A 57,671-nucleotide genomic window follows, 5' to 3' on the forward strand; every position below is an offset into this window, starting at 1 on the left:
GGGGGTGTCCGTCCTCGGAACGGCGCGATGGGCTTGCGTGCCGACTGACTGTTCGTTGACGCGCCAACCGCTGCGGGCGGGCACCCCCCGACACGTCCCCTGCTCGCCGTACGCGGGTGCGGGCGCGCTCTGCCCAGCCGCGGGCATGCGTGCCGCTGAGGGTGGCGCGGGTGGGCGCAGCGCCCCCCGTCGCGCCGGGTCGCGGACCCACCCGCGCTCAGCGGCAACGCCGAGCGTCCGGGAACGCCGGCGTGTGAACCCCCGGCTCCTACTTCAGCGCCCCCGCAGTAAGCCCCTGCACCACCTGCCGCTGGAAGATGATGTACGCCGCCAGCACCGGCAGCATCGCCATGACGAGGCCCGCGAAGAGGCCCGACCAGTCGCCCTTGTAGCCCTGGCTGACCGCCAGCTGGACCAGGCCCTGGGTGAGGACGCGCTTGTCGGGGTCGGTGTTCAGGACCGTCGGCAGCATGTACTGGTTCCACTGCCCGAGGAAGTTGAAGATGCCGACGCTGATCAGGCCGGGCTTCGCCATGGGGAGCATGATCTGGAAGAACGTGCGGCTGTGGGAGGCCCCGTCGACGAACGCCGCCTCGGCGATCGACGTCGGCAGCGTGCGGAAGAACGCCGTCAGGAAGAAGACCGTGAACGGCAGGGAGTAGGCGATGTAGACGAGGATCAGGCCGTGGATGGTGTTCAGCAGGCCCATGTTGTTCACGACGTAGAACAGCGGGACCAGCGCGAGCATGATCGGGAAGCTCATGCCGCCGATGAACAGGTAGTAGATGAACCGGTTCCCCGGGAAGTCGAAGCGGGCCAGGACGTAGGCCGCCATGGAACCGAGGACCAGCGTGCCGATGAGTGAGCCGCCCACCACGAGCACGGTGTTGAGGAAGTAGTCGCTCATGTTGGCCTGGGTCCACGCCCGCGACCAGTTGTCGAAGTGCAGGGAGTCCGGGAGCGACCAGGGGGAGCTGAAGATCGAGCGGTCGTCCTTGAAGGACGTCATGACCGCCCAGAGCAGCGGCATGACCACCATGAACGCCCAGATGACCAGGACCCCGTGGGAGAAGACGTTGAGGACCGTGCCCTCTTTCTTCTCCTTGGGCGGCAGGGCCGGCGGGAGATCCTCCTTGGCCAGGGGTGCGCCGGACTCGGCCGGGAGCGGAGCGGGGGTTTCGGTCGTCTTCATCAGTACTCCAGCCGCTCGCGACGGCCCAGCCGCATCACCACGGCGGCGAAGGCCAGCGTGACGACGAGCAGGGCGACACCGATGGTGGTGGCGTAGGCGGCCTGCCCGTCACGGAACGCCTTCTGGTACACGTACAGGACCATGACGGTGGTCGAGTAGTCGGGACCGCCCGGCCCGGTCGTCATGATCTGCACGACCGCGAACGACTCGGCGCCCAGGGCGAGGATGCCCATGTAGACCCAGCCGGACTGCACCGTGTCCCAGAGGAGGGGCAGGGTGACCCGGAAGAACGTGGTGACGCGGTTCGCGCCGTCCAGGAGCGCGGCCTCGTACATCTCCGCCGGGATCGAGGCCATGCCCGCGGAGAAGAGGACGACGAAGAAGCCGACCGTCGACCAGACGAGGACCGCCATCACCGCCCAGAGGGCCAGATCCGGGTCGCCCAGCCACAGGGGCTGGACGTCGTCCAGGCCGATGCCGCGCAGCAGCGAGTTGAGCGCGCCGCTGTCCGGGTTGTACGCGAACGCGAACAGCAGCGCGACGATGGCGATCGAGAGGACCTGCGGGAAGAAGTAGACGATCTTGTAGAAGGAGGAGCCGCGGACACCGGTGATCACCGGGCCGTTCCTTCTCTTTCTGCCACCCACATTGATCATGAAGGCGAAGAACAGCGCGAGACCGATCGTCACCACCGGCAGCAGGAGGGCGAACAGCAGGCTGTGCTGCAACGACTTCCAGAAGATGTCGTCGTCGAGCATCCGGCTGTAGTTGTCGAAACCGACCATCGTGAATTCGGGGCTCAGGCCCGTCCAGTCCGTGAACGAGTAATAGATGGACTGGATGAACGGCCAGACCACGAAGAGCGCGTACAGTCCCAGGGGCAACGCAAGGAACCCCACGATGAACCGGTACTTGCCGTGCTGCATCGCCACTCCGGTGCCGTGTGCGGAATTTGGTTTTCCGGTGCCGTTACTGGTGCTTGTAGTGCTTGATGGAATCGTCCTTGGCGGTCTCGTCGGCGAAGGCCTGGATTTTCTTGATGGCCTCGGCCGGGGTCAGACGGCCGGCCATCATCTCGCCCAGCCCGGAGACGCCGATCTTCTCCTTCTGCAACTGCACGTACCAGTCCTGCATACGGGGATTCACCACGTTCTCACCGGCCTTGTCCAGGGCCGCGACGCCGGATTTCAGACCGGGGGTGAGGGCGATGCCGTCGGTGCCGCCGTTGTAGGCGGTCAGTGACTTCACCTTGCTGGTGAAGTTCTTCGAGGAAGCCTCGCTGAGCATGATGCGCAGCTGCTCCATGCCTCCGGCGGCGTTCTTCGCCTTGGCCGGGACGATGAAGGGCTCTCCGCCGGAGGCCCAGATGGTGCCGAAGGGCATCTTGTCGGACGCATCGAGGCCGGTGGGCGCGGAAACGGCCAGGTTGAAGTCCTCGGGGATGACGTTGGCCGACTCGTTCTCCACCCAGGAGCCGTTCGGGATGAACAGCGCCTTGCCCTCGGCCCACGCGGTCTGTGACTGGATGTGGTCCAGCCCCGGCGTGCCCTTGAGGACGTAACCCTTCTTGTAGAGCTCGTAGTACGCCTCGAAGCAGGCCTTGACGGCCGGGTGCTTCCAGGCGTTCGGCTCCAGGTTGTCGATGGCGTCGAGGACCTCACGGCCGCCGACCTTGCCGATCATCGGGTAGAGCGAGAAGGGCAGGTAGTACGGGTATTTGCCCGCGTACGTCCAGCCCGCCATGCCCTTCTTCTTGGCCTTCGCGCAGACGGCGAGCATCTGGTCCCAGGTCTCGGGGTACTGCTCGTCGAGCGAGTCCAGGGCCTTCTGCGAGTACCAGACGCCGTAGACCGTGTAGGCGTAGTAGAGGATCCAGACCTTCTCGCCGTCGAACTGGCCCATCTCCACGATGCCGGGGCGCAGCGTGTCGCGGACCTTCTTGGCCGGGTCGTCGTAGGAGGGCGCGTCGAGGAGCGGGGTGAGGTCGGTGAGCTGGTTCTTGCCGACCAGGACGCCCATGTCCATCTGCTCGGCGCCCGAGTTGTCGATGAGGTCCGGCGGCGTGCCCTGGTTGAAGCGGGGCTGGAGGGTGGACTGGATCTTCTGGGTGGCGGAGAACTTCACCGTCGCCTTGGGGAAGTTCTTCTCGTAGATCTTCACGGCGTCCTCGGCGTACTCCTTGCCGAAGCCGCCGTCGAACAGGACGAATTCCATACCGGCCGTGTCGTTGACGGCGAGCGGGTTCTTCGCGGTCTTCTTGCCGGCCTTGGCCTTGTCCCCGCTGCCGTCGCCGCCGCTGCTGGCGCAGGCGGACAGGAAGCTCATGGTGGGGACGGAGATCAGCCCGAGCGCGGCGGACCGTTTGATCAGATCACGGCGGCCGACACCCTCGGTGCCGTGGTTCTCGGCGGAAGTGGATCCCATGCTCAAGTCCTCGCCTTCTCCAGGACTCAGGCGGTGAACCGGATCCTCCCGGCACCGCGATCGGGTCAAGCTGGGTCGTGCAGGAAAGTGCGGGTGGTGACGTGATGGTGACGTGCGTGATGGTGACGTGCGGATCGTGTGAATCGCCGACAGGTATAGTCCACTTCCCGCCGACGGATCAAGATCGAACACAAGGTTGGCCGTGGGTCTTATCCGAGTTGAGACCTCGCGGAAGTATGAGTGACCTGTGGGTGCTCCGCCGGAAATATCCCGGTCACCGCGCCGGAATGCCACAGGCAACACCCTTGACACTCCCCGCCACTTGGGCAACTACTGGTCCTTGCGCATTGATCGTGACAACGTTGTCCACTGCGCAGGGAGGGTACCCGTTGATGCAGCGGAAAGCTCGGCACAGATGGGGTTCGGCGGTCGTGTCGGCGACCGCCTTCGCTTTGGCCCTGAGTTCGCAGGGCGTTGCGGTCGCACTGCCGCAGGCCCCCGATGCACCCGATCGGGGGTTCGCGTCCTCGTTCGAGGCGGACGACCCTGTTCCGGACTGGTCGAACACCGTCGACGCCGGCCCCGACGGGGGCAAGCGCGCCTCGGGCGTGGACGGCGGCTACAGCAGCGGCATACCGGGCAACGTGACCGACCAGGTCACCGATGTCCGGGCCAGTGCCGAGAACACGGGCGGCGGCGAGGTGAAGGAGAACCTCGTCGACGGCGAACCGAGCACCAAGTGGCTCACCTTCGAGCCCACCGGCTGGGCCGAGTTCGACCTGGACGAACCAGTCGGACTGGCGCGTTACGCACTGACGTCGGCCAACGACCACAACGAGCGCGACCCCAAGGACTGGACCCTGAAGGGCTCCGCCGACGGCAAGGACTGGAAGACTCTCGACACCCGCTCGGGCGAATCCTTCTCGGAGCGGTTCCAGACGAAAACGTACGACCTCGCCGAACCCGGCGAGTATCGGCACTTCCGGCTGGACGTCACCGGGAACAACGGCGGCGGCATCCTCCAGCTCGCCGACCTCCAGCTGTCCACGGGCGGCGGCGAAGGGCCGGTCCCGCAGGACATGCTCTCCCTGGTCGACCGCGGCCCGAGCGGCTCACCGACCGCCAAGGCCGGCGCCGGGTTCACGGGCAAGCGGGCGCTGCGCTACGCCGGCCGGCACACCGCCGAGGGGCGGGCGTACTCGTACAACAAGGTCTTCGACGTGAACGTGGCCGTCGGCCGGAACACGCGGCTGGCCTACCGGATCTTCCCCTCGATGGCGGACGGCGACCTCGACTACGACGCCACGCACGTCTCCGTCGACCTCGCCTTCACCGACGGCACCCACCTGAGCGATCTGCGCGCCACCGACCAGCACGGCTTCCCGCTGACCCCGCAGGGGCAGGGCGCGGCGAAGATCCTCTACGTCAACCAGTGGAACAACGTGGCCTCGCGGATCGGGTCGGTCGCGGCCGGGAAGACCGTGGACCGGATCCTGGTGGCGTACGACTCCCCCAAGGGCCCGGCGAAATTCCGGGGCTGGCTGGACGACGTGACGATCGAATCCGTCGCCCCCGAGCGGCCGAAGGCGCATCTGTCGGACTACGCGGTGACGACCCGGGGCACCAACTCCAGCGGCGGCTTCTCACGCGGCAACAACTTCCCGGCGACGGCGGTGCCGCACGGCTTCAACTTCTGGACGCCGGTGACCAACGCGGGCTCGCTGAGCTGGCTGTACGACTACGCGCGGGCCAACAATCGCGACAACCTGCCGACGATCCAGGCGTTCAGCGCGAGTCATGAGCCCAGTCCCTGGATGGGCGACCGGCAGACCTTCCAAGTGATGCCGTCCGTCGCCTCCGGCACTCCGGACCTCGGCCGGGAGGCTCGGGAGCTGGCCTTCCGGCACGAGAACGAGACGGCGCGGCCGTACTACTACGGGGTGCGGTTCGAGAACGGGCTGAAGGCCGAGATGGCGCCGACCGACCACGCGGCGGCGCTGCGCTTCACCTACCCCGGCGACGACGCGAGCGTCCTCTTCGACAACGTGACGGACCAGGCGGGGCTCACGCTCGACAAGGAGAACGGGGTCGTCACCGGCTACTCCGACGTGAAGTCCGGACTGTCGACCGGGGCGACCCGGCTGTTCGTCCACGGCGAGTTCGACAAGCCGGTCACCGAGGGCGACTCCAGCGGCGTCAAGGGCCATCTGCGCTTCAGGACGGACGACCGGACCGTCACCCTGCGCCTGGCCACCTCGCTGATCAGCCTCGACCAGGCCAAGGACAACCTGCGCCAGGAGATCCCGGAGGGCAGGTCCTTCGAGGCGGTGAAGAAGAGCGCCCAGCGGCAGTGGGACCGGCTGCTCGGCAAGGTCGAGGTCGAGGGGGCGACGCCCGACCAGCTGACGACGCTGTACTCCAGCCTGTACCGGCTGTACCTGTACCCGAACTCCGGGTTCGAGAAGGTCGGGGGCCGGTACCAGTACGCCTCGCCCTTCTCCCCCATGCCGAAGCCGGACACCCCGACACACACCGGCGCGAAGATCGTCGACGGCAAGGTGTACGTCAACAACGGCTTCTGGGACACGTACCGGACGACCTGGCCCGCGTACGCGTTCCTGACCCCGTCGCGGGCGGGTGAGCTGGCCGACGGGTTCGTGCAGCAGTTCAAGGACGGCGGCTGGACCTCCCGCTGGTCCTCCCCCGGCTACGCGGACCTCATGACGGGCACCTCCTCGGACGTGGCGTTCGCGGACGCGTACGTCAAGGGCGTCGACTTCGACGCGAAGGCGGCCTACGAGGCGGCCGTGAAGAACGCGACGGTCGTGCCGCCGAACCCGGGCGTCGGCCGCAAGGGCATGGCCACCTCGCCCTTCCTCGGCTACACGAGCACCGAGACGCACGAGGGCCTGTCCTGGGCGCTGGAGGGCTACCTCAACGACTACGGCATCTCCCGCATGGGACGGAAGCTGTACGAGGAGACCGGCGAGCGGCGCTACAAGGAGGAGTCGGAGTACTTCCTGGACCGCGCCCGGGACTACGTGAACCTCTTCGACGCGAAGGCCGGCTTCTTCCAGGGCCGGAACGCCAAGGGCGACTGGCGGGTGGAGTCCGCGACGTACGACCCGCGGGTGTGGGGCCACGACTACACCGAGACCAACGGCTGGGGGTACGCCTTCACCGCGCCGCAGGACAGCCGGGGGCTGGCGAACCTCTACGGCGGCCGCAAGGGCCTCGCCGACAAGCTCGACACGTACCTGGCCACCCCCGAGACGGCCTCGCCCGAGTTCGTCGGCTCCTACGGCGGTGTCATCCACGAGATGACCGAGGCGCGGGACGTGCGCATGGGCATGTACGGGCACTCCAACCAGGTCGCCCACCACGCCCTGTACATGTACGACGCGGCCGGGCAGCCCTGGAAGACGCAGAAGAACGTCCGCGAGGTGCTGTCCCGGCTGTACACCGGCAGCGAGATCGGGCAGGGCTACCACGGCGACGAGGACAACGGCGAGCAGTCGGCCTGGTACCTGTTCTCCGCGCTCGGTTTCTACCCGCTGGTGATGGGCAGCGGAGAGTACGCCATCGGCTCGCCCCTGTTCACGAAGGCGACCGTGCACCTGGAGAACGGACGTGAGCTGGTGGTGAAGGCTCCCCGCAACAGCGCGAGGAACGTCTACGTGCAGGGGGTGAAGGTCAACGGCCGGACCTGGTCGAAGACCTCCCTGCCGCACGCGCTGCTCGCCAAGGGCGGTGTCCTGGAGTTCGACATGGGTCCGCGGCCGTCGTCCTGGGGCACGGGCGCGCACGCCGCGCCCGTGTCGATCACCCGGGACGACGAGGTGCCGACGCCCCGCGCGGACGTGCTGGAGGGCGACGGTGCCCTGTTCGACGACACGTCGGCGACGGACGCGGCGGTGACGTCCGTGGACCTGCCGGTCCGGAAGGGCGCCGAGGCGGTCCAGTACACCCTGACGTCGTCGGCGGACCGGGCGAAGGCACCGGACGGCTGGACGCTCCAGGGATCCTCCGACGGCACGACCTGGCAGACGCTGGACCGGCGCTCCGGTGAATCCTTCGCCTGGGACCGGCAGACCCGTGCGTTCTCGGTGAAGTCACCGGGTACGTACGAGAAGTACCGCCTGGTCCTCGACGGCGAGGCGACCCTGGCGGAGGTCGAACTGCTGGGCTGACGAACTGAGTTGGGGGTCTCGTGCCACGTCCCGTGCCCGTCCTGCCCGAGGGTGTCGACCCGGCCTGGCTGCCGCCTGCCGCCTTCCGGGCGATCGGTGGCCGCCGGACCGTGATCCGCGGGTCGGGTCCGCTGGTGGAGACGGTGCACGGGGAGGTGGCTCAGGCCTGCCGGCGGTTCGGGGGCCGGGTCGGGCGCGACGCCGTACCGGACGGCGCGTACGACCTGGTCCTCGGCCTCGGCACGGACGGTCCGGAGCTCCTCGGCGAGGAGGGGTTCACCTGCGCGCGGGAGGGCGGCACGACGACCGTCACCGCCTCCGGCGGACGCGGACTGCTGTACGGGCTGTTCCATGTCGTACGCCTCGGGGAGGCGGCCTTCACCGGCGAACGCGCGAGGGAGACCCACCGTCCCGCACTGGCCCTGCGGATGCTCGACCACTGGGACAACGTGGCCGTGCACCCGGTCATGGGCCAGGTGGAACGCGGGTACGCCGGCGGTTCGCTGTTCTGGGACGACGGGCGGGCGCGCGGCGACCTGGAGCGGGTGCGGGCCTACGGACGGCTGCTCGCGGCGTGCGGGATCAACGCCGTCGCCGTCAACAACGTCAACGTGCACGCGGCCGAGGCGCGCCTGCTGACCGACCGGATCGGTGAAGTGGCCGACATCGCCGCGGCGTTGCGGCCCTACGGCATCCGCACCCACCTGTCGGTCTCCTTCGCCGCACCGGTCACGCTGGGCGGGCTGCCCACCTCCGATCCGCTGGACGGGGCGGTGCGCGACTGGTGGGCCGGGGCGACGCGGCGGGTGTACGAGGCGATACCCGACTTCGGCGGGTACGTGGTGAAGGCGGACTCGGAGGGGCAGCCGGGGCCGTTCGCGTACGGCCGCAGTCACGCCGAGGGGGCGAACCTGCTGGCGGCGGCGCTGGAGCCGTTCGGCGGCACGGTGCACTGGCGGGCGTTCGTCTACGACCACCGCCAGGACTGGCGGGACCGCACGACCGACCGGGCGCGGGCCGCGTACGACCATTTCGTGCCGCTGGACGGGGAGTTCGCCGCCAACGCCGTGCTCCAGGTGAAGCACGGACCGATGGACTTCCAGGTGCGTGAGCCGGTCTCGCCGCTGATCGGTGCGATGCCGCGGACCGGGCTTGCGGTGGAGTTGCAGGCCACCCAGGAGTACACCGGGCAGCAGCGGCATGTGTGCTGGCTGGGACCGATGTGGAGTGAGGTCCTGCGGTTCCGGCCCGAACACGGCCGGCGGGTCGGCGAGTTGGCCCGGGGCGGGCTCGTCGCTGTGTCGAACGCCGGGGACGACCCGTTCTGGACGGGGCATCCGCTGGCGCAGGCCAACCTGTACACCTTCGGGCGGCTGGCCTGGCGGCCGGACGCCGAGCCGCGCGCGGTGCTCGACGAGTGGATCGGGCTCAGCTTCCCGGACGCACCCCCGCAGTTGGCGGACGGGCTGCACGCCGTGCTCGACGGCTCCTGGCGGACGTACGAGAAGTACACCGCTCCCCTCGGCGTGGGCTTCATGGTGCAGCCGGGGCACCACTACGGGCCGAGTGTGGACGGCTACGAGTACAGCCCGTGGGGCACCTACCACTTCGCCGACCGGGACGGGATCGGCGTCGACCGCAGTGTGCAGAGCGGTACGGGCTTCGCCGGGCAGTACGGCGAGCCGTGGGCCGGACTCTACGCATCGCCGGACACCTGCCCGGACGAGCTGCTGCTGTTCTTCCACCACGTGCCGTACGGGCATGTGCTGACGAGCGGGAAGACCGTGATCCAGCACATCTACGACACGCACTTCGAGGGTGTCGAGGAGGTCGAGGAGGCCCGGTCGGTGTGGGCGTCCCTGGCCGGGCTGGTCGACCCGGCGCGCCATGCGCGGGTGACGGAGCGCTACGAGGAGCAGCTCCGCGGCGCCCGCGAGTGGCGCGACCAGGTCAACAGCTACTTCTTCCGCAAGTCCGGGGTGCCGGACGGGCGGGGGCGGCGGATCCACTGAAGGGCCGCCGCGCCCCGGGGATCGAGGACCAGGGGTTGCCCCCGGTCCGGCCGTTCGCCGGTGAGCGGGTCCGTCGCGGGCCGGTTCGGGGGCGTGGTCGAGGAGGAAGAGCAGGCGGGTGCCGTCGGGGGTGACGCGGGCGGCGGTGGCGACGTACCAGGCCTCGCGAATGCCCATGAGGGCTGGTCGCCGCCGTAGCGGATCTCGTACGTCATGCGGTGAAGTCCTTCCGCGTCTCGGCGATCACCGGGCGGCTGCCGTGCAGCAGGGACAGCAGCAGCGGGGCGGCGAGCAGGGCGGCCACGGCCTCGGTCAGCAGACTTGCCGACGCGGCCGTCAGGACCAGCAGGGAGGCGACGGCGAGGGTGACGCGGCCGTGCCGGAACAGGAAGTAGGCGGCGAGGCGGGCGGTGTCGCGGGCGCGGAAGGCGAAGAGCGAGGTGAGGACGAGGGCGTGCGCGCCCCAGAGGAGACAGCCGGTGCCGGTCGCCGCGAGGAGCAGGGCCCACCAGCGGGGCAGGCCGGTGGCGGAGAAGTGCGTGAGGGTGAAGGCGATGACCGTCAGCCAGACCAGCAGGGGGGTCCAGAGTTTCAGTGCCGGTACGGCGTTGAGCCGCAGCCCGCGCAGGTAGGCGCGGGCCGGGTGCAGTTCGGTGAGGTCGGAGCTGCGGTGGTGGAGGGCGTAGAGCGCCGCGGACAGGGCGGGCCCGAGGGGGAGCAGGCACGGGGCCGCGAGGGGGAGGTTCGCGGGGTCGGGGTCGAGCAGCAGCAGCGCGGCCAGGCCCGGGGAGGCGGTGAGGAGGAGCAGCGCCTCGACCGTCAGCAGGGTGTGGACGAGGGCGGATGCGCGGGAGAGGGGCCCTGTGCCGAAGTCGAGGGCGCGTACGGTGCTCATGCCGCGGCCTTCCGGCAGGGGGCGCCGGGGACGCCGATCACCCGTTCTCCTTCCTGAAGCGCTCGTACGCCTTGTTGTGCAGGTCGACGAGCTGCTGCATGTTCTTCGACTTCAGCTCGGCGAGGTAGGCGTCCCACTGGGACAGCGGGCGCTTGCCGAGGACGAACCGGAGGGTGTTCTGGATGACGGTGTCCTTGAGCGGGGTGTCCCAGAGGGTCGCCTGTTCCTGCTCGAACGACTGGAGCGGGTGGGCGGGGTCGATGGGCAGTTGCTCGCGCCGGGCCATGGCGGCCTGGAACCTCTTCTCGTCCGGGCCGAACATCGAGGAGACGAGTTCCCAGCTGCCGCCGTAGGCGAAGACGCCGTTGTAGAAGCCGTAGTCCTTCTGCATGTCCTTCGGGGCGTCCGGGTCGGAGCCCATGAGGCTGATGCCGGGCTTCGGCCGGTACCGGCTTCCGGAGCGGGTGTAGGTGACGCCCTCGACGCCCCAGCGGGCCAGTCGCTGGCCCTCGTCCGAGTACCAGAGCCAGTCCACGAACTGCATCATGGCGACGAAGCTGTCGCTCTTCAGCGCCTTGCTGGAGATCATCACGCCGTTCTCCAGGCGACTGCCGCCCAGCACCACGGGCCCGGCCGGTCCGAGCGGCACCGGGACCATCTCGATCTTCGCGCCCCGGACCTGCTTCTGAAGGTTGTAGCGGTAGTTCTGCACCAGCTCCTGGGGGTTGGCGCTCATCGCGTAGCACTTCTCGGCGAGCAGCTTCTGCACCGCCTGGTCGTCGGTCTGGCTGAAGCTCTCGGGGTCCATGAGCTTCTCGGCGACGAGTTGGCGCAGGTACTCGACCATCTGGCGGTAGCCGTCCTGCGCGCCGGTGAAGACGTACTGCTGCGCCTTGTGGTCGAAGCTGATGTTGTCGTACGTCCAGCCCGCCCTGACGCCGAAGGCCTGTCCGAGGTAGCTGAACAGGGCGCCGCAGGGAAACGGGGTGTTGGTGCTCCAGCGGTCGGAGAAGGGGTACTTGTCCGGGTACTCCTCCTTGAGCGCCTTGAGGACGTCGTGCACCTCGTCCCAGGTGGTGGGCAGGGTGAGGCCGTGCTTGTCCAGGACGTCCGTACGGAAGGACAGCGAGTAGCCGGCCTTGGCCTTCTCGTGCAGGCCGGGCAGCAGGTAGTACTTGCCGTCGGACTGGCGGATGGAGTCGAGCTCGGGCTCCAGCTTCCACTTGCGCACCTTGTCGCGGAAGTTGGGCATCAGCTTGACGTAGTCGCTGACCGGCAGGACGGCACCCGAGGAGACGAAGGCGACCTCGGAGGGGTGGTACGTCTTCGGGATGAGGAACGGGGCGTCCCCGGCCCCGATGAGGACGCTGCGCTTCTTCTCGTAATCGGCGAGCGGGACGTCCACCGGCTTGAGGGTCACGCCGGTGCGCTCGGTGAGCTCCTTCCAGAACAGCCAGCCGTCCTTCATGGGGTAGACCGGGTTGTTGTTGTGCAGCACCGAGAAGGACAGCGGCTCGGCGGCCTTGAACTGCTGTCCCGCCCGGTAGTTCTTCATGGCGCCGTCCTGCTTCTTCGACAGGTCCTTGCCGTCCCCGCCGTCGTCCCCGCTGCCGCAGCCGGTGACCGTGGCGAGGCCGATGAACCCGGCGGCGGCGAGGATCTGGCGCCGCGAGAGCTGTCCTGCGTTCTGCACGGAGACTCCTTTGTTCCGTAGGCGGGGCGAGGAGGCCGCGGCGTCAGCCCTTGACGGCGCCGAGCATCACGCCCGAGACGAAGTAGCGCTGGACGAACGGGTACACGCAGAGGATCGGCAGGGCGGTGAGCACGATGGTCACGGCCTGGATGTTCGCGCCGACCTGGCTGAGCTGCTCGGTGCCCGCCCCCGCGTTGCCGCCGCCCGTGGCTCCCTGGATGAGGTTGCGCAGGTAGACGGTGACCGGCATCAGATCGGTCCGGTCCATGTAGAGGAACGCACTGAACCAGGAGTTCCAGAAGGACACCGAGTAGAAGAGCACCATCGTCGCCACGACCGCCTTGGACAGCGGCAGGACGATCCTGAGCAGAACGCCGTACGTGCTCAGGCCGTCGATCTGCGCGGCCTCCTCCAGTTCCGTCGGCAGGTTCTCGAAGAAGGCCTTCATCACCAGCAGGTTGAAGACACTGATCGCGTTCGGCAGGGCGATCGCCCAGACGCTGTTCTTCAGGCCGAGGCTGGTGACCAGGATGTAGTTCGGGATCAGGCCGCCGGTGAAGAACATCGTGAACACGGCGATGCCGACGAGCACGCCACGGCCCTTGAGGTGCTTCTTCGACAGCACGTAGGCGTAGCACGTCGTCAGGACCATGGCCACGGCCGTCGCCACGACCGTGTACAGCACGGTGTTGCCGTAGTTCCGCCAGAACATCGAGTCCTGGAACACGATCTCGTACGTGGTGAGGTTGAACCCCTTGGGCAGCAGGGTCACTTCACCGGCCCGGATCTGCCGCTCCCCGCTGAAGGAGCGCGCGAGGATGTTGGCGAAGGGATACAGGGTCACCAGCACGACGAGGGTGAGGACCACCCCGTTGACGCCCTGGAACACCCGGTAGGAACGGCTCGGCTTCACCACAGGCTCGTCCCCACCGTGCGACGCGAGAGCTGGTTGGCGGACGTGATGAGGACCAGGCCGATGACCGCCTCGAACAGTCCGATGGCGGCTGCGTAGCTGAAGCTGTTGGACTCCACACCGGCCCGGTAGACGTACGTCGAGATCACGTCGGCGGTCGGATACGTCAGCGGGTTGTACAGCAGCAGGACCTTCTCGAAGCCGACCGCCATGAACGTGCCGATGTTGAGGATCAGCAGCGTGACCATGGTGGGCCGGATACCGGGCAGGGTGACGTGCCATATCTGCTGCCAGCGGTTGGCGCCGTCGATCCGCGCCGCCTCGTACAGGTCCTCGTCGATCGTGGTGAGCGCGGCGAGGTAGAGGATCGTGCCCCAGCCGGCGGTCTGCCAGATCTCCGAGCCGACGTAGATCGTGCGGAACCACTCGGGTTCCTGGATGAAGCGGACCGGCTCGTGGCCGAACCAGCCGAGGACGTGGTTGACGGGGCCGTCGCTGGCCAGCATCTGCAGGGTGATGCCCGCGACGATCACGATCGACAGGAAGTGCGGCAGGTACGACACCGACTGCACGAACCGCTTCAGGGAGCGCCGGCGCACCTCGTTCAGCAGCAGCGCCAGCACGATCGGGACCGGGAAGCAGAACACCAGCGTGAGCCCGCCGATCCACAGGGTGTTGCGGAACACCTGCCAGAAGGTGGGGTCGTTGAGGAACATCTGCACATACCGCAGCCCCACCCACTCCTCGCCGAAGATCGACCCCCCGGGCTCGAAGCGCCGGAAGGCGATCACGTTGCCGATCATCGGCAGATAGCGGAAGACCAGGAAGAACAGCAGCGGCAGGATCGCCAGCGAGTACAACTGCCAGTCACGGCGCAGCGCCCGCCGCCAGCCGGTCCGGGCGGGCGTCCGTCTGCCGCGGCGGGGTGCGGCCCGGGCCGGAGGCGGGTCCTGGGTGCCCGGCGGGGCCGGTGTGGTGGACGTGCTCATTGCTCGGGCCTCCCGTGGGCATGGGACGCGGAACCGAAACTTTCGAGCTTCTACCGGTAACTTCGCGGCAACCTATGGGCCTCAGAAAGCGCTGTCAATGGGTGCTGCGGGACTCGGACGGGACGCCTGAGGCGCGTTGGAACACCGTCGATGCTGGGTAGACCCCTCAGGCCGACCACCCCTTGGACCATCGCAAGTTTCAGGATGACCACCGACTCCTGCGAGGTGCCGCCGTGCCCGCGTTCGACCTGCCCCTGACGGAACTGGAGCACCACCGCCCGGACATCGAGGAGCCGGCCGACTTCGCCGCCTTCTGGACGAGCACACTGAAGGAGGCCGGACAGACGGACGCCCTGGTGTCGGTGCGGCCGGTGGAGACGGGACTGCGGCTGACGCGGACCTGGGACGTGACGTTCCGGGGTTTCGCGGGCGACCCGGTGCGGGCATGGTTCAGCCTGCCTGCCGGGGCCGGCGAACTGCTGCCGGCCGTCGTCGAATTCGCCGGGTACGGGCGCGGCCGGGGGCTCCCTCATGAACGCCTGACCTGGGTCAACGCCGGGTACGCGCATCTGCTCATGGACAACCGCGGCCAGGGCGACCAGTACGGGTGCGGCGGTGACACGCCCGATCCCCACGCCGCCGCGCCGGGCGGGCCCGGGCCGGTGGTACGCGGGCTGCTCTCCGCCGCGGACTACCACTACCGTCGCCTGATCACGGACGCGGTGCGGGCGGTCGCGGCGGTGCGGGAACTGCCCGGCGTCGATCCGGGGCGGACCGTGGCGGTCGGCAACAGCCAGGGCGGAGGGGTGGCCCTCGCGGTGGCGGGGCTCGTCCCGGACCTCGCGGCCGTACTCGTCACCGCACCGCTCCTGTGCGGCATCCGCCGCGCCCTCGACCTCACCGACGCGGGCCCGTACGGCGAGATCGCCGCGTACCTGTCCGTCCACCGGGGCGCCGAACACGCCGCGTATCGCACCCTGTCCTACGTCGAGGGCGTCTCCTTCGCCCGCCGCGCACAGGCTCCGGCTCATTTCGGGGTGGGCCTGCGGGACACGGTGTGCCCGCCGAGCGGGACGTACGCCGCCTTCAACCGGTACGCCGAGCTGACGGGGGCGGACCCGCGCAAGGAGATCCACGCATACCCGTTCAACGGGCACGAGGGGGGTGACGCGGTGCAGGTGCGGCGTCAACTGGACTGGCTGGAGACGGCGTTGGGCGACCGACACCGGTGACGGCCACAGGCGGCCGGAAGGCGGCGCGGACGCCACCGACGGCACCGGTCCGGCCGGCACACAGGGAAGGCGCAGCCCGCAGGCTGCGCCTTCCCGTCGGTCCTGTTGGGTTCAGCCCGTGATCGGGGACTCCGCGGTGCAGCCACCCGCGGCCACCAGGCCGTCGGCGCTCTGCTCCTCAAGCACCTTGCCCTTGTGGATGATCTTGCAGGTGAGCTGGGAACCCTCGGGGTCCGCGGCGACCGGCATCACCGCCGCGGGCATGATGCCGCGCAGCGTGACCGTCTTCTTCCACGGCAGCCCGGGCTTGGACACCGACTCGACCTTCGGCTCCATGGCCTTGCCGCCGCCGCCGTGGAATTCGATCGAGTCGATGTTCTTGCCCGTGACCTCGTAGGTGACCTCGTAGGTCTCGTCCACGGCCTTGTCGACCTGGTCGACCGCCTCGGAGCAGGAGCTGAGGCCGAACGCGAGACCGGTGACTGCGACGGAGCAGACGGCTGCGCGGATGGTGCGGTTCAAAGGATCCCCCGGATCTTGATGGTGGGCCCCGCAGCCAACCGCAAAGGGAAAGCCGAGTCAACTTCCGCTGTGCGGCGACCTCGCGGGCCGGGCAGGGAGGCTGAGGCCTCGTCGCTCCGGCCTACTCCGGCGCCTCGATCCAGTGAAGGCATTCGGAGTAGTCGAAGTTCCATTTCAGGCACAGCTGCATCCTGACCACCGACTTCCGGTCCCTGAACTCGGTGACGATCCTGTCGCCTTCGACCCGCGAGACCCCGACCTTCTCACTGAAGTCGATCTTCATCTCGTTCTCCAGCGCGAGGCTGGACAAGGCGTACTTGCCCTGCGCCTCGGGGTACCTGCGGAAGACCTCCCTGATCGCCTCGTGGAACTCGACGTCCTCAGTCGGCATGCATGTCATGACCGCCTCCTGCTCTCCGATGTCCGGGCGCTTATCCGCAGTCTGCGAGCAGCACGACGGAAGCGCGCGCCGTCCGTCACCCGAACGGCCACTCCCGCCGTTCCGGCCGCCGCACCGCCCAGCGGCACGGGGCTCGCGTCAACGCGCTTGCGCGGGGGCCGTTTACATCTGGACCACTTGACGCTAACTTCCGCAACAGGCGGGGTGGGAGCGCTCCCATATCGGTGGACCGGAACCCGCCCTTGAGTGGCTCCCACCCCGCGCACCGGCGTACGCACATCCGCAGGTCCGTACCCCCACGAACAGACGGTGCTGTCATGATCCTGACAAGCAAGCCGGGAGGATCCACCATGTCCCGCTTATCACTCCCCGCCCGGGCCAGAGCCCTCTTCCTCGTGCTGCTCTCCCTCCTCGTCACCGTCCCGGCCATCGGCCTGGTCATGACGGCCGGGGGCGAGGCGGAGGCGCACGGCACACCCATGAAGCCCGGCAGCCGCACGTTCCTGTGCTGGCAGGACGGGCTGACCGACACCGGTGAGATCAAGCCGGTGAACCCCGCGTGCCGGGGTGCGCAGCAGGTCAGCGGCACCACGCCGTTCTACAACTGGTTCTCGGTGCTGCGCTCCGACGGCGCAGGCCGCACCAAGGGCTTCGTGCCGGACGGCGAGCTGTGCAGCGGCGGCAACACCAACTTCGCCGGGTTCAACACGCCCAGCAAGGACTGGCCGCTCACCCACCTCACCTCGGGCGCGACGGTCGACTTCTCGTACAACGCCTGGGCGGCGCACCCGGGCTGGTTCCACGTCTACATCACCAAGGACGGCTTCGACCCGACGAAGACGCTCACCTGGAACGACATGGAGGCCCAGCCCTTCCTCTCGGTCGACCACCCGCCGCTGAACGGCTCCCCGGGCACGGTCGAGGCCAACTACTCCTGGAAGGGCAAGCTCCCCGACAACAAGTCGGGCCGCCACATCATCTACATGGTCTGGCAGCGCTCCGACAGCCAGGAGACCTTCTACTCCTGCTCCGACGTCGTCTTCGACGGCGGCAACGGCGAGGTGACCGGCATCAAGCAGCCGGGCACCCCGACCGAGCCGGTGCCCGGCACCTGCACGGCCACCCGCAAGACCACGGGCACCTGGAACGGCGGCTACCAGTCCGAGGTGACCGTCACCAACACCGGCACGGTCCCGATGCTCGGCTGGATGGTCGACTGGAGGCTCCCGGCGGGCCAGAAGGTCGAGAGCCTGTGGAGCGGCAGCGCGACCTACAACGGCCAGGCGGTGATGGTCCACAACACCGCCTGGAACGGCTCCCTGGCCCCGGGCAAGAGTGCGACCTTCGGGTACGTCGCCTCCGGACCCGGCGGTGACAGTACGAGCAGCTTGCCCTGCCGGGTGGGCTGAGGGGTCGGATGGGGCGGGCCCGGTGAGTACCAAGTCGTGATCACCGGGCCCGTCGGCCCGCGCGGAGGCCGCCGAAGCGATCGTGGCCGACAGCCTCTCCCCGCCCTGACCGTGAAGAAGGACACCCGGTTCGGCGACTGGGCCGCGGCCGACTGCGCCGATGCGCCTGTGCTCCGGCCGGCACCTCCGGGCTGAACCGCTGCGGGGCCCGTTCACCGCCCCGCGCCGCATCGCGCCGGGCGGGACGGACCATGCCGGCCCACGGGAGCAGGGCAGGAGGCCTCACCGCCGGGTCGTCCGGCGGAGCGAGGACATGCGCGATATTCGCTTGCGCGCCCTCGTCACCCGGGCCAACGTCGCCTGACATCCGACGAAGGCAGAGAAGATGACCGCGCAGGCCCACCCCATCGACCACGGACTCCTCCAGGCCGCCACGCACGTGGCTCGCACACGTTGCCGGGGCGACAGCCACACCATGGCCGCTGCGGCCCGCGCCCAGGACGGCAGGGTCATCACCGCGGTCAACGCCTACCACTTCACCGGGGGACCGTGCGCGGAGCTGGTCCTCATCGGCGCGGCAGCCGCCCAGGGCGCCTACGAGCTGGACACGATCGTCGCCGTGGGCGACCGCGAACGAGGGGTCGCCCCCCCGTGCGGCCGCTGCCGTCAGGTCCTCCTCGACTACTTCCCCGCCCTCAAGGTCATCGTCGGCGAAGGCGACCACGTCCGGACCGTCCTCATCACCGACCTGCTGCCCGAGAGCTATGTCTGGGCCGATCACCAGCTCGACGCCGGGTAGTCACACCCGGCACGCGCCGCGCGTGTGTGATCGGCACCGCCGGGCCTGCTCACCCAACCGGTCCGCTCGCCCCATATGTCGCTGTTATCCAGGTGTGCGATTCTGTTGTGAGGGTGCCCTGCCGCTCATGAGCGGCGTGGATCCGCCATGGGAGGCGCGACCCCGCGCCGCCGATCCCGTGCCCGCGTCGTCGTCGCCTGAGTTCCGGGGACTCCCACCTGCCGGTGGCTGCGGCATGGACGGGAGGTGGATGCGGACATGCCCCATTACGGCGATGCCCGGACCGCGGCCCCCGGTCTTCGGGCGCCGGGGAACGGGGGCACCGGTCCGCCTCGTCCCGCTCCGGAACCGGCCGCGCGGGCGCGGCTGCTGGCGTTCGCGGGAGTGTCGGTGGCGGCGGTGTACGTGCGCGGTGAGGACGGTGCGGAGCTCCGGCTGGTGGAGTCGGCAGGGGCCGAGTCCGGGCAGCGGTACCGGCTGCCGGGGCGGGTGGCGGTCTCGGTGGCCACGGGCACGGGCGCCGCCCCCGGGCCGTCATCGCCTGTCGCATCACGCGCCTCCCCCGCACCGGCACCTCCGGGTGAGGCCGGGGGCGGATGCCCCGCCGTCGCCGAGGCGTATCGGCAGGGGCGGGCCGTGTGGCTCGCGAGTGTGGCGCTCCGGCGTGACGAGGGCACGGCGGGCTCCGCCCCGCTCGGGGCGTTGCCGCTGGGGGCCGCGGGCGGGTGGCTGGGATGCCTGGTCGTGGTGGGCGAGCCCGGTGAGGGGTTCGGGGCCGAGCAGCGGGAGTTCCTGGAGCGGTACGCCGAGGCCGTCGCCGAGCGGCTGCGGGGCGAGGCGGACCGGTCGGCTCCCTCGCCCCTGCTGGATTCGGCCCTGCGCGCCCTGGGGGTCGGGTCCTTCGCCCTGTCGCCCGGCACCGGGCTGGTCGAGACGGACCCGGCGCTGCTCGAACTCGTCGGCATCCCCGAGGGCGGTTTCGACGGCAAGACCGACACCCTGCTCTCGTACAGCGTCCCGGAGGACGTCCCCGCGCTGATGTCGGTCATCGAGCCGTCCGCGCAGACCCCCGGCCGGCGTGAGCTGGAGTTCCGCATCCGGCGGCCCACCGGTGAGCTGTGCTGGCTTCGGCTGAGCTGCCGGGTGCTGAAGGGGCCCGAGGGCACCCCGGAGCGGGTGCTGGGCGTGGTGAGCGCGGCCCCCGTGCTGCGCCGCAGCGCCAGTGACGTCGCCCGGATCCAGTGGCTGACGGCCGCGCTCGACGACGCCACGACCGTCCGGGACGTCAGCCGTGTCGTGGTCGCCGCGCTGCGCGAGCCGCTGGGTGCCGACCGGGTGGCGCTCGCCGAGCTGCTGGAGGACCGGCTGGCGGTCACCGTGCTCGATCCGCCGGGTGCGGGGGCCTGGCCGGAGCTGTGGCGACGCGAGTGGCGCTCGGAGTGGCCCGACGCGCCGGTCACCGCGCTGCCCACGCTCCAGGCGGCGCTGCGGGACGGCCGGGTGAGTCTGTGGCCGGTCGGATCCGTGCTGGAACCGGGGCTCGCCGGGATCGGGCCGGGCGGGCTCGCGGTGCTGCCGCTGCCGGCCAAGAACGGCGTGGCCGGGGTCTGCCTGGTCGGCTGGGACACCCCGCACGAGTTCGCCCCCGAGGAGCGGGCCCTGCTGACCGCCACCGCGGGCCTGGTCGGGCAGGCCCTCAAGCGCGCCCACGCCTACGACGCCGAGCAGGAACTCGCGACGATGCTCCAGCGCAGCCTGCTGCCGCGCCGGTTGCCCAAGCTGCCCGGGGGCACCGCCGTGGCCCGCTATCTGCCCGCCCGGCGCGGTCTCCAGGTGGGCGGCGACTGGTACGACGTGATCGCGCTGTCGGAGAGCAAGGTGGCGCTGGTCATCGGGGACGTGCAGGGGCACAGTGCCGGGGCCGCGACGATCATGGGCCAGATGCGTACGGCGGTCCGGGCCTACGCCGTGGAGGGGCATCCGCCGGACGTGGTCGTCGCGCACGCCAACCGGCTGCTCGTCGGCATGGAGACGGACCTGTTCGCCACCTGTTGCTATGTCGAATTGGACATGGAGGAGGGCAACGCGCTGTTCGTGCGGGCCGGGCATCTGGCGCCCCTCGTGCGGCATCCCGACGGCGGCACCGCGGAGATCGCGGTCGAGGGCGGGCTCCCGCTGGGCGTCCTCGCGGACGCCGAATTCCCCCTCACCGCCCTCGCGCTCGCCCCGGGCTCGGTGCTCGCGCTGGTCACCGACGGCCTGGTCGAGTCGGCTGATCTCCAGGTGGACGAGGGGATGCGGCTGGTACGCCAGGCACTCGCCGCGGCCGATCCCGCCGACCCGGGGCGGATGGCGGACGAGTTGCTCGGCGAGACCGGACGCCGTGAGGACGACGTGGCGGTGCTGCTGCTGCGCTACGAGGGGATGCGGATACGGCCCGTGCGGGCGGGCTGGGTGGTGTGGCGGCTGCCGGACGCGGTGATGCACGCCCGCCGGTTCAGTGCGCGCACGCTGCGTTCGTGGGGCATCGCAGCCGAGGCCGACACCATCCTGCTGGTGGTGTCGGAGCTGGTCACCAACGCGCTGGTGCACACCCAGGGCGCGGTCCGGGTGGAGCTGACCCTGGCGGCGGACCGGCTGCGGGTGACCGTGAGCGACTCCTCGCCCCGGGCGCCGGCCAAGCCGGTGGTCGTCGACTGGGAGTCCACGGGCGGCCGGGGGCTCTTCCTGGTCGAGGCCGTGTCGGCGGCCTGGGGATCGGTGCCGGTGGGCGGCGGCAAGCAGGTCTGGAGCGAGATCGTCGTCACCCGTCCGGAAGGGGACACGGACCGCGGCACGGAGCCGGACGAGGAACCGGAGGCCGAGCCGGAGGAGGAGCGGAAGCCGGGCCGCGGCTGGGGCCTGGGCCGGGACCGCAGCTGGGGCCTGGGCCGGAGCCGGGGCCGGGACCGCGACCGCCGCAGGTCGCGCGACCAGAGCCGGCACCGTGGCGAGGACCGCACGGCGGACGGCCACGACGACCCGGCGGCGGACGGCCACGACGACAAGGCGGCGGACGGCCACGACCACCGCGCCGCGGACCGCCACGTGGACCGGGCCGCCGACCGCCACGTGGACCGGGCCGGGGACCGCGACGACGACGAGGGCACGGAGCGCGGCAACGACAGCGACCGCGCCCATGACCGCCTCGACGACCACGTCACAGGCCGCCACGACGAGCCGACGGCAGGCCGCAAGGGCGAGCGGGCGGCACGCCGCAGCGGCGAGCAGACCGTGGGCCTCGACCGGGCCATGGAGGACATCGGCGACGGGGTCGCGGACCCGCCCCCGCACCGGAGCCGGCCCCCCGAGGGAGGTCCCTGATGCGTGGCCTCGGTCTGCGCGGAGCCGCCGGGCTGCTGGCGCTCCTCCTGGTCGTGTCCCTCGCCGCGTGCACCGACAGCGGCGAGGACGGCGAGGGCGGGCTGACCATCGGGCTGCTGCTGCCGAGCCGGGCCGTGCCCCGCTGGGAGAAGTCCGACAGGCCCCTGATCGAGAAGCGGGTCAAGGAGCTGTGCCCCGACTGCACGCTCGTGTACGCCAACGCCGAGAACGACGCGGCGAGCCAGCGGCAGCAGATGAACTCCATGATCACCCGGGGGGCCTCGGCCCTGATCCTGGACGTCGTCGACCCCAAAGCCCTGCGCTCCTCGGTGCGCGCAGCGCAGCGCGAGGGCATCCCGGTCGTCGCCTACGACCGGCTCGCCGAGGGCCCGATCGCGGGCTTCGTCACTTTCGACGGTGACCGGGTCGGCAGACTCCAGGGCCAGGCGCTCCTGGACGGCATGGGTGCCAGAGCCGACGGCGGCGGTGTGGTCATGGTGAACGGTGACCCCTCCAGTCCCAACGCCGCCTGGTACGAGGGCGGGGCCCTGGCCGTTCTCCGGAACGAGGTGCGGATCCTGAAGTCGTACAACACCATCGGGTGGCGTACGGAGAACGCGCACGACCACATGTCCGCCGCGATCAGCGACCTCGGCCCGAGCCGGATCGACGGGGTGCTCGCCGCCAACGACTCGATCGCGGCCGGGGTCGTCTCGGCGCTGAAGAGCGCCCGCGTCAGGCCGCTGCCCCCGGTCACCGGGCAGGACGCCGACCTCGACGCGGTGCAGCGCATCGTCAAGGGCGAGCAGTACATGACCGTCTACAAGCCGTTCCGGCAGGAGACGGAGGCGGCCGCCGCGATGGCCGTCGCCCTGGCGCGCGGCAACGACGTCGACGCCCTGGTCACGGCGCAGGTGGACAGTCCCACGACCGAGGACGTCCCGGCGGTGCTGCTCGACCCGATCGCCGTGACCCGCGAGACGATCGGCCGGACGCTCGTCCGGGACGGCGTCTACACGATCGACCAGATCTGCACCCCGGAGCTCCGCCCGGCCTGCGCACGGGCCGGGCTCACCCGGTGAGCGAGGTGGTTCCCCGTGGCACATCCCCCCGTACTGGCGTTGCGCGGCATCACCAAGCGGTTCGGCGGCGTGCAGGCGCTCGTCGACGTCGACCTGCAGGTCCGGGCCGGTGAGGTCGTGGCCCTGGCGGGTGACAACGGAGCGGGCAAGTCCACGCTGGTCAAGGTGATCTCCGGGGTCAGCCCCGCCGACCGGGGCGTCATCGAGTGGGAGGGGCGCCTCGTGCAGATCAAACGCCCGCACGACGCCCACGCGCTCGGCATCGCGACCGTGTACCAGGACCTCGCCATGTGCGACAACCTGGACGTCGTCGGCAATCTCTTCCTCGGTCGCGAGATCGACCGGGTGGGCGTCCTCGACGAGGTGGAGATGGAGCGCCGGGCCCGTGATCTGATGCGCACCCTGTCGATCCGCATCCCCGACGTGCGGGTGCCGGTCGCCGCGCTGTCGGCCGGGCAGCGGCAGGCCGTGGCGATCTCCCGCTCGCTGATGGGCGCGCCCAAGGTGCTGCTGCTCGACGAGCCCACCGCCGCCCTGGGCGTGGAGCAGACCAGCCATCTGCTCGACCTCATCGAGGAGGTGCGCGACCGCGGTATGGCGATCATCCTCATCAGTCACAACATGGGCGACATCAAGGCCGTCGCGGACCGGGTCGCCGTGCTGCGACTGGGTCGCAACAACGGACTGTTCGACGTGAGCACGGTGACCCAGGAGCAGATCATCTCGTCCGTCACGGGGGCGGCGGACAACGCCGTGGCCCACCGTTCGAAGGGCGACGAGGAGGCGTGGCCGTGAGCCGGGCGCACCGGGACGGCGGGCCGGCCGGGCCGGGCAGCGCCGGACCGGTCACCGCCGGCGGCGAGCGGCGCACCCGTGGCTGGCAGGACAACCTGCGGGACTACGCCCTGGACGTCCGAGCCGGCGTGCGCGACGGGGAGCGGGGGCCGCTCCTGGTCATCGCCGGGCTCATCGTGATCTGGATCGTCTTCCAGGGGCTGGACGACAAGTTCCTCTCGCCGCGCAACCTGTCCAACCTGAGCGTGGACATCGTCGGGACCGGGCTGGTCGCCGTCGGCATCGTCTTCGTCCTGCTGATCCGGGAGATCGATCTGTCGGTCGGGTCGGTCAGCGGCCTGGCGGGGGCGGCGTTCGCCGTGCTGAACGTGAACCACGGGGTGCCGGAGTGGCTGGCGGTGATCGTGGCGGTGGCAGCGGGAACGGCCGTGGGTGCCTTCCACGGGGTCTTCCACGCCTGGCTCGGCGTGCCGGCGTTCGTGGTGACGCTGGCCGGGCTGCTGATCTGGAACGGCCTGACGCTCTACCTGCTGGGGGCCAGCGGCACGATCAACATCGACGAGGAGGGCCTGGTCGCCTCGCTGACCAGCCACCACTTCGGCGACGACCTGGCGGCGTACGCGGTCGCCGCGCTCGGCACGGCCGGGTACGTCCTGGCCGCCCGCCGCCGCCGGAGCCGTCACCGGGCGGCCGGGATGCCCTACCGGCGGGAGGGCGAGATCTGGCTGCGCTCGGGGCTCCTGGCGGTGGTGGCCTTCGCGGCGGCCGTCACCCTCAACCGGTTCCAGGGGCTGCCGCTCGCCCTGCTGATCTTCCTGGCGGTCCTGGTCGTCTCGGACTACGTGCTGCGCCGCACCCGCTACGGGCGGCGGGTGTACGCGCTCGGCGGCGGGGTCGAGGCGGCGCGCCGGGCCGGCATCGGGGTGGAGCGGGTGCGGGTCGCGATGTTCATGGTGTCGGGGACGCTGGCGGCGGTCGGCGGCCTGTTCGTGGCGTCGGGGCTGACCTCGGCAAGCCCCACGACGGCGCGCGCCGCCGGTTCCGGGATGCTGCTGATCAACGCGATCGCGGCGGCCGTCATCGGCGGCACGTCTCTGTTCGGCGGGCGGGGCTCGCCCTGGTCGGTGCTGCTCGGTGTGGTGGTGATCCAGTCGATCGCCTCGGGCATGGGGCTGCTGGGGGTCCAGGACGCCGTGCAGTTCATGATCACCGGCGGGGTGCTGCTGGCCGCCGTAGCGGCCGACGCGCTGTCCAGACGCGCCCAGGCCAGACGCGGCCGACCATGATCGCGAGAGACCGGAGTTTCGTCCTCTTGATACGTTTCTTACGAAATGTCTAATAAGCGGCAAAGGCGGGTATGGGCCGAGATGTCATGAAACGCAGTCGCCTCACCCAGACGGCCGTGGCCGGCGCGGTCGCCGCCGGTCTGGTCCTCGCCGGATGCGGTGACGCCGATCTGCCCGCGGGCGAGGAGCAGGCCGGCCTCAGCGTGCTCGCGACGGACGTGCCTCAGGTCCAGACCCTGAAGAAGCTCACCAAGAAGCACTTCACGGCGGAGACCGGCATCACCGTCGACTACACGCTGCTGCCGGAGAACGAGGCGCGGGAGGAGATGAACCGGGAGTTCGCGACTCAGGCCGGCACCCACGACGTGGCGAGCGTCAGCGCGTACGAGGTGCCGATCTACGCGGACAACGGCTGGCTCGCCCCGCTGGACTCCTATGTGAAGGCCGACGAGGACTTCGACCAGGACGACGTCTTCCCGAACCTGGCGTCCTCGCTGACCGGCAAGGACGGCAAGCTCTACGCCGAGCCCTTCTACGGCGAGGGCTCCTTTCTCATGTACCGCAAGGACCTGTTCCGCAAGGACGGGCTGACGATGCCGCCGAACCCGACCTGGCAGCAGGTCGCCGACCTCGCCGCCCGGGTCGACGGAACCGACGGCGCGAGCGGTATCTGCCTGCGCGGCCTGCCCGGCTGGGGCCAGAACCTCGCCCCGATCAACACGGTCGTCAACACCTTCGGCGGCCACTGGTACGACATGGAATGGAACGCCCGCCTGACCTCACCGGAGTTCCGGAAGGCGGTCGGGTTCTACGTCGGCCTGCTCCGCTCCCACGGCCAGCCCGGCGCCGAGCGGATGGGTGTGCTGGAGATCCTGGACCGTTTCGTCCAGGGCAAGTGCGCCATGATGTACGACGCCACGTCGCTGGCCTCGTCGGTCGAGGCCGACAGTTCCGCGGTCAAGGGCAAGGTCGGCTACGTCCCGGCCCCGCACGAGAGGACCGAGAAGGCCGGCTGGCTGTGGACCTGGGCGTGGGGCATCCAGCAGGCGGCCGAGAACAAGGACGCCGCCTGGGAGTTCATCTCCTGGGCCTCCTCCAAGGAGTTCCAGGAGCTGGTCGGCCGGGAGGTGGGCTGGACCTCGGCTCCCGCCGGGAACCGCAAGTCGCTCTACGAGAAGCCGGAGTACCAGCAGGCGGCCGGCGCCTGGTACCGGCAGGAGTACACGGCGGCGACGGACTCCGCCGACCCGAAGGATCCCGGCGTCGGTCCCCGCCCCTACGACGGCATCGGCTTCCTGAGCATCCCCGAGTTCGCCGTGCTGGGGACGGCGGTCTCGGAGCAGATCGCCGCGGCCATCGCCGGGCGGCAGTCGGTGGACACGGCCCTGGACAAGTCGCAGGACCTCGCCCAGGCCGCGGCGGCGAAGTACCGCGGCGAGTGATCCGCGGGCGCCGCGCCCGCGCCGCGGGAACGGCGCGGGCCGCGCCCCCGTCACCCGGGAACGCGGCCCTCGAACTGCCGTAGCGGTCCGCTTACTTGCGGATCAGGCTGCGCAGCACGTACTGCATGATGCCGCCGTTGCGGTAGTAGTCCGCCTCGCCGGGGGTGTCGATGCGGACGACCGCGTCGAACTCGACACCGGTGTCGGTGGTGACCTTCACCGTGCGCGGGGTGGTGCCGTTGTTGAGCTCCTCGACGCCGGTGAAGTCGAAGGTCTCCTCGCCGGTGAGGCCGAGGGACGCCGCCGACTGGCCCTCCGGGAACTGCAGCGGCAGCACGCCCATGCCGATGAGGTTCGAGCGGTGGATGCGCTCGTAGGACTCGGCGATGACGGCCTTGACGCCGAGGAGCGCGGTGCCCTTGGCGGCCCAGTCGCGGGACGAGCCGGAGCCGTACTCCTTGCCGGCCAGGACGACCAGCGGGATGCCGGCGGCCTGGTAGTTCTGCGAGGCGTCGTAGATGAACGACACCGGGGCGTCGGCCTGGGTGAAGTCGCGGGTGTAGCCGCCCTCGGTGCCCGGCGCGATCTGGTTGCGCAGGCGGATGTTGGCGAACGTACCGCGGATCATGACCTCGTGGTTGCCACGGCGGGAGCCGTAGGAGTTGAAGTCACGACGCTCCACACCGTGCTCGGTGAGGTACTTGCCCGCCGGGGTGTCGGCCTTGATGGCGCCGGCCGGGGAGATGTGGTCGGTGGTGACCGAGTCGCCCAGCTTGGCGAGCACCCGGGCGCCGGAGATGTTCTCGACCGGGGCCGGCTCGTGGGCCATGCCCTCGAAGTACGGAGGCTTGCGGACGTAGGTCGACTCGGCGTCCCACTCGAAGGTGTTGCCGGTCGGGATCGGCAGCGCCTGCCACTGGGCGTCGCCCGCGAAGACGTCGCTGTAGGACTTGGAGAACATGTCCTCGCCGATGGCGTTGGCGACGACGTCGTTCACCTCGGCCTCGGAGGGCCAGATGTCCTTCAGGAAGACCGGGTTGCCGTCCTGGTCGGTGCCCAGGGCGTCCCGGGTGATGTCGACCTTCATGGAGCCGGCGAGCGCGTAGGCCACGACCAGCGGCGGGGACGCCAGGTAGTTCATCTTGACGTCGGGGTTGATGCGGCCCTCGAAGTTCCGGTTGCCGGAGAGGACCGAGGTGACCGCGAGGTCGTGGTCGTTGACGGCCTTGGAGACCTCCTCCGGCAGCGGGCCGGAGTTGCCGATGCAGGTGGTGCAGCCGTAGCCGACGAGGTTGAAGCCGACCTTGTCGAGGTAGGGGGTCAGGCCCGCCTTCTCGAAGTAGTCGGTGACGACCTTGGAGCCGGGCGCGAGGGTGGTCTTGACCCACGGCTTGCGGGTCAGGCCCTTCTCCACCGCCTTCTTGGCCACCAGCGCGGCGGCGACCATGACGTACGGGTTGGAGGTGTTGGTGCAGGAGGTGATGGCCGCGACCGTCACCGCGCCGTGGTCGATCTCGTAGGACGTGCCGTCGGGGGCGGTCACGGTGACCGGGTTGGACGGGGCGCCGTTCGGGATCGTCGAGGGCGCGTCGGAGCCCGGGAAGGACTCCTTGCTGGCCTCGTACTCGTCGTTGACGTAGTTCCGGACGTCCTGCTTGAACTGCTCGGCGGCGTTCGCGAGGACGATGCGGTCCTGCGGGCGCTTCGGGCCGGCGATGGACGGGACGACCGTGGCGAGGTCGAGCTCCAGCTTCTCGGAGAAGTCGGGCTCGGCGGCCGGGTCGAGCCAGAGGCCCTGCTCCTTGGCGTACGCCTCGACCAGGGCGAGCTGCTGCTCGCTGCGGCCGGTGAGCCGCATGTAGTTGATCGTTTCGTCGTCGATCGGGAAGATCGCGGCGGTGGAGCCGAACTCCGGCGACATGTTGCCGATGGTGGCGCGGTTCGCCAGCGAGGTGGCGGCGACGCCCTCGCCGTAGAACTCGACGAACTTGCCGACGACGCCGTGCTTGCGCAGCATCTCGGTGATGGTCAGCACGAGGTCCGTGGCGGTGGTGCCCGCCTGGAGCTCGCCGGTGAGCTTGAAGCCGACGACGCGCGGGATCAGCATGGAGACCGGCTGGCCGAGCATGGCGGCCTCGGCCTCGATGCCGCCGACGCCCCAGCCGAGCACGCCGAGGCCGTTGACCATGGTGGTGTGCGAGTCGGTGCCGACCAGGGTGTCCGGGTAGGCCTTGCCCTCGCGGACCATCACGACACGGGCCAGGTGCTCGATGTTGACCTGGTGGACGATGCCGGTGCCGGGCGGGACGACCTTGAACTCGTCGAAGGCGGTCTGGCCCCAGCGCAGGAACTGGTAGCGCTCCTTGTTGCGGCCGTACTCCAGGTCGACGTTCTGCTTGAAGGCGTCGTTGGTGCCGAACTTGTCGGCGATGACGGAGTGGTCGATGACCAGCTCGGCCGGGGCGAGGGGGTTGATCTTCGCCGGGTCGCCGCCCAGCTCCTTCACGGCCTCACGCATGGTCGCGAGGTCCACGACACAGGGAACGCCGGTGAAGTCCTGCATGATCACGCGGGCTGGCGTGAACTGGATCTCCTGGCTGGGCTGGGCCTGCGAGTCCCATCCGCCGAGGGCACGGATGTGGTCGGCGGTGATGTTCGCGCCGTCCTCCGTGCGGAGCAGGTTCTCCAGCAGGACCTTGAGGCTGTAGGGCAGGCGAGCCGAGCCCTCCACCTTGTCCAGCCGGAAGATCTCGTACGACTCGTCGCCCACCTGCAGCGTGCTGCGGGCGTCGAAGCTGTTCGCCGACACGACAGTCTCCTTCATTGATGTGCGCGTACCACCACGATCCTGCCGCCACGGCATCTCGGCCGATCCGCTAAGGTAAGGCTAAGTTAGGTAATCCTTACCGCCGGATTCGATGGCGGGTGCGGCTGCGGTGCTCTCTCGGCAGATATCTCGATGTCGAGATAACTCTAGTACACGAGCGCCGGATGGTCATGCCCCGGCACCCACCCGCGGTCATGCGCGCCCTTTTCCCGGGTATCCGAACCAGGTATCCGAACCGCGTATGCACGCACAACGGAGGAGGAGACAGGCATGCCGCTCACGTTCCGCAAGAGTTTCCGGATCCTTCCGGGGGTGCGCCTGAACATCAACAAGCGCTCCTGGTCCATCACCACCGGCGGCGGAAAGAACGGCCCCCGCTACACCCGCAGCAGCACGGGACGTCGTACGACATCCATGGACCTTCCCGGACCTTTCGGGTGGCGGCGTACCACGCGGACGAGCCGACACTGAGGACTCCGGGCGGGATTGACGGCCCGTCACCCGTTCGGACCCCCCGTTCGGGCGTCATCTCATATCTGAGATAACCTCAGCCTCATGGCAGACGACTACCTCGTACGCATCGGCAAGCTCATCCGTGACGCCCGGCAGCACCGTGGCTGGACGCAGGCGCAGCTTGCCGAGGCGCTCGGCACCAGCCAGAGCGCCGTCAACCGGATCGAGCGCGGCAACCAGAACATCAGCCTTGAGATGATCGCGCGCATCGGGGAGGCTCTCGACAGCGAGATCGTGTCGCTCGGCTACGCCGGTCCGATGCATCTGCGGGTGGTCGGCGGGCGCCGGCTGTCGGGTGCCATCGACGTGAAGACGAGCAAGAACGCGTGCGTGGCGCTGCTGTGCGCCTCCCTGCTCAACGAGGGGCGCACGGTGCTGCGCCGCGTCGCCCGCATCGAGGAGGTGTACCGCCTCCTGGAGGTGCTGGGCTCCATCGGCGTGCGCACCCGGTGGATCAACGACGGCGTCGACCTGGAGATCGTGCCGTCCGCCGAGCTGGACCTGGCGGCGATCGACGCGGACGCGGCCCGCCGCACCCGCTCCATCATCATGTTCCTCGGCCCGCTGCTGCACCGCCTGGACCACTTCAAGCTGCCGTACGCCGGCGGCTGCGACCTCGGTACGCGCACGGTCGAGCCGCACATGATCGCGCTGCGCCGCTTCGGCCTGGACATCGCCGCCACCGAGGGCCAGTACCACGCCCGGGTCGACCGTGCGGTCGGCCCCGACCGCCCGATCGTCCTGACCGAGCGCGGCGACACGGTGACGGAGAACGCGCTGCTCGCGGCCGCCCGGCACGACGGCATCACCGTCATCCGCAACGCCTCGTCCAACTACATGGTCCAGGACCTGTGTTTCTTCCTGGAGGCGCTCGGTGTCAAGGTCGACGGCATCGGCACCACCACGCTCACCGTGCACGGCGTGCCGACCATCGACGTCGACGTGGACTACTCCCCCTCCGAGGACCCGGTCGAGGCGATGAGCCTGGTCGCGGCGGCCGTGGTCACCGAGTCGGAGCTGACGGTGCGCCGGGTGCCGATCGAGTTCCTGGAGATCGAGCTGGCGGTGCTGGAGGAGATGGGCCTCGACCACGACCGCACGCCCGAGTACTTCGCCGACAACGGCCGGACCCGGCTGGTGGACCTGACCGTCCGGCCCTCCAAGCTGGAAGCGCCGATCGACAAGATCCACCCCATGCCGTTCCCCGGCCTGAACATCGACAACGTCCCCTTCTTCGCGGCCATCGCGGCGGTCGCCCAGGGCCAGACCCTCATCCACGACTGGGTCTACGACAACCGCGCGATCTACCTGACCGACCTGAACCGCCTCGGCGGCCGCCTCCAGCTCCTCGACCCCCACCGCGTCCTGGTGGAGGGCCCGACCCGCTGGCGCGCCGCCGAGATGATGTGCCCGCCGGCCCTGCGCCCCGCGGTGGTCGTCCTGCTGGCGATGATGGCCGCCGAGGGCACGTCGGTGCTGCGCAACGTGTACGTCATCAACCGGGGGTACGAGGACCTGGCGGAGCGGCTGAACTCGATCGGGGCGCAGATCGAGACGTTCCGGGACATCTGACCGGGAGCGCGTCCGCAGGTGTGAGCCCGCCGGAACGGGAAAGTCCGCCCCTGTGGACGCGCACCTGCTGACCTTCGGTCACAGCACCGCCGGCCGGGACCGGATCGGCGAGCTGCTGCGCGGTGCCGGGGTGGCGGCCGTCGTCGACGTGCGGACCGCTCCCGGCAGCCGCCGGGACCCCGACCTGTTGCGGGAGCGGCTCGCCGAGTGGCTGCCGGACGCCGGAATCGGCTACCGGTGGGAACCCGCGCTCGGCGGGTTCCGCCCCCTGCCCGCGGACAGTCCGGACGTGGTGTGGCGCAACGCGTCCTTCCGCGGCTACGCCGCCCACACCCGTTCCCCCGAGTTCGTCTCCGCGATGGACCGCCTGCTGGACGAGGTGGCGGGCGCCCGCACGGCCGTGATGTGCAGCGAGGCGGTCTGGTGGCGCTGCCACCGCCGGCTGATCGCCGACTTCGCGGTGCTGGCCCGTGGCGTGCCGGCCCACCACCTCATGCACGACGGCCGGCTGAGCGCCCATGCGCCGACACCGGGAGCCCGTCTGCGCGACGACGGGCTCCTCGTGTACGACGCCCCCACGGAGTCACCCGGGGGCTGAGCCCTCAGTACAGCTCGTTCACCGCCGTGACGGTCGTGGCCTTGAAGTCCGCGACCTGCGCGTGCTGGAAGGTGCCCATCTGGCTCCAGCGGACGACCGTGACGGTCGTGCCGTCGCGGCCGACCGAGAAGAGGCCGATGTCGGAGGAGCCCCAGGCGGAGGCGGTGTGGATGCCGTAGACGTCGGCGCCCTCCTCGACGTTCAGCTTGCCGTAGTACTTCTGCGTCGCCGTGATGTCCGGGTCCTGCTGCATCAGCTTCTTCGCACAGCCGGCGAGGTCCTTGCGCAGCAGCGCCGCGAAGTCCTTCGCCCGCTGCTCGCTGCGCTCCACGACCGTGATCTGCTGGGCGCTGGTGTCGTACTCGGTCCAGTAGTCCCGGTGCGTGGTGATGGACGGCAGTGCGTCACCCACGCAGATCGGCAGCGGGTCGGGCTGACCGGCGGTGACCGGACCGGCGTACCAGGGCGACGTCGGGTGCGGCGGCAGGTCGGCCGGCTCCAGGAACCGGGGGCTGCCGGAGGCCGGCGTGGTGGCGGCGACGGCCGGGACGGCGGCCGCGGCGACCCCGGCGACGGCCGCCAGCGCGGCCACGGTGGTGCGGATGCCTCGGGTCTGGCGCGTTCCTCGCGTACGGATCTTCATGGTCTCCCCCATTGTTTTCCCCCGGTTTCCCCGGTCGAGTGCTCGGGCTTGTGCCCTTGCCCTGTGTACGACCCGCCACCGGCCGTATGCGTTGCCCTGCGGGCCTGCTACGGATCCGTCCCGGATGTCACCGGTCCGTCACTGCGGTTCGAGCCCCTCACCGAGGGCGGCGACGGCGGCCGGGCCGTGGCCCGCGGCGAGGAGAGGGCCGCGGATGTCGTGCTCCAGGTCGGGGACGTAGCCGATCAGCAGGTCGGCGGGGCCCTGGACGCGGACCTCGCCGAGGGCGGCGGGGAGGAGGAGGGTGCGGGCGCGGTCCAGCGGGCCGGTCCAGGGGCCGGCGGTGACGGTGACGGGGGCGCCGGCGTTGGTGAGGATCCGCACGGTCGAGAAGCGGTACGACAGGGGCGTCGCCGGGCCGGCGGTCCAGCGTTCGAGGGCGAAGTGCGGTCCGGCGCAGAGCACGGTGCGTACGATGCCGTCGCCCGCGGGAACGCTCAGGCCGGGGTGGAACTCGGGCCGGGGGTCTGGTCGCCACTCGTCGAGCAGACGGCCGAGGCCCGCGTGCCACTCGTGGTCGGGGACGGGCGAGCCGTCCTCCATGCGGCGGCGCATGGCGTGCTGCTGGATGTCGGACGTCTGCTCGATCTCGTGGACGAGGGTGTCCGGGCCGAAGCTGTGCAGGGTGCCGCCGGGGACGTAGACGGTCTGCCCCGCGCGGACCGGCAGGCGGCGCATGACCGCGTCGAAGTCCTGTGCCAGCAGCGCCCGGTGCAGGGTGTCGCGGTCCACGCCGTCCTGCACGCCGACCAGGGCGGTGGCGCCCGGTGCGGCGTCCAGGACGTGCCAGGCCTCCGTCTTGCCGTTGGGTTCGCCCTCCAGACGGCGGGCGGTGGCGTCGTCGGCGTGCAGATGGACGGGGAGGGCGCCCCGGCCGTCGATGAACTTGGTGAGCAGGGGGAAACGGGGGCCCGACGGGAGGCGGGGGCCCAGCAGTTCGTCCGGGTGCTCGGCCGTGATCTGCCGCAGGGTGCGCCCGGCGAGGGGGCCGTCCAGGACGGTCGAGGCATCGCCCTCGACGTCGCTGACCTCCCATGTCTCGGCGACCGGCCCGTCGGGCAGGCCGCCGCGGCCCAGCCGCTCGGCGATGGCCCGGCCGCCGAAGACGTGCTGCTTGACGGGGGTGGTGAGCCGCAGCGGGTGCCAGTCCACGTCCCTCCTCGGACGGGTCGGTGCCGGTCTGCGGCCGGGGTACCCCCGGGGCGTCAGGAGCATGCGTGGCGTACGGGGCGTGCCCGTGTCGAGCCGCGGACCGCGGATGCCGCCGCCTCGCGCCCGGCGCGCGCCGCGGCCCGGCCCGTGATCCGCTTCACACCGGCCAAGGTCCGGGCCCTGGCCTTACAGGGCGTAAAGCGACCGAAGAATGGATATGGGCTATACGGCGATACGCGGGGAGTGTCCGACGTGCCCGGATGACGGGTGCGGCGGCCTCAGGAGGGGGAGCGCGCATGGACGGCCGGCCCTTGTACCTCGAACCGCGGCTGGAGCCACGGCTGAGGTCGCTCGTCGCGGCGCACGGCACGCTGCACTCGATCGTCGACGCACTCGGCTCACCCCTGCACGTCGTGGTGCCGGACCAGATCGCCGAGAACCTGGAGCGGTTCCGGTCGGTGTACCGCTCGCACCACCTGTCGGGCCAGGTCTTCTACGCCCACAAGGCCAACCGGTCCAGCGCGCTGCTGCGACGGCTCGCCGCGACGGACGCGGGCGTGGACGTCGCGTCACTGGGCGAGTTGCAGCATGCGCTGGGTGCCGGGTTCGAGGCCGGCCGGATCACGGCCACGGGGCCGAAGAACCCCGAGTTCCTCTGGCTGGCGGCCCGCACGGGTGTCACGGTCAGCGTGGATGCCGTCGCCGAACTGGACCAGCTCGCCGCCCTGGTGCGCAAGCACACGCTCGCCCCGGTGCGGGTGCTGCTGCGGTTGTCCGGCTTCGAGACGTCGGGGGTGAAGGTGCTGAGCCGGCGGAGCCGTTTCGGCACGCCCGTAAGGGAGTTGGAGCTGCTGCTGGAGGCGGTCGAGCGGCATGCCGACGCGGTCGACCTGGAGGGCGTGGCCTTCCATCTGGACACGACGAGCGTCGCGGAGAAGGCGACCGCCCTCGAAGGGAGCCTGGCCGCGCTGGAGTTGTGCCGGAGCCGGGGGCTGCGGCCGCGGGCCGTGGACATCGGCGGCGGCTTCGGCATCGGCTATCTGGCCGAGCGCGAGCAGTGGGAGGCGTACACGACCGCGCTGACCGCGGCCGTCCTCGGCCGGCGTCCGCCCCTGACGTGGGGCGGGCACGGCTACGGGCTGCGCAACGAGTCCGGCACCCTGCGCGGCACGCTCGGCCTGTACCCCGCCCACCGGCCCGTGGCCGGCGCCGCCTACCTGGACGAGCTGCTGGCCCAGCCCGCCGCCTCGCTGGGCGGGCGCCCGCTCGCCGCGCTGCTGCTGGAGCACCTGTACGACCTGTACACCGAGCCCGGCCGGGCGCTGCTCGACCAGTGCGGACTCACGCTCGCGCGTGTCCTGGAGGTCCGCCCCCAGGAGGGCGGCGGGGAACTGCTCGTGCGGCTGGCCGCGAAGGCCGACGACATCGCGCTGGAGGACCACGGAGTGCTCATGGACCCCGTGGTCGTCCCCCGGGGCGGAGCCGGGCCGGGGGACGGGCCTGTCGCCGTGCACCTCTTCGGCAGCCTCTGTCTGGAGACCGACCTGATCACCCGGCGCACGGTGTTCCTGCCGCGCCGCCCGGAACCCGGCGACCTGCTGGCCTTCGCCAACACCGCCGGCTACGCCATGGACTTCCACGCCACCCGCGCCCAGCACCAGCCCGCAGCCGGCAAGGTCGCCGCCTGGCAGGACGGTGACGCCTGGCGCTGGTGCCTCGACGACCAGTTCTGGCCGATCACGCCCGCGAGGGGAGCTCAGTGAGGTACGACAGCATCACCGAGGCGATAGGCAACACCCCTCTGGTGCGGATAGACCCGGCGGTGCACGGCCTGCGCACCATCGATCTGTACGCGAAGCTCGAAATGCTCAACCCCTTCGGCTCGGTCAAGGACCGGGCCGCCTGGAGCATGGCGGGACCTCTGCTGACCGAGGCGGTCCGACACGGCAGCCAGGTGGTCGAGTTGTCCAGCGGCAACACGGCCAAGGCCCTCGCGGTCATCGCGGGCATGCACGGCCTGGGCTTCAAGAGCGTCACCAACCGGATGCGGGTGCCGGAGATCAAGGACCTCCTGCTGCTGCTCGGCGCGGAGATCGAGGAGCTGCCGGGGCAGAGCGAGTGCCTGGACCCGACCGCCACGGACGATCCGCTGACCCTGTTCCACCGCACGCTCGCCGCCTCGGGCAGCGCCTATCTGCACACCGACCAGTACTTCAACCCGCGCAACACCGAGGCCCATCTCACCGGCACCGGGCCGGAGATCGTCAAGGACCTGGACGGCCGGGTCCCGGACTGGTTCGTCGCCTGTGTGGGCACGGCAGGGTCCTCCACGGGCGTCGCCCGCGCACTGCGGGAGGAGGACCCCTCCGTGCGGGTCGTCGGTCTCGTGGCGGCCAAGTCCGACTTCATCCCCGGGATCCGCACCATCGACGAGGTGCAGGAGGTGGGCCTGTTCGACCCGGAGACGTACGACACGATGGAGTCGGTCACCGCCGACGAGGCGATCGAGGGGATGCTGACCCTGAACCGCCGCTGCGGCATCCTGGGCGGTCCCACCGGAGGGGCGGCCTACTTCGGCGCCGTCCGCCATCTGCGGCCTCTGGACGAGGAGTCGCAGGAGCGGCGGACCGCCGTGTTCATCGTCTGCGACCGGGTGGAGAGCTATCTGAGCTACGTCCGGCAGCGGCGGCCCGATCTGCTGGGCCGGCCGCCCCGGAAGAACTCGCCGGCCGACCTGTCCGAGGCCGAGGTCGGCGGGGCACCGTCGGTCACCGTGGCCGAGGCCCAGCGCTGGATCGAGACCGACCGGCCGCTCGTGGTCGACCTGCGCAGCCCGTACGCGTACGCGGCGCTGCACATCGACGGTTCGGTCAACATCGTCGACGAGCTGTTCGCGGAACTGGTGCGGGGCGGCCTGCCGTTCAGCAGGAGCCGACCGGTGCTGCTGGCCTGCCCGGTCGGTGAGCAGTCCGCCCGGTTCGCGGCGCTGCTGACCCGGATGGGCCACCCGGACGTGCGCAGCCTGGCCGGGGGCATCATCGCCTGGCGGGACGCGGGCGCGCCCCTGGTGCGGGACTGACCGGCGTGAGCACACCGAGCGGCCGCGAGCCGCAGGAGCGGTGGCAGCAGGCGCTGCGCGCCCAGTTCCCCATCGTCACCGGGCATCCGGAGCTGGCGTACCTGGACAGCGCGGCCACGGCGCAGAAGCCGCAGGCCGTCCTGGACGCCGTCCAGACGTATCTGACCACCTCCAACGCCAATTCCGCGCGCGGCACCTACACCTGGGCCAACCGGACCACGGAGCTGGTGGAGCGCACCCGCGAGCGCGTCGCCCGGTTCCTCGGGGACGACCGGCCGGAGCGCTCCGCCGTCCACTTCACCGGCGGCACCACCGAGGGACTGCGCACCATCGCCCGCGACTGGCTGCCGGGCTTCCTGCGCGACGGCGACGAGATCGTCGTCCCGGACGCCGATCATCAGGCGAACATCGTGCCCTGGCTGGAGGCGCAGCGGTCGCTGGCCCGGGAGGGGGTGCACGTGCGGGTGGTGCCGATGCCGTACCAGAGCGGCTCGGGGGACTACGACCACCGGGCGCTTGCGGAGCGGGCCGGGCCGCGCACCCGGTTCGTGGCCACCACCCATGTGCACCATGTCTACGGCGGCGACATGAACGTGCACCGCATCCGTGAGGCCGTCGGCCCGGACGCGGTCATCTGCCTGGACGCCGCCCAGAGTGTGGGTCATCTGCCGGTGTCCGTGGCGGAGCTGGACGTCGACTTCGTCGTGTTCTCCGGTCACAAGGCGCTGGCGCTGCCCGGCTCGGGGGCGGTCTGGGCCCGGCAGGCGCGCGGGCCGCGGTTCGTGCCGGGCGGGTGGAGCGGCACCCCGAACACGGTGGGCATCGCCTCGCTCGAAGCGGCCCTGGACTGGCTGGAGGCGGCCGGTGTCGACCGGATCGAGCGCTGGACGGCCGGCCTGGCGGTCCGGCTCACCGAGGGGCTGCGCCGGCTGGACGCCTACGAGGTCCTGGGCTGTCCGCTCAGTCTCACCGCCGACTCGACCGTGCAGCGCCGGCAGGGCATCGTGACCCTGCGGCACCACGCCATCGACTCGGGTGATCTGGGGTTCATCCTGTTCAGCCACGGGTTCATGGTCCGCTCCGACCACCATTGCCAGGGCGACGCGGGCGAGAAGACCGGTTCGGTGCGGGTGAGTCTGCATGTGTACAACACGGTGGAGGAGGTCGACCGGCTGCTGTCCGTTCTCGCCTCACTGCCGTGACACCACCAACTAGGCATAATGGGAACCGTTTCCACCTGTAGGCTCGGGCCGTAACGAGTCAAGTGCGAGACGGCGAGGTGGCGCGACCGGATGGGGCTGAGTCTGGCGACGGCGGAGCGATGGGTGGAGCGCTGGGAGCTCCAGCAGCAGCGGTACGCCGTCGACCGCGAGGAGCGGTTCACGGTGATCGCCGATGTCGTCGAGCACGTCACGGCGGGGCGTGCGGCCCCGCCCCTCGTCGTGGACCTGGGCTGCGGGCCCGGCTCCCTGGCGGCCCGGCTGGTCCGGCGGCTGCCGGACGCCGAGATCGTGGCCGTGGACCGGGACCCCGTCCTGCTGGAGCTGGGCCGCACCCACCACCCGGACGCGGCCCGCTACGTCGACGCGGAGATCGGTGCCCCCGGCTGGGTGCGGGCCCTGGGGCTGGACCGGCCCCTGGACGCTGCGGTCTCCACGACGGCCCTGCACTACCTGGACAGCGACACCCTGCTCGCCACCTACCGGCAGCTCGCCGGGCTGCTGCGGCCCGGGGGCGTCCTCGTCAACGGTGACCACCTCCCCCAGGGCGAGACGGGTCCGGCGACGATCGCCGCCCATGTCGGGCGGTGCCGGGCCGACCGGCAGCGCGTGTTCACTCACGAGGACTGGGGCTCCTGGTGGGCCGCGGCCGGCGACGACCCGGAGCTGACCGACCTCCTCACCGAGCGCCGGCGCCGCGAAGCCTCCCTCGGCACGGCGCGCCCCGCCGAACTCCCCCTCTCGGCCCACCTGGAGCTCCTGCGGCAGGCCGGCTTCGCCCAGGCCGGCCCGGTGTGGCAGTACGGCGACAGCTGCGTGGTCGTGGCGGTGCTCTAGACCGGCGATTCACCCGTGCGCCCCGCCCCGGATGGCGGGTCGCGGCGGGTCCCCGGACAATACATGCAGGAATCGCTATATGTTAATGTCGCCATGTCCGGCCCGGGTCGACCCGTCACGGCCGGCACCAGCACACGCAAGGAGCTCCACCATGACCACCGCCCAGCACATCACCCACGAGGACCACGCGCACGCCCACGGCGAGGACTGCGGACACCTCGCGTTCACCCACGGCGACCACACCGACTACGCCCACGACGGCCACATCCACCGGACGCACGACGGCCACACCGACGAGTGCGCGACCGACGGCCACGCGGTGCACCGGAACCACGACCACGAGCACGGCGCCGACTGCAGCCATCTGGCCGTGCGGCACGACGACCACACGGACTACGTGCACGACGGCCACCGGCACGCCGCCCACGAGGGACACTGGGACGACCACTGACGGCAGCCGCCCCCCCAGCGGGCGAAGAACAAACTGGGAATCGTTGTCATATGCTAATGTATGCATATGACAACGACGCCCTCTCCCCCGACGGACGAGCCGGATCCGACCCTCCAGGCGGCCGGTGACCTGCTGCGCGCTCTGGCCTCGCCCGTACGTCTGGGCATCGTGCGGGAACTGTCCGGCGGCGGGAGGTACGTCCATGAACTGGTGACCGCCCTGGGCGTCAGCCAGCCACTGGTCTCCCAGCACCTGAGGGTGCTGCGCACCTCCCGGATCGTCACCGCCCGGCGTCAGGCCCGCGAGACGCGGTACACCCTCACCGACGACCATGTGGCGCACATCGTGCTGGACGCCATCCGGCACGTACAGGAGTAGCGCCTCAGGCCAGGCCGTCCCACTGGACGGTGCGGTCGCACCAGCGCCCGAGCAGGGCGCGGTCGTGGCCGACGGCCAGCAGGGCGGCCCCCGTCGCGGCCCGGTGGTCCTCGACGGCCGCGACCAGGGCGGCTGCCGTCGAGGCGTCGAGCATCGCGGTCATCTCGTCGCACACCAGCAGCCGCGGGCGCAGCACCAACGCCCGGGCCAGGCAGGCGCGTTGCAGCTGCCCGTCGCTGACCTCGTGCGGCCGCCGGGTCAGCAGGTCGGGAGTGAGACCGACGACGGGGGCCAACTCGGCGACCCGGCCCGGGACGTCCGCGCCGCGGCCGGTGGCGCGCAGGGGCTCGGCGATCAGGTCGGTGAGCGGCAGCCGCGGGTCCGCGGAGAGTCTGGCCTGCTGGAAGACGACCCCGAAGGCGGTGCGCTTCTCGCGTGGGGCGCGGTGGCGCCAGCGCCGTACGGGCTCGCCGTCGAGGAGCAGGGTGCCGGAGTCGGGGCGGTGCAGCAGGGCCGCGACCCGCGCGAGGGTGGACTTGCCGCAGCCGCTCGGGCCGAGCAGCCCGACGGACTCGCCCGGCGCGACGGTCAGGGACACGTTCCGGACCACCGGGGCGTTCCTGACGTATCCGGCGGTGATGGAGCGCAGTTCAAGCACGGACGTCCTCCGGCACGTGCGGGTGGTGGCAGGCGACCGTGCCGGGGGGCGGCTCGGTGGCGCAGGTGTCGGTGGCCCGGTCGCAGCGGGGGGCGAAGGCGCAGCCGGCCGGGAGGTCGCCGAGCTCGGGCGGCATGCCGGGGATGGGAGTGAAGGCGCGGTCGGGCAGGGCCTGGAGCAGGCCGCGGCTGTAGGGGTGGCGGGGCCCGGGTGAGCCGAAGAACGCGGCGGCGTCGGCGAGTTCGACGATCCGTCCGGCGTACATGACCGCGACCCGGTCCGCGATGCGCTCGGCGGCCGCCAGATCGTGGGTGATCATCAGCAGGGCCCGTCCGCGGCCGCCCTCGCCCGGTTCGTCGACGTGCCGCCGCAGTTCGTCGGCCGTACGGTCCACCAGGTCGCGGTCGAGTCCGGTGGTGGGTTCGTCGGCGAGCAGCAGGGGTGCGTCGCCGACCAGGGCGAGGGCGGTGGCGGCGCGCTGGGCGAGACCGCCCGAGAGCTGGTGGGGGTGGCGGTCGAGGTGGTCCGCGGGGAACGCGGCCCGTTCGGCGGCGGCCTCGCCGGCGGCCCGCAGAGCGGCGCGCCCCCGGGTCGCGGTCAAGGCTGCGACCGTCTCCTCCAGTTGGGAGCGGACGGTGCGGACCGGGGTGAGGTGGGCGGCCGGGCTCTGCGGTACGAGGCCGATGAGGCGCCCTCGTACGGTGCGGGCGAGGGTCCGCTCACCGGCCGTGAGCAGGTCGAGGTCACCGAGGAGGGCCGAACCGGCGGTCTGGGCGTTGCCGGGGAGCAGTCCGAGCAGGGCGGAGGCCAGTACGGACTTGCCGCAGCCGCTCTCTCCGATCAGAGCCAGGCATTCGCCGGGCGCCACGTCGAACCGCGCGTCCGTGACGGCGGCGACGCGGCGCCCGCCGGGCATGAGGAACCGCACGGACAGGCCGCGCACCGACAGCACGGGGGTCAGGGAGTCCATACCGGCGCTCACAGCATCAGCTCCGATCGGTGGCGGGGGTTGATCCGCTCCCGCCAGGCGCCGGCGAGTCCGGCGATGGCGAGGGTGGGGACGATGAGGAAGAGACCCGGGAAGAGCGTCGGCCACCACTGGCCGGCGAGGAGCGAGCCGCGGGCGGTCTGGATGAGGGTGCCGAGGCTCGCCGTGTGCGTGGGCAGCCCGAGCCCGAGGAAGGACAGCGCCGACTCGTGCCACATGGCGTGCGGCACCATGAGCACGGCGGCGAGCGCGGCCTGGGGCAGGACGGCCGGCAGCAGGTGCCGTAGGGTCACCCGCCACCGGGAGGCCCCGCCGGAGACGGCGGCGTCGATGTAGGGCCTGGACCGCAGGGACAGCACCTCGGCACGGACGATCCTCGCGGTGGACAGCCAGTGGGTCAGCGCCACCGAGATGACCACCGGCCACACTCCGGGGCGGAACATGGCGACGATGAAGATGCCGAGCAGCAGGTGCGGCACGGACGAGAACGTGTCGACCACCCGCATCAGGGCCCGGTCGGCCCAGCCGCCCAGCGCCCCGGCCGCGGCGCCCACGGCCGTGCCGACGACGGTCGCGGTCAGCGCCGCCGCCACGCCGACGAGCAGCGAGACGCGCAGGCCGTAGACGCAGCGCAGCAGCAGGTCGCGGCCGACGTCGTCGGTGCCGAACGGGTGGGCCCAGGAGGGCGGTTGCAGTTTGGCGGCGAGGTCGACGGCCTGCTGGTCGAGCTGGACCAGCGGCGGCACGAGCAGCACGGCGAGGACGGTCGCGGCCACCAGCACGGCGGAGGTGCGCACGCGCAGGGCGCGGGTGGAGCGGCGCCGGGGTCCGTGCGTGCGCCACTCGGTCCGCTCCGGGGCGGCGGCGGGCGCCGGGGCGTCACATGTCACTGAGCTTCACCCTCGGGTCGAACAGTCCGTAGAGCAGGTCGGCGAGCAGGTTCCCGGCGAGCACCGCCGCGGTGGCCAGGGTCGTCAGGGCGGCGAGCAGCGGGAAGTCGACGGCGGTGGCCGCCTCGACGGTGGCGGCTGCGATGCCCGGCCAGCTGAAGACGCTCTCCACCAGCAGCGCGCCGGTGATGAGTTCGGGCACGCGGGAGCCGATGAGCGTGAGCACCGGCAGGAGCCCGGAGCGCAGGGCGTGGCCGAGCAGGACGGTGCCTTCGCTCAGGCCGCGGGCCCGGGCGCCGCGCACGGGGTCCTCCGCCAGCGCGTCGCCGACGCCCTGGCGTACGTACAGGGTGAACCAGGGCAGCTGGGACACGGCGAGGACACCGGCGGGCAGGAGGAGATGGCTCGTCACCTGGCCGGGCGTGACCTGTTCGCTGCCGGTGTCGGTCAGGCCGCCCGCCGGGAGGAGGTCCCACTGGAGGGCGAACAGCCAGATGGCGAGCAGCGCGATCCAGAAGACCGGTGCCGCCTCCAGGGTGTAGGCGAGGGAGGTGACGGTCCGGTCGACGAGCGAGCCGGGTCGGCGGGCGGCGAGCACGCCGAGGACGGTGCCCACCAGTACGGCGGCGGCGAAGGCGACCGCGCAGAGCAGCGCGGACCACACGAGCCGTTCGCCGATGACCTGGGCGACCGGCTGCCGCATGACGCTGGAGTGGCCGAGGTCGCCGGTGAGGGCGGAGGTCAGCCAGTGCCACCAGCGGGCGGCGAAGGGCCGGTCCACACCGAGGTTCTCGCGCAGCCGGTCCAGGGTCTGCTGGTCGGCGCCGAGCGCGGCGGTGCCGGCGTAGGCCTTGACGGGGTCGAAGGGGGAGGCGGCGGCGATGGCGAACACGCCGAAGGTGACGACGAGCAGGACGGGGACGGCGAACAGGGCCCGGCGTGCCGCCAGTCGTGCCATCGCTCCCCAGGGGAGGCGGGTCACTTCTTCGGCTGCCAGTCCTCGATGTTCCACCAGGGGCCGCTGGCGAAGCCGTGCTCGTGCGGCTCCAGCTGGGTGTTCAGCTTCTCCCAGCGGTCGGCCAGCACGTAGAGGTGGTCGATGTGGGTGAGGAAGGTGTAGCCGGGGTCCTGCACCAGGGCGCGCTGGAGCTTGTCGTAGGCGGACGTGCGCTCGGCCGGGTCCTGGCTGCGGCGGCCGTCGTCGAGGGCGCGGTCCACGGCCGGGTTGTCGTAGCGGGCCATGTTGTTGAAGCCGTCGCCGGCGAGGGAGGAGTGCAGCAGGGTGTAGAGGCCGAAGTCGGGGTCGCCGGTGCTGCCGAAGCCCGCGAGGACGGCCGTGTCCTTCATGCGGGGCTCGATGACCTCCCAGGTGGCGCTCTCCACCTTCACCTCGATGCCGGCCTTCTTGGCGTCGGAGGCGTAGGCGAGGGCGTGGTCCTGGCGGACCTTGTCGCCGGAGGGGTAGAGCAGGGTGAAGGCCGCCCGCTGCCCGTCCCGGGTGCGGACGCCGCCCTCGCCGGGCTTCCAGCCTGCCTCGTCCAGGATCTTGCCGGCCTTGCCGAGGTCCTGGGTGCGCTCGATGTCCTCGGCGAAGGCGGGGTCGTCGACGGGCAGCGGTCCGTAGGCCGGGCGGCCGGCGCCGTCGAGGATCTTGGCGACCATGGCCTCGCGGTCCACGGCGGCGTCGAGGGCCCGGCGGATCGCGCGGTCGCCGGTGACCTTGTTCGCGGTGGGGAGGGTGACGGCCCGGAAGTCGTAGGACCGGGCCTCGTAGGTGCGCCGGGCGTCGTCGCCCTTGAACGTGGCGGCGAGGTTGGGCGGGAGGACCGCGCCGTCGAGGTCGCCGGAGCGCAGGCGGGTGGCGCGCACGTTGTCGTCGCCGATGACCGCCATGGTGAAGGACTTCACCTTCGGCTCGCCGCCCCAGTAGCGGGGGTTGGCCTTGAAGGTGAGTTTCTCGCCCTTGCTCCACGTGGCGAGGACATACGGCCCGGTGCCGACCGGCTTCGTGTTGAAGGAGCCGGTGTTGGGGTCCTGCTCCCCCGCGATGTGCTCGGGGACGATGGGCCAGACGGTGCGGGCGGCGAAGGGGGCGTAGGGGTACTTGAGCGTGAAGACGACCTTGTCGTCGCCGCTCGCCTCGACCTTCTTGACGGCGTCCAGCTCGCTTCTGAAGGTGTTGTTGGTCTTCGGGTCGAGAGCGGTCCGGTACGTGTAGACGACGTCGGCGGCCGTCAGCGGTTCGCCGTCGCTGAACTCGACCCCGTCGCGCAGGGTGAAGGTGTACGTGCGGCCGCCGTCGGTGACCTCCGGCAGTGCGGCCGCCAGAGCGGGCTTCAGCTTCAGGCCGGCGTCCCGGGCGAGGAGCCCGTCGAAGATCTTGGAGTTCCCGTCCTTGCCGTAGCCGAGCAGCGGGTTGAGGGTGTCCGGCTCGGAGGCCACCCCGAGTACGACGGATCCCCCGGACTTGCCGTCGCCCGAGCCGCCGCCGCTGGGGGCCGAGCAGGCGGTGACCGCCGCGGCCAGCGCCGCCGTGACGGCGGCCCCTCGTATCCGACGGGTCGACATGTGACCTCACACCCTTGTTGCTCTCATAAGGCTGTTGCAAAGACATCGCAATTAAACAGGATCGGCGGACGTCCCGGACCCGGGTCGCCCGCCGAACCGTTCACCGTCGTGCTCAGGCCTGGCTCAGGGTGATGTCCTGCCCCTGGACGGCGTGGAAGCTGGGCAGCGGCAGACCGCCGAAGGTGCGCAGCTCCATCAGGGTGGCCTCGACGTGGGCCGCCCCGGCCACGAGCGCGCCGGGCAGGGCCCGGCCCGTGTTCACCCACCGGTGCTCCGCTCCGTCGCACACGGCCCGGGTGCCGCCGATGCCGTGACGGGCCGTGGAGAGGCCCTGCCTGATGGAGGAGCTGACGAAGACCGGGCCGCTGGAGCTCGCGCAGCGGTAGGTGCCGGACAGGGTGACGGTGCCGTCGGCGGCGATCCGGCCCACCGCGTCGACCGTCACGGTGCCGGTCGGGGCGAGGACCGACGCAGTGGCGGGCGCCGCGCCGGCACCGGCGAGCAGGAGCAGCGCGGCACCGGCCGCCGCGCCGAGAAGGGGACGTAGACGCATGGAGATCCTCCCGAAATGAGTGGAATTGCGGCTTCCACTCGTACCGGCCCTCCGGGCCGGCGCCCGTGACCCTCACCCCTTCGGTGGCGAGTTGGCACCGGCCGTCGTGGAACCGTCCTGGGAATGTCCTGGGCGTGTCACGCTTCCCGTAGGGCCGTTCCGATGAGTCCGGCGCGGGAGGATGGTCTGTCTGTACGAGCCCTCCGAACCCTTCGGACGGCCCTACCGACGTGGAGGTGCGCCATGTGTGCCCACCGGCCCCTGTGCCCCGCGACCGACTCCCCCGCCGCGCACGTCGTCGCGGCCCGCCCCGAGCAGGGCTGGAGCCTGCTGTGCGACGGGACGGTCGTCTTCGACGACACCGGTGAACTGCTGCCGGACGGACGCGTGGTGCAGCCGCGCCGGGTGAGCGCCGAGGGCCTGGCCGTCGCGGCCTGAGGGGGCCGGACTAGGGCAGGACCGCGAAGCCGTCCAGTTCCACCATCGCCTCCGCGTCCCACAGCCGGACGACCTCGACGACGGCCATGGCGGGGTAGTCGCGGCCGGCCAGTCGGCGCCAGACGCGGCCCAGTTCGGGGGCGTGCGCACGGTACGCCTCGACATCCGTGGCGTAGACGGTGACGCGCGCCAGGCCGGAGGGTGTGCCACCGGCCGCCGCGAGGGCGGCCAGCAGGTTGGTGAGGGCCCTTTCGAACTGCTCGAGCAGGGTGCGGCCGACCACCTTGCCGTCGGCGTCGAGGGCGGTCTGGCCCGCCAGGAACACCACCCGCGAGCCGGACGCCACGACGGCGTGCGAGAAGCCGGCCGGTGGGGACAGCTCGGGCGGGTTGACGCGCTCGGTGCTCACCGGGCCTCCTGACGGGCGTACAACTCCTTGGCGATGATGTCGCGTTGCACTTCGCTGGCCCCCTCGTAGACGCGGGGGGCGCGCACCTCGCGGTAGAGGTGTTCGAGCAGGTGGCCGCGTTGCAGGGCCCGGGCACCGTGCAACTGGACGGCGGCGTCGACGACGTACTGCGCGGTCTCGGTGGCGAGCAGTTTCGCCATGGCGGAGCACCGGGGCACGTCCGGGGAGCCCGCGTCGTGGGCCGACGCCGCCGCGTGGACCATCAGCCGGGCCGCCTCCGTGCGCAGGGCCATCTCGGCGACCTGGTGCGCGACGGCTTGCAGGTCCTTCAGCTTGGCCCCGAAGGCGTCCCGCCCGGCGGTGTGGGCGAGGGTCGCGTCGAGGGCGGCCTGGGCCATGCCGACCGCGAAGGCGCCGACGCTGGGCCGGAACAGGTTGAGCGTCCCCATGGCGACCCGGAAGCCGCGGTCGGCCTCGCCGAGCACGTCCTCGGCCGTCACGGGCACGGCGTCGAAGTCCAGGGCGCCTATGGGGTGCGGCGAGAGCATGTCGAACCCTCGGCCGGTCAGGCCCGGGCGGTCGGCGGGGACGAGGAAGGCGGTGATGCCGCGGGCCCCGGCGCCCGGGGTGGTCCGGGCGAAGACGGTGCAGAAGTCGGCCTCGGGGGCGTTGGAGATCCAGCACTTCTCGCCGGTGAGACGCCAGCGGGCGGGGCCGTCGGGGGCGGCGGAGAGGGCCTGTCCGGCCGGTGGGCCCTCGCCCGGCGGGGCGGCGGCGACCGCAGGGCCGGCCGGTGACCCCCCGCCCCGCGGGGCGTCCGGCTCCGCCCGCAACTCCAGCGCCGCCGCGTCCGATCCCGCCCCCGGCTCGCTCAGCGCGAAGGCCGCGATCGCGGTGCCGTCGGCCACTCGGGGGAGCCAGCGGGCGCGTTGTTCCCGCGTGCCGTGCGCATGGACGGGGTGGGCTCCGAGGCCCTGGAGGGCCAGGGCCGTCTCGGCCTCCGTGCAGGCGTAGGCCAGGGACTCGCGCATCAAGCACAGATCGAGCGCACCCGAGGTGAACAGGCGTCCCAGCAGCCCCAGGCTGCCGAGCTCGGCGACCAGGGCCCGGTTCACCCGCCCCGGTTCGCCCTTGTCGGCCAGCGGGCGGAGCCGCTGTGCGGCCAGGGTGCGCAGCTCGGCGCACCAGGCGAGTTGTGCCGGTTCGAGTGAGAATGCGGTCATCGCCGGTCCCTTCTCCGCCACCCCGTCTTCCGGCCGGGCCACTCCGAGGTTATCGCGGACCGTTGACTGCCGTCACCAACACGATACGCTCCAGGGGCGAGCCCACCACGCCAAGGGGGCGAACCGTATGAATCCACGGGGCACGGCCCACGTCGACACCTTCGCCCGGGATCATCTGCCACCCCGGGACCAATGGCCCGAGCTCCACTTCGATCTGCCGGAGCTGCACTACCCCGAACGGCTCAACTGCGCCGCCGCACTGCTGCACGGCCCGCCCGACGACCGCCCGGTGTTCCTCACGCCCACCGGCGCACCGTGGACGTACGGCGATCTGCGCGCCCGCGTGGACCGCGTCGCGCACCTGCTCACCGGTGAGCTCGGCGTCGTGCCCGGCAACCGGGTGCTGCTGCGCGGCCCCACCACGCCCTGGCTCGCGGCCTGCTGGCTGGCGGTGCTGAAGGCGGGGGCCGTGGCGGTCACGGTGCTCGCCCAGCAGCGTCCGCACGAGCTGAGCACGATGTGCGAGATCGCGCGGGTGCGGCACGCACTGTGCGACGTCCGGGCCGTCGACGACCTCGCCAAGGCCGAGGTCCCCGGCCTGCGCATCACGACCTACGGCGGTGACGCCCCCGACGACCTCCTCAACCGCCCGGCCAACACGGCCCCGTACGAGACCGTCGCGACGGCGGCCGACGACGTGGCGCTGATCGCGTTCACCTCCGGCACCACCGGCCACCCCAAGGGCTGTATGCATCTGCACCGGGACGTCCTGGCGATCGCCGACACCTTCTCCCGGCACGTCCTGAAGCCCGACGCGGACGACGTGTTCACCGGCAGCCCTCCCCTGGGCTTCACCTTCGGTCTCGGCGGGCTGGTGGTCTTCCCGCTGCGGGCCGGCGCGCGTGCGCTGCTGCTCGAACAGGCGGGCCCCCGGCAGTTGCTGCCCGCCATCGGCCGGCACCGGGTCTCCGTGCTGTTCACGGCCCCGACGGCGTACCGCGCGATGCTCGACGAGCTCGACGGGCACGACGTCTCCTCGCTGCGCCGCTGCGTCTCGGCCGGCGAGAACCTGCCCGCGGCCACCTGGCAGGCCTGGCACGAGCGCACCGGCCTGCGCGTCATCAACGGCATCGGCGCCACGGAGCTGCTGCACATCTTCATCTCCGCGGCCGACGACCTGATCCGGCCCGGGACCACGGGCGTTCCGGTGCCGGGCTGGCAGGCGCGCGTGCAGGACGAGGACGGCCGGCCGGTGCCCGACGGGCAGCCGGGGCTGCTCGCCGTACGCGGGCCGGTCGGCTGCCGCTACCTCGCCGACCCGCGGCAGCGGGACTACGTGCGCGGCGGCTGGAACGTCACCGGCGACACCTACGTCCGCGACCCCGACGGCTACTTCCGCTACGTCGCGCGCGCCGACGACATGATCATCTCGGCCGGGTACAACATCGCCGGCCCGGAGGTGGAGGAGGCGCTGCTGCGGCACCCGGACGTGGTGGAGGCGGCGGTCGTGGGACGGCCCGACGAGGCCCGCGGGCAGGTCGTGCTGGCCTTCGCCGTCCTCAAGGAGAGTGCGGAGCGGGACGCCGACGCGCTGCGCGCCTTCGTGAAGCGCGAGCTGGCGCCGTACAAGTGCCCCCGCGAGATCGTCTTCCTGGACGCGCTGCCGCGCACGGCGACCGGCAAGCTCCAGCGGTTCAGACTGCGCACCGACGGGGTACCGGGAGGCGACCAGGAGTGATCCGTACGACCTAAGATGATCAACGTGTCCGACCAGCATGCACCACGGTCTCTCATCGTCACGCTCTACGGCGCGTACGGCCGCTTCGTCCCGGGCCCCGTGCCGGTAGCCGAACTGATCCGGCTGCTGGCCGCGGCCGGCGTGGACGCCCCGTCCGTCCGCTCCTCGGTGTCGCGGCTCAAGAGACGCGGACTGCTCGTGCCGGCCCGCACCGCCCAGGGTGCGGCCGGCTACGAACTGTCCCCGGACGCCCGCCAGTTGCTCGACGACGGCGACCGCCGTATCTACGCCTCGGCCCCGCCCGAGGACGAGGGCTGGGTGCTCGCGGTGTTCTCCGTGCCGGAGTCGGAACGGCAGAAGCGGCACGTGCTGCGCTCCCGTCTTGCCGGGCTCGGTTTCGGCACGGCCGCCCCGGGCGTGTGGATCGCGCCCGCACGGCTCTACGAGGAGACCCGGCACACGCTCCAGCGGCTGCGGCTCGACGCGTACGTCGACTTCTTCCGCGGCGAGCACCTCGGCTTCGCACCGACCGCGGAGGCCGTCGCCCGGTGGTGGGACCTGGCGGCCATCGCCAAGGAGCACGAGGCCTTCCTCGACCGCCACGCGCGCGTGCTGCACGACTGGGAGAAGCGCGAGGACACCCCGGCCGAGGAGGCCTACCGGGACTACCTCCTCGCCCTGGACTCCTGGCGCCACCTCCCCTACGCCGACCCGGGCCTGCCGTCCGGGCTGCTTCCCGCGGACTGGCCGGGGGTGCGCTCGGCGGCGGTGTTCCGGGGGCTGCACGAGCGGCTGCGGGACGCGGGGGCGGGGTTCGTGGGGCTCTGAGCCCGCGAGCGCCGCCCGGTATGCGGCGTTTGCGTCGGCTCCGGAACGGTCAACGATGTCCGCGAGTGGACGGAGCGCGTACCGGGAGGCGGACCGAGGGATGACCGTCACCACATCACCGGGCACGGGCCCCCGAGCGGACCGGCTGCCGTGAGGCGGTGGGGGCGCTCGGCGCGCGGCGGGTGGGAGCGGGCCGGTGCGCACACCCTCGTCCGGCAGGGCCGCGACGTGGAGCTGCTGCACCGGGCCATGGGATTCGCCACGCTCGCGCTGGTCACCCTGGCACCGCTGCTGATCGTGGTCGCCGCCGCCGATCCACTGGAACGGGGCGGTTTCGCGTTCTGGCTGGCCGACGGCATGGGGCTGTCCGGCCGGTCCGCGCGGGTGCTCACGGACATCATCAGCCCGCCGCGCAAGGTCATCGGCACCACCAGCGTGCTGGGCGCGGTCGCCCTCGTCGTCTTCGGCGTCGCGTTCGGCGGGAGCGTGCAGAACGGCTACGAGCGGATCTGGGGCCTGCCCTCCGGCCCGTGGCACCGGGTCTGGCGCCAGGCGGTGTGGATGATCGCGACGACCGCGTACCTGTACCAGGAGGTGCAGACACGCGGCATCGTCTCGGGGCCGGAGCGGATCGCGCTGAGTTCGGCGTCGGGGTTGCTGTTCTTCTGGTGGGGGCAGCGCTTCCTGCTGGGCGGTCAGGTCCGCTGGCGCGAACTGCTCCCCGGGGCGGTGGCCACCATGCTGGGGCTGGGCGGCCTGCGCATGTTCTCCTACTTCGTCTTCACGCCCCTCATCGTCACCAACGCGATCAGCTACGGAGCCGTCGGCGTCGTCCTGGTCGTGGAGTCCTGGCTCATCGGCGTGGGCTACGTCGTCTACGGTGGCGCGCTGCTCGGCCGCTGGGTCCAAGAGCACCACGGATTCCGGCTGCGGTCCCGGTAGCCCCCCGGGGCCGGCACCCGTCCCGTACGAACGCACATGCCACCCCTGGAGAACCCAGACCCGGCTCATGCGAACCCACAGGGGTTCTCCCCCTTGCATGTGCGGCATTATCATCGGCGCATACCGAGCAGAGGGAGCAGACCCGTGACGACCCGTACCGTGGGCCGCATCCGCCGCCCGCTCCCGGGGGCAGCGGTGGGAGCCGCCGCCCTGCTGGCCCTGAGTGCCTGCTCGCCGTCCGGCCCGGCCTCCTCGGCGAAGCCGGACTCCTCCGGCTCGGGCGAGCCGTCCGGGGAGGTGACCGTGTTCGCCGCGGCCTCGCTGAAGGAGAGCTTCACGACCCTGGGCGAGCAGTTCGAGAAGGAGCACCCGGGCACGAAGGTCACCTTCAGCTTCGGCGGCAGCGACTCCCTCGCCGCGAGCATCACCGGCGGCGCCCCGGTGGACGTCTTCGCCTCGGCCAGCCCCAGGACCATGAAGATCGTCAAGGACGCCGGGGACGCCTCGGGCGCCCCCGTGACCTTCGTCCGCAACGAGCTGGAGATCGCCACCCTGCCGGGCAACCCGCACCAGGTCTCCTCGCTCAAGGACCTCACCGCACCGGATCTGAAGGCGGTGCTCTGCGACAAGGAGGTGCCGTGCGGCGCCGCCGCGCAGAAGGCCCTCGACGCGAGCGGGCTGACACTCACCCCCGTCTCCTACGAACAGGACGTCAAGGCCGCGCTCACCAAGGTCGAGCTGAAGGAGGCCGACGCGGCCGTCGTCTACAGGACGGACGTGCGCGCGGCGGGTGACAAGGTGGAGGGCGTGCAGTTCCCCGAGTCCGCCGACGCCGTCAACGACTACCCGATCGCGCTGCTCAAGGACGCGCCCAACGCCGGGGCCGCCAAGGCGTTCATCGCGCTGGTGCGGTCCGCCGAGGGCCAGAAGGTCCTGAGCGGGGCCGGGTTCCTCAAGCCGTGACACTCCCTGACGACCGGCCTCGCGCCGCGGCCCACACCCTCCGGGGCGGTCCGCGGCGCCGGCGCGTCCGGGCGGGCGTCCCGCTGCCCCTGCTGATCCCCGCGCTGACCGGCCTGGCCTTCCTGATCCTGCCGCTGATCGCCCTGCTGGTGCGGACTCCGTGGCACAGCCTGCCCGAGCAGCTGACCAGCGCGGAGGTCTGGCAGGCTCTCAGACTGTCCCTGGTCAGCGCCACGGCGGCCACCGCGGTGTGCCTGGTCCTGGGCGTGCCGCTGGCCTGGCTGCTGGCCCGCGTCGACTTCCCCGGCCGCGGCCTCGTACGCGCTCTGGTCACCCTGCCCCTCGTCCTGCCTCCGGTCGTGGGCGGTGTGGCGCTGCTGATGGCACTCGGCCGCAACGGCATCGTCGGGCAGTGGCTCGATGCGTGGTTCGGGATCACGCTGCCCTTCACCACCGCCGGGGTCGTGATCGCGGAGGCGTTCGTGGCGATGCCGTTCCTCGTCATCAGCGTCGAGGGCACCCTGCGGGCCGCCGACCCCCGCTACGAGGAGGCGGCCGCCACCCTGGGCGCGTCCCGCTTCACCGCGTTCCGCCGGGTCACGCTGCCGCTGATCGCGCCGGGCATCGCGGCGGGCGCGGTCCTCGCCTGGGCGCGGGCGCTCGGCGAGTTCGGCGCGACGATCACCTTCGCCGGCAACTTCCCCGGCCGCACCCAGACCATGCCCCTGGCCGTCTACCTGGCCCTGCAGAGCGACCCGGAGGCCGCGATCGCCCTCAGCCTGGTGCTGCTGGCGGTGTCGATCGCGGTGCTGGCGGGACTGCGCGACCGATGGATGCGTGCCGCATGACCTCGGCCCACCCCGCCTCCGGCCCCGCCACGGACGGGCTCGACGCCCGTCTCGTCGTGAACCGCGGGGACTTCCGCCTCGACGTGGCGCTGACCGCCGCGCCCGGCGAGGTCGTCGCCCTGCTCGGGCCGAACGGCGCCGGCAAGACCACCGCGCTGCGTGCCCTCGCCGGACTGACCCCTCTCTCCGGCGGTCATCTGCGGCTGGACGGCACCGGGCTGGACCGTACGCCGCCGGAGGCCCGTCCCGTCGGAGTCGTCTTCCAGGACTACCTGCTCTTCCCCCACCTCACGGCCCTCGACAACGTCGCCTTCGGGCCCCGCTGCCGGGGCGCGACCAGGGCCGAGGCCCGGGCGCAGGCCGCGGAGTGGCTCGACCGCCTCGGCCTCGCGGCGCACAGCGGTGTCAAACCACGCCGGCTCTCCGGCGGCCAGGCCCAGCGCGTGGCTCTCGCCCGCGCCCTGGCGACCCGCCCCCGGCTGCTGCTGCTCGACGAGCCGCTGGCGGCGCTGGACGCCCGTACCCGTCTGGAGGTGCGCGCCCGGCTCCGGCGGCACCTGGCCGGGTTCGAGGCGGTCGCCGTGCTCGTCACCCATGATCCGCTCGACGCGATGGTGCTGGCCGACCGGCTGGTGGTCGTGGAGCACGGCCGGGTCGTCCAGGAGGGCACCCCGGCCGACATCGCCCGCCACCCGCGTACGGACTACATCGCGCGGCTGGTCGGCCTGAACCTCTACCGGGGAGAGGCGGGCGGCCACACCGTCCGTCTGGCCGACGGCCCGCCCCTCACCACCACGGAGGTTCTGTCCGGCCCGGTCTTCGTGGCGTTCCCGCCGAGCGCGGTCACCCTCCACCGTGACCGGCCCTCCGGCTCCAGCGCCCGCAACCTCTGGCGCTGCGAGGTGGCCGGTCTGGAGACCCACGGCGACCAGATCCGGGCCGACCTCACCGGTGAACTGCCCCTCGCCGCCGATCTCACGACGGTCGCCGCGGCGGAGCTCGGCCTGCACCCGGGCGCGGAGGTCTGGGCGACGGTGAAGGCGGCCCAGACCCACGCCTACCCGGTCTGAGGCGGCCGGTGTCCCCACGCTTCAGGCCGCCGTCCTGACCGGCGAGGTTTCGGCGACGGCGGTCTCCCGCACGACGCGGCGCCGGACCGCCATGACCATCGGGTGGGCGACCGTCCAGGCCGCACCCTTGCAGACGAGTTCCTTGTAGAAGGCGGCGAACCGGCCGGTGAGGGCCCACCGGACGGCACGGTCGTCGGCGGTGACGAACTGGATCAGGCCGTCCTTGCGGCCCAGTGAGATGCACTGGTTGAAGTAGCGCACCGGCACGGTCGGGACCTTCCCGCCGGTCAGACGGGCCGCGATGGCGTCGACGGCCTGCCAGGCGGTGAAGACGCCCGAGGCGCACGACATCCGCAGGGGCTTGTCGCCGGGGCCCATCGCCAGTGCCGCGTCGCCGACGGCGTACACGTCCGGGTGCGACACCGAGCGCATGGTCCGGTCGACCACGATCTGGCCGGTGCCGGAGACCTCCAGGGTGGTGGCCCGGGCGATCGGGTGAACGGCGAAGCCGGTGGTCCACACGGTGACCGCGGCCGGGATGCTCGTGCCGTCGGCGGTGGTGACGCGGTCTGCCTCGACGGCGGTGACGGCGGTGTGCTCGTGGACGGTGATGCCCAGCCGGTCGAGGACCTTCCGCAGGTGCCCGCTGCCCTTGGCCGAGAGCCAGTCGCCGAGGCCGCCGCGGGCGGCGAGGGCGACGTCGAGGTCCGGGCGGGTCTCGGCGATCTCGGTCACGGCCTCCAGGCCGGTGAGGCCGCCGCCGACCACGACCACGGACTCTCCCGCGGCCAGGCCGGCCAGACGCTCGCGCAGCCGGAGCGCTCCGGCGCGGCCGGCGACCTCGTGGGCGTACTCGGCAGTACCGGGCACCCCCTGGTTGTTCCAGCCGCTGCCGAGGGCGTACACGAGGGTGTCGTACGGCAGGACCTCGTCCGCCCCCTGCCCCGCGCCTTCGGCGGCGGCGACGGTCACGGTCCGGCGGTCCACGTCGACGGCGGTGACCTTCCCCTGCTTCAGCGCAACGCCGGTGCCCTCGAATATCTCGTCGAAGGGCCGCGGCGCGAGGTCCTGGCCGGCGGCGAGCTGGTGCATCCGGACGCGCTCGACGAAGTCCGGCTCGGCGTTGACGAGGGTGATGGCGACGTCTTCGCGGTGCAGTCGCTTGGCGAGGCGCCCGGCGGCGGTGGCCCCGGTGTAGCCGGCTCCGAGGACGACGATGCGGTGCTGCATGGCGTGGCTCCTGTCATGACGGCTGTCTTCAGCGGGTTACGCCTCTTGAACCGGGCGGCCCGCCGTTTCCTGACAGGAGCTTGATGTGATCCACGTCACACCACGGGAGGTCGGGTCAGAAGACCGTGAGCAGGGGCTCCCCGTGGTCGCCGGCGGCCCACAGCCGGGTCACGCGTTCGAGCTTGTCGGGGTTGACCTGGTTGCGGAACGCGGCGATGCCGTCCGCGGCGACCTCCAGGCACATGACGCCGACGACCCGGCCCTCGACGACCACCACGAGGGCCGGGTCACCGTTGGCGGTCCAGGCGTAGACGTCGGCCGAGCCGCCGACCAGGGCACGCTTGGCCGCACTGGGCTTGAACAGGCCCCGCATGAACGTGGCGACCGCGAGAGCTCCTTCGAACGCCCTGGCGCGGGCCGGGACCTTCCCGCCGCCGTCGCCGACCGCGATGGCGTCCCCGGTGAGCAGCTGCACGAGCGGCTCGGTCCTGCCGCTGGCGGCGGCCGCGAGGAACTCGTCGATGATGCGCCGCGCGGCGGCCTCGTCGATCTCGGTACGGGTGCGGGCCCTGCCGTCCGCGACGTGCTTCTTCGCGCGGTGGAAAATCTGCTGGCTGGAGGCCTCGGTGATGTCCAGGATCTCGGCGATCTCGCGGTGCGGATAGTCGAAGGCCTCCCGCAGGACGTACACGGCCCGCTCGTTCGGCGAGAGCCGCTCCAGCAGCACCAGCACCGCGTACGAGACCGATTCGCGCTGCTCGGCGGTGTCGGCGGGCCCGAGCATCGGGTCCCCGGCGAGCAGCGGCTCGGGCAGCCACTGGCCCACGTACGTCTCACGCCGTGCGCGGGCCGAGGTCAGCTGGTTGAGGCACAGGTTGGTGAGGACCTTCGTCAGCCATGCCTCGGGGACCTCGATGCGGCCGGTGTCGGCGCCCTGCCAGCGCAGGAAGGTCTCCTGCACGGCGTCCTCGGCCTCGCTCGCCGAACCGAGCAGCCGGTAGGCGACGGCCTCCAGGCGCGGTCGGAAGGCTTCGAACCGGTCCACGTCGTCCATGGTCATGACCATGCCTCGGATCCTAACCTCCGCGGGCGTCACCGCTTCCGAGACTCAGCCGCGGTTTCGGGGCGTCCGTGCGGCCCGTCCGAGGGCGGCGGCTGCCCGCGCGGTACGGGGCCGGCCAGGTCGCGCCCGGCCCCGTGTAGCCCTGCTCGGCCGCCGCGTGCAGGGTCCAGTGGGGGTCGTAGAGGTGCGGGCGGGCGAGGGCGCAGAGGTCGGTGCGGCCCGCGAGGATCAGGGAGTTGACGTCGTCCCAGGAGGAGATCGCGCCGACGGCGATCACGGGGATCCCGGCGGTGTGGCGGATCCGGTCCGCGAAGGGCGTCTGGTACGACCGTCCGAACTCCGGCTGCTCGTCCGCCACGACCTGGCCGGTCGACACGTCGATCGCGTCGGCGCCGTGCGCGGCGAAGGCCCGGGCGATCTCGACGGCGTCCTCGGCACGCGTGCCGCCTTCGGCCCAGTCGGTCGCGGAGATGCGGACGGTCATCGGCCGCTCCCCCGGCCACACGTTCCGTACGGCGTCGAAGACCTCCAGCGGGAAGCGGAGCCGCTTCTCCAGGGAACCGCCGTAGGCGTCGGTGCGCCGGTTGGTCAGCGGGGAGAGGAACCCGGACAGCAGGTAGCCGTGCGCGCAGTGCAGTTCGAGCAAGTCGAAGCCGGCCCGGGCCGCGCGCACCGCGGCCGCCGCGAACTGCTCCCGGAGGTCGGTGAGCTGGGCCCGGGACAGCTCGCGGGGTGTCTGGCTGAACACCTTGTACGGCAGCGCCGAGGGGGCCACGAGCGGCCAGTTGCCCTCCTCCAGCGGCTCGTCCATGCCCTCCCACATCACTTTCGTGGAGCCCTTGCGGCCGCTGTGGCCGAGCTGCACGCCGATCGCGGTGCCGGGGGCCCGCTCGTGCACGAAGTTCGTGATCCGCTTCCAGGCCTCGGCCTGCCGGCCGGTGTAGAGGCCGGCGCAGCCCGGCGTGATCCGGCCCTCCTCGCTGACGCACACCATCTCCGTCATCACCAGCCCGGCCCCGCCCAGCGCCCGCGCCCCCAGGTGGACGAGGTGGAAGTCGCCGGGGACGCCGTCGGCGGCCGAGTACATGTCCATGGGAGAGACGACGACCCGGTTGCGCAGGGTCAGGCCGCGCAGCCGGAACGGGGTGAACATCGGGGGCGTGCCGGGCGGGCAGCCGAACTCGCGCTCCACCGTCTGCGTGAAGCGGGCGTCGCGCAGCCGCAGGTTGTCGTGGGTGACGCGGCGGCTGCGGGTGAGGAGGTTGAAGGCGAACTGGCGGGGCGGCTGGTCCAG

The 57,671-nt window shown here is 71.5% G+C and carries 48 protein-coding genes and 1 pseudogene (1 of these 49 running past the window's edge); 26 read left to right on the plus strand and 23 right to left on the minus strand.

Translation table 11 applies throughout. From position 1 onward, the window contains the following. Positions 1-268: 268 nt before the first annotated feature. From GTY56_RS32160 to ngcE, 3 genes are read right to left on the minus strand one after another with little or no spacing between them, the layout of a single operon-like run. Positions 269-1,192 carry a carbohydrate ABC transporter permease gene (locus tag GTY56_RS32160; RefSeq protein ID WP_161368794.1) on the minus strand — a complete coding sequence of 308 codons (924 nt, stop codon included), beginning with the start codon at positions 1,190-1,192 and terminating at the stop codon, positions 269-271. Continuing rightward, complete coding sequence (locus GTY56_RS32165; RefSeq protein WP_161368795.1) at positions 1,192-2,118, minus strand: carbohydrate ABC transporter permease; 927 nt, start codon at positions 2,116-2,118, stop codon at positions 1,192-1,194. Before GTY56_RS32165 ends, GTY56_RS32160 begins: the two co-directional genes overlap by 1 nt. Positions 2,119-2,161: 43 nt before the next feature. Then, positions 2,162-3,616 (minus strand): N-acetylglucosamine/diacetylchitobiose ABC transporter substrate-binding protein, encoded by a 1,455-nt coding sequence (ngcE, locus tag GTY56_RS32170; protein ID WP_161368796.1) that lies wholly within the window; start codon positions 3,614-3,616, stop codon positions 2,162-2,164. 392 nt (positions 3,617-4,008) lie between these two features. Between ngcE and GTY56_RS32175 the strand changes: the two genes are divergently transcribed. After that, positions 4,009-7,806, plus strand: coding sequence for a GH92 family glycosyl hydrolase (locus tag GTY56_RS32175; RefSeq protein WP_202511023.1), 3,798 nt, complete (start codon positions 4,009-4,011; stop codon positions 7,804-7,806). 20 nt (positions 7,807-7,826) lie between these two features. Next, entirely contained in the window at positions 7,827-9,818 is a 1,992-nt protein-coding gene (locus GTY56_RS32180) for an alpha-glucuronidase (RefSeq protein ID WP_161368797.1), read from the plus strand. A gap of 211 nt (positions 9,819-10,029) precedes the next feature. Here the strand turns inward: GTY56_RS32180 and GTY56_RS32185 are convergent, their stop codons facing one another. From GTY56_RS32185 to GTY56_RS32200, 4 genes are read right to left on the minus strand one after another with little or no spacing between them, the layout of a single operon-like run. After that, entirely contained in the window at positions 10,030-10,713 is a 684-nt protein-coding gene (locus GTY56_RS32185; RefSeq protein WP_161368798.1) for a hypothetical protein, read from the minus strand. 37 nt (positions 10,714-10,750) lie between these two features. After that, positions 10,751-12,406 (minus strand): extracellular solute-binding protein, encoded by a 1,656-nt coding sequence (locus GTY56_RS32190; protein ID WP_161368799.1) that lies wholly within the window; start codon positions 12,404-12,406, stop codon positions 10,751-10,753. Between the two features lie 43 nt (positions 12,407-12,449). Continuing rightward, the gene (locus GTY56_RS32195; protein ID WP_161368800.1) at positions 12,450-13,322 is read right to left on the minus strand and encodes an ABC transporter permease subunit; all 873 of its coding nucleotides are present in this window, start codon (positions 13,320-13,322) and stop codon (positions 12,450-12,452) included. Beyond that, on the minus strand, positions 13,316-14,308 hold the full coding sequence (locus tag GTY56_RS32200; RefSeq protein ID WP_161368801.1) for an ABC transporter permease: 993 nt from the start codon (positions 14,306-14,308) through the stop codon (positions 13,316-13,318). Before GTY56_RS32200 ends, GTY56_RS32195 begins: the two co-directional genes overlap by 7 nt. Positions 14,309-14,541: 233 nt before the next feature. Between GTY56_RS32200 and GTY56_RS32205 the strand changes: the two genes are divergently transcribed. After that, positions 14,542-15,540, plus strand: a complete 999-nt coding sequence (locus tag GTY56_RS32205; RefSeq protein WP_161368802.1) for an acetylxylan esterase — start codon at positions 14,542-14,544, stop codon at positions 15,538-15,540. Between the two features lie 111 nt (positions 15,541-15,651). Here GTY56_RS32205 and GTY56_RS32210 read toward each other — a convergent pair whose 3' ends face one another. Further along, on the minus strand, positions 15,652-16,062 hold the full coding sequence (locus GTY56_RS32210; RefSeq protein ID WP_161368803.1) for an MmpS family transport accessory protein: 411 nt from the start codon (positions 16,060-16,062) through the stop codon (positions 15,652-15,654). Between the two features lie 121 nt (positions 16,063-16,183). Continuing rightward, a complete protein-coding gene (locus GTY56_RS32215; protein ID WP_237525129.1) occupies positions 16,184-16,453 on the minus strand; it encodes a hypothetical protein in 270 nt (89 codons plus the stop codon). Positions 16,454-16,779: 326 nt separating this feature from the next. On the opposite strand from GTY56_RS32215, the gene GTY56_RS32220 reads away from it, so the two are divergent. The 7 genes and pseudogenes from GTY56_RS32220 to GTY56_RS32250 all read left to right on the plus strand — a co-directional run bounded on the left by GTY56_RS32220 (position 16,780) and on the right by GTY56_RS32250 (position 26,638). Further along, complete coding sequence (locus tag GTY56_RS32220; RefSeq protein WP_237525130.1) at positions 16,780-17,871, plus strand: lytic polysaccharide monooxygenase auxiliary activity family 9 protein; 1,092 nt, start codon at positions 16,780-16,782, stop codon at positions 17,869-17,871. A gap of 385 nt (positions 17,872-18,256) precedes the next feature. Further along, the gene (locus GTY56_RS32225) at positions 18,257-18,670 is read left to right on the plus strand and encodes a cytidine deaminase family protein (RefSeq protein ID WP_161368805.1); all 414 of its coding nucleotides are present in this window, start codon (positions 18,257-18,259) and stop codon (positions 18,668-18,670) included. 258 nt (positions 18,671-18,928) lie between these two features. Next, a pseudogene (locus GTY56_RS32230) lies at positions 18,929-21,487 on the plus strand (SpoIIE family protein phosphatase); the annotation flags it as partial. A 545-nt stretch (positions 21,488-22,032) separates the two neighbouring features. Further along, the gene (locus GTY56_RS32235) at positions 22,033-23,115 is read left to right on the plus strand and encodes a substrate-binding domain-containing protein (RefSeq protein WP_161368806.1); all 1,083 of its coding nucleotides are present in this window, start codon (positions 22,033-22,035) and stop codon (positions 23,113-23,115) included. Between the two features lie 15 nt (positions 23,116-23,130). Further along, positions 23,131-23,910, plus strand: a complete 780-nt coding sequence (locus GTY56_RS32240) for an ATP-binding cassette domain-containing protein (protein WP_161368807.1) — start codon at positions 23,131-23,133, stop codon at positions 23,908-23,910. Continuing rightward, on the plus strand, positions 23,907-25,196 hold the full coding sequence (locus tag GTY56_RS32245) for an ABC transporter permease subunit (RefSeq protein WP_161368808.1): 1,290 nt from the start codon (positions 23,907-23,909) through the stop codon (positions 25,194-25,196). The genes GTY56_RS32240 and GTY56_RS32245 overlap by 4 nt, the downstream gene beginning before the upstream one ends. 86 nt (positions 25,197-25,282) lie before the next feature. Next, positions 25,283-26,638, plus strand: a complete 1,356-nt coding sequence (locus tag GTY56_RS32250) for an ABC transporter substrate-binding protein (RefSeq protein WP_161368809.1) — start codon at positions 25,283-25,285, stop codon at positions 26,636-26,638. Between the two features lie 91 nt (positions 26,639-26,729). On the opposite strand, the gene acnA is transcribed toward GTY56_RS32250, so the two are convergent. Then, a complete protein-coding gene (acnA, locus tag GTY56_RS32255; RefSeq protein WP_161368810.1) occupies positions 26,730-29,447 on the minus strand; it encodes an aconitate hydratase AcnA in 2,718 nt (905 codons plus the stop codon). A gap of 288 nt (positions 29,448-29,735) precedes the next feature. Here acnA and GTY56_RS32260 point away from each other — a divergent pair, with 288 nt between their 5' ends. The 3 genes from GTY56_RS32260 (at position 29,736) to GTY56_RS32270 (ending at position 32,148) form a co-directional block, all read left to right on the plus strand. Beyond that, positions 29,736-29,936, plus strand: coding sequence for a DUF4236 domain-containing protein (locus GTY56_RS32260; protein ID WP_161368811.1), 201 nt, complete (start codon positions 29,736-29,738; stop codon positions 29,934-29,936). Between the two features lie 84 nt (positions 29,937-30,020). Further along, positions 30,021-31,550: a type II toxin-antitoxin system RelB family anti-toxin gene (gene relB, locus GTY56_RS32265; protein WP_161368812.1), complete on the plus strand. Its 1,530-nt coding sequence runs from the start codon at positions 30,021-30,023 to the stop codon at positions 31,548-31,550. 52 nt (positions 31,551-31,602) lie between these two features. After that, the gene (locus GTY56_RS32270; protein WP_161368813.1) at positions 31,603-32,148 is read left to right on the plus strand and encodes a DUF488 family protein; all 546 of its coding nucleotides are present in this window, start codon (positions 31,603-31,605) and stop codon (positions 32,146-32,148) included. Between the two features lie 4 nt (positions 32,149-32,152). Here the strand turns inward: GTY56_RS32270 and GTY56_RS32275 are convergent, their stop codons facing one another. Both GTY56_RS32275 and GTY56_RS32280 read right to left on the minus strand, forming a co-directional pair. Beyond that, positions 32,153-32,803 carry a hypothetical protein gene (locus GTY56_RS32275; RefSeq protein ID WP_161368814.1) on the minus strand — a complete coding sequence of 217 codons (651 nt, stop codon included), beginning with the start codon at positions 32,801-32,803 and terminating at the stop codon, positions 32,153-32,155. 126 nt (positions 32,804-32,929) lie between these two features. Then, positions 32,930-34,003, minus strand: coding sequence for a type I phosphomannose isomerase catalytic subunit (locus GTY56_RS32280; protein ID WP_346345632.1), 1,074 nt, complete (start codon positions 34,001-34,003; stop codon positions 32,930-32,932). A 296-nt stretch (positions 34,004-34,299) separates the two neighbouring features. Between GTY56_RS32280 and GTY56_RS32285 the strand changes: the two genes are divergently transcribed. The 6 genes from GTY56_RS32285 (at position 34,300) to GTY56_RS32310 (ending at position 39,968) form a co-directional block, all read left to right on the plus strand. Next, positions 34,300-35,766 (plus strand): Y4yA family PLP-dependent enzyme, encoded by a 1,467-nt coding sequence (locus tag GTY56_RS32285; protein ID WP_161368816.1) that lies wholly within the window; start codon positions 34,300-34,302, stop codon positions 35,764-35,766. After that, entirely contained in the window at positions 35,763-37,082 is a 1,320-nt protein-coding gene (locus GTY56_RS32290; RefSeq protein ID WP_161368817.1) for a pyridoxal-phosphate dependent enzyme, read from the plus strand. Before GTY56_RS32285 ends, GTY56_RS32290 begins: the two co-directional genes overlap by 4 nt. Before the next feature lie 5 nt (positions 37,083-37,087). Beyond that, positions 37,088-38,284, plus strand: coding sequence for an aminotransferase class V-fold PLP-dependent enzyme (locus tag GTY56_RS32295; RefSeq protein WP_346345633.1), 1,197 nt, complete (start codon positions 37,088-37,090; stop codon positions 38,282-38,284). A 90-nt stretch (positions 38,285-38,374) separates the two neighbouring features. Continuing rightward, complete coding sequence (locus GTY56_RS32300; protein WP_161368818.1) at positions 38,375-39,139, plus strand: class I SAM-dependent methyltransferase; 765 nt, start codon at positions 38,375-38,377, stop codon at positions 39,137-39,139. Positions 39,140-39,290: 151 nt separating this feature from the next. Then, the gene (locus GTY56_RS32305) at positions 39,291-39,590 is read left to right on the plus strand and encodes a hypothetical protein (protein ID WP_161368819.1); all 300 of its coding nucleotides are present in this window, start codon (positions 39,291-39,293) and stop codon (positions 39,588-39,590) included. A 66-nt stretch (positions 39,591-39,656) separates the two neighbouring features. After that, the gene (locus tag GTY56_RS32310; RefSeq protein WP_161368820.1) at positions 39,657-39,968 is read left to right on the plus strand and encodes an ArsR/SmtB family transcription factor; all 312 of its coding nucleotides are present in this window, start codon (positions 39,657-39,659) and stop codon (positions 39,966-39,968) included. 4 nt (positions 39,969-39,972) lie between these two features. Here the strand turns inward: GTY56_RS32310 and GTY56_RS32315 are convergent, their stop codons facing one another. The 6 genes from GTY56_RS32315 to GTY56_RS32340 all read right to left on the minus strand — a co-directional run bounded on the left by GTY56_RS32315 (position 39,973) and on the right by GTY56_RS32340 (position 45,625). Continuing rightward, positions 39,973-40,626 (minus strand): ATP-binding cassette domain-containing protein, encoded by a 654-nt coding sequence (locus GTY56_RS32315; protein WP_161368821.1) that lies wholly within the window; start codon positions 40,624-40,626, stop codon positions 39,973-39,975. Next, positions 40,619-41,596: an ABC transporter ATP-binding protein gene (locus GTY56_RS32320; protein WP_161368881.1), complete on the minus strand. Its 978-nt coding sequence runs from the start codon at positions 41,594-41,596 to the stop codon at positions 40,619-40,621. Before GTY56_RS32320 ends, GTY56_RS32315 begins: the two co-directional genes overlap by 8 nt. Positions 41,597-41,604: 8 nt before the next feature. Continuing rightward, positions 41,605-42,504, minus strand: a complete 900-nt coding sequence (locus GTY56_RS32325; protein ID WP_161368822.1) for an ABC transporter permease subunit — start codon at positions 42,502-42,504, stop codon at positions 41,605-41,607. Then, positions 42,494-43,462, minus strand: a complete 969-nt coding sequence (locus GTY56_RS32330; RefSeq protein WP_161368823.1) for an ABC transporter permease — start codon at positions 43,460-43,462, stop codon at positions 42,494-42,496. Before GTY56_RS32330 ends, GTY56_RS32325 begins: the two co-directional genes overlap by 11 nt. A gap of 20 nt (positions 43,463-43,482) precedes the next feature. Beyond that, positions 43,483-45,072 carry an ABC transporter substrate-binding protein gene (locus GTY56_RS32335; protein WP_161368824.1) on the minus strand — a complete coding sequence of 530 codons (1,590 nt, stop codon included), beginning with the start codon at positions 45,070-45,072 and terminating at the stop codon, positions 43,483-43,485. A 112-nt stretch (positions 45,073-45,184) separates the two neighbouring features. Then, complete coding sequence (locus tag GTY56_RS32340) at positions 45,185-45,625, minus strand: DUF6299 family protein (protein WP_161368825.1); 441 nt, start codon at positions 45,623-45,625, stop codon at positions 45,185-45,187. 243 nt (positions 45,626-45,868) lie between these two features. On the opposite strand from GTY56_RS32340, the gene GTY56_RS32345 reads away from it, so the two are divergent. Beyond that, positions 45,869-46,063, plus strand: coding sequence for a DUF5999 family protein (locus GTY56_RS32345; protein ID WP_161368826.1), 195 nt, complete (start codon positions 45,869-45,871; stop codon positions 46,061-46,063). 10 nt (positions 46,064-46,073) lie between these two features. On the opposite strand, the gene GTY56_RS32350 is transcribed toward GTY56_RS32345, so the two are convergent. Both GTY56_RS32350 and GTY56_RS32355 read right to left on the minus strand, forming a co-directional pair. Continuing rightward, positions 46,074-46,472 carry a Rid family hydrolase gene (locus GTY56_RS32350; RefSeq protein WP_161368827.1) on the minus strand — a complete coding sequence of 133 codons (399 nt, stop codon included), beginning with the start codon at positions 46,470-46,472 and terminating at the stop codon, positions 46,074-46,076. After that, positions 46,469-47,695: an acyl-CoA dehydrogenase family protein gene (locus tag GTY56_RS32355; protein ID WP_161368828.1), complete on the minus strand. Its 1,227-nt coding sequence runs from the start codon at positions 47,693-47,695 to the stop codon at positions 46,469-46,471. The genes GTY56_RS32350 and GTY56_RS32355 overlap by 4 nt, the downstream gene beginning before the upstream one ends. 127 nt (positions 47,696-47,822) lie before the next feature. Between GTY56_RS32355 and GTY56_RS32360 the strand changes: the two genes are divergently transcribed. From GTY56_RS32360 to GTY56_RS40915, 6 genes are all read left to right on the plus strand, one after another. Beyond that, positions 47,823-49,433 (plus strand): AMP-binding protein, encoded by a 1,611-nt coding sequence (locus GTY56_RS32360; protein ID WP_161368829.1) that lies wholly within the window; start codon positions 47,823-47,825, stop codon positions 49,431-49,433. Between the two features lie 15 nt (positions 49,434-49,448). Continuing rightward, positions 49,449-50,261, plus strand: coding sequence for a PaaX family transcriptional regulator (locus tag GTY56_RS32365; RefSeq protein WP_161368830.1), 813 nt, complete (start codon positions 49,449-49,451; stop codon positions 50,259-50,261). 150 nt (positions 50,262-50,411) lie between these two features. Next, the gene (locus tag GTY56_RS32370) at positions 50,412-51,203 is read left to right on the plus strand and encodes a YhjD/YihY/BrkB family envelope integrity protein (protein WP_161368831.1); all 792 of its coding nucleotides are present in this window, start codon (positions 50,412-50,414) and stop codon (positions 51,201-51,203) included. 144 nt (positions 51,204-51,347) lie between these two features. Next, a complete protein-coding gene (modA, locus tag GTY56_RS32375; RefSeq protein WP_346345634.1) occupies positions 51,348-52,166 on the plus strand; it encodes a molybdate ABC transporter substrate-binding protein in 819 nt (272 codons plus the stop codon). Further along, on the plus strand, positions 52,163-53,014 hold the full coding sequence (locus GTY56_RS40910) for an ABC transporter permease (RefSeq protein WP_161368833.1): 852 nt from the start codon (positions 52,163-52,165) through the stop codon (positions 53,012-53,014). The genes modA and GTY56_RS40910 overlap by 4 nt, the downstream gene beginning before the upstream one ends. Further along, positions 53,011-54,084 (plus strand): ABC transporter ATP-binding protein, encoded by a 1,074-nt coding sequence (locus GTY56_RS40915; RefSeq protein WP_237525132.1) that lies wholly within the window; start codon positions 53,011-53,013, stop codon positions 54,082-54,084. Before GTY56_RS40910 ends, GTY56_RS40915 begins: the two co-directional genes overlap by 4 nt. A gap of 21 nt (positions 54,085-54,105) precedes the next feature. Here the strand turns inward: GTY56_RS40915 and GTY56_RS32390 are convergent, their stop codons facing one another. From GTY56_RS32390 to GTY56_RS32400, 3 genes are all read right to left on the minus strand, one after another. Then, positions 54,106-55,314, minus strand: a complete 1,209-nt coding sequence (locus GTY56_RS32390) for an NAD(P)/FAD-dependent oxidoreductase (protein ID WP_161368835.1) — start codon at positions 55,312-55,314, stop codon at positions 54,106-54,108. Positions 55,315-55,429: 115 nt separating this feature from the next. Beyond that, a complete protein-coding gene (gene sigJ, locus GTY56_RS32395) occupies positions 55,430-56,380 on the minus strand; it encodes an RNA polymerase sigma factor SigJ (RefSeq protein WP_161368836.1) in 951 nt (316 codons plus the stop codon). A gap of 10 nt (positions 56,381-56,390) precedes the next feature. Next, positions 56,391-57,671, minus strand: partial view of a bifunctional salicylyl-CoA 5-hydroxylase/oxidoreductase gene (locus GTY56_RS32400; protein ID WP_202511025.1) — the 3' portion only. It continues 1,122 nt past the right edge of the window; 1,281 of the gene's 2,403 nt are visible here — the last part of the coding sequence; its start codon lies beyond the right edge, outside the window; its stop codon occupies positions 56,391-56,393.

The organism is Streptomyces sp. SID5643, from assembly GCF_009872555.1.
Lineage (GTDB): Bacteria > Actinomycetota > Actinomycetes > Streptomycetales > Streptomycetaceae > Streptomyces > Streptomyces iakyrus.

Bases quoted from the DNA above. Each gene is read 5' to 3' on its own strand.
- GTY56_RS32160 (WP_161368794.1), bottom strand. From the start codon at position 1,192: ATGAAGACGACCGAAACCCCCGCTCCGCTCCCGGCCGAGTCCGGCGCA.
- GTY56_RS32165 (WP_161368795.1), bottom strand. From the start codon at position 2,118: ATGCAGCACGGCAAGTACCGGTTCATCGTGGGGTTCCTTGCGTTGCCC.
- ngcE (WP_161368796.1), bottom strand. From the start codon at position 3,616: ATGGGATCCACTTCCGCCGAGAACCACGGCACCGAGGGTGTCGGCCGC.
- GTY56_RS32175 (WP_202511023.1), top strand. From the start codon at position 4,009: ATGCAGCGGAAAGCTCGGCACAGATGGGGTTCGGCGGTCGTGTCGGCG.
- GTY56_RS32185 (WP_161368798.1), bottom strand. From the start codon at position 10,713: ATGAGCACCGTACGCGCCCTCGACTTCGGCACAGGGCCCCTCTCCCGC.
- GTY56_RS32200 (WP_161368801.1), bottom strand. From the start codon at position 14,308: ATGAGCACGTCCACCACACCGGCCCCGCCGGGCACCCAGGACCCGCCT.
- GTY56_RS32215 (WP_237525129.1), bottom strand. From the start codon at position 16,453: ATGCCGACTGAGGACGTCGAGTTCCACGAGGCGATCAGGGAGGTCTTC.
- GTY56_RS32220 (WP_237525130.1), top strand. From the start codon at position 16,780: ATGATCCTGACAAGCAAGCCGGGAGGATCCACCATGTCCCGCTTATCA.
- GTY56_RS32225 (WP_161368805.1), top strand. From the start codon at position 18,257: ATGACCGCGCAGGCCCACCCCATCGACCACGGACTCCTCCAGGCCGCC.
- GTY56_RS32235 (WP_161368806.1), top strand. From the start codon at position 22,033: ATGCGTGGCCTCGGTCTGCGCGGAGCCGCCGGGCTGCTGGCGCTCCTC.
- GTY56_RS32250 (WP_161368809.1), top strand. From the start codon at position 25,283: ATGAAACGCAGTCGCCTCACCCAGACGGCCGTGGCCGGCGCGGTCGCC.
- GTY56_RS32260 (WP_161368811.1), top strand. From the start codon at position 29,736: ATGCCGCTCACGTTCCGCAAGAGTTTCCGGATCCTTCCGGGGGTGCGC.
- relB (WP_161368812.1), top strand. From the start codon at position 30,021: ATGGCAGACGACTACCTCGTACGCATCGGCAAGCTCATCCGTGACGCC.
- GTY56_RS32275 (WP_161368814.1), bottom strand. From the start codon at position 32,803: ATGGGGGAGACCATGAAGATCCGTACGCGAGGAACGCGCCAGACCCGA.
- GTY56_RS32285 (WP_161368816.1), top strand. From the start codon at position 34,300: ATGGACGGCCGGCCCTTGTACCTCGAACCGCGGCTGGAGCCACGGCTG.
- GTY56_RS32300 (WP_161368818.1), top strand. From the start codon at position 38,375: ATGGGGCTGAGTCTGGCGACGGCGGAGCGATGGGTGGAGCGCTGGGAG.
- GTY56_RS32305 (WP_161368819.1), top strand. From the start codon at position 39,291: ATGACCACCGCCCAGCACATCACCCACGAGGACCACGCGCACGCCCAC.
- GTY56_RS32310 (WP_161368820.1), top strand. From the start codon at position 39,657: ATGACAACGACGCCCTCTCCCCCGACGGACGAGCCGGATCCGACCCTC.
- GTY56_RS32320 (WP_161368881.1), bottom strand. From the start codon at position 41,596: ATGGACTCCCTGACCCCCGTGCTGTCGGTGCGCGGCCTGTCCGTGCGG.
- GTY56_RS32330 (WP_161368823.1), bottom strand. From the start codon at position 43,462: ATGGCACGACTGGCGGCACGCCGGGCCCTGTTCGCCGTCCCCGTCCTG.
- GTY56_RS32335 (WP_161368824.1), bottom strand. From the start codon at position 45,072: ATGTCGACCCGTCGGATACGAGGGGCCGCCGTCACGGCGGCGCTGGCC.
- GTY56_RS32340 (WP_161368825.1), bottom strand. From the start codon at position 45,625: ATGCGTCTACGTCCCCTTCTCGGCGCGGCGGCCGGTGCCGCGCTGCTC.
- GTY56_RS32345 (WP_161368826.1), top strand. From the start codon at position 45,869: ATGTGTGCCCACCGGCCCCTGTGCCCCGCGACCGACTCCCCCGCCGCG.
- GTY56_RS32355 (WP_161368828.1), bottom strand. From the start codon at position 47,695: ATGACCGCATTCTCACTCGAACCGGCACAACTCGCCTGGTGCGCCGAG.
- GTY56_RS32360 (WP_161368829.1), top strand. From the start codon at position 47,823: ATGAATCCACGGGGCACGGCCCACGTCGACACCTTCGCCCGGGATCAT.
- GTY56_RS32365 (WP_161368830.1), top strand. From the start codon at position 49,449: ATGATCAACGTGTCCGACCAGCATGCACCACGGTCTCTCATCGTCACG.
- GTY56_RS40915 (WP_237525132.1), top strand. From the start codon at position 53,011: ATGACCTCGGCCCACCCCGCCTCCGGCCCCGCCACGGACGGGCTCGAC.
- GTY56_RS32390 (WP_161368835.1), bottom strand. From the start codon at position 55,314: ATGCAGCACCGCATCGTCGTCCTCGGAGCCGGCTACACCGGGGCCACC.
- sigJ (WP_161368836.1), bottom strand. From the start codon at position 56,380: ATGGTCATGACCATGGACGACGTGGACCGGTTCGAAGCCTTCCGACCG.